The sequence below is a fragment of the Sinorhizobium psoraleae genome, assembly GCF_013283645.1.
Classification (GTDB): domain Bacteria; phylum Pseudomonadota; class Alphaproteobacteria; order Rhizobiales; family Rhizobiaceae; genus Sinorhizobium; species Sinorhizobium psoraleae.
The window spans coordinates 1,318,540-1,374,322 of the sequence record NZ_JABEKV010000001.1; the positions used below are offsets into that span (position 1 = coordinate 1,318,540).

The 55,783-nt window shown below is 62.6% G+C and carries 52 protein-coding genes, 1 tRNA gene and 1 riboswitch (2 of these 54 running past the window's edge); of the genes, 32 read left to right on the top strand and 21 right to left on the bottom strand.

All coding sequences use genetic code 11. From position 1 onward, the window contains the following. The 4 genes from ILFOPFJJ_RS06080 to ILFOPFJJ_RS06095 form a co-directional block, all read left to right on the top strand. On the top strand, positions 1-342 hold the final stretch of the coding sequence (locus ILFOPFJJ_RS06080) for a glycine C-acetyltransferase (RefSeq protein ID WP_173509629.1). The gene continues 846 nt to the left of window position 1, outside the view; the window shows 342 of its 1,188 coding nt (coding positions 847-1,188); its start codon lies off the left edge, out of view; the stop codon is at positions 340-342. 31 nt (positions 343-373) lie between these two features. Continuing rightward, the gene (gene tdh / locus ILFOPFJJ_RS06085; protein ID WP_173509630.1) at positions 374-1,408 is read left to right on the top strand and encodes an L-threonine 3-dehydrogenase; all 1,035 of its coding nucleotides are present in this window, start codon (positions 374-376) and stop codon (positions 1,406-1,408) included. A 549-nt stretch (positions 1,409-1,957) separates the two neighbouring features. After that, positions 1,958-4,018, top strand: coding sequence for an RNA polymerase sigma factor RpoD (rpoD, locus tag ILFOPFJJ_RS06090; protein ID WP_173509631.1), 2,061 nt, complete (start codon positions 1,958-1,960; stop codon positions 4,016-4,018). Between the two features lie 381 nt (positions 4,019-4,399). Beyond that, entirely contained in the window at positions 4,400-4,693 is a 294-nt protein-coding gene (locus ILFOPFJJ_RS06095) for a GYD domain-containing protein (protein WP_173509632.1), read from the top strand. 79 nt (positions 4,694-4,772) lie between these two features. Here the strand turns inward: ILFOPFJJ_RS06095 and ILFOPFJJ_RS06100 are convergent, their stop codons facing one another. Next, on the bottom strand, positions 4,773-5,600 hold the full coding sequence (locus ILFOPFJJ_RS06100; RefSeq protein WP_173509633.1) for a DUF8605 domain-containing protein: 828 nt from the start codon (positions 5,598-5,600) through the stop codon (positions 4,773-4,775). Positions 5,601-5,670: 70 nt separating this feature from the next. Here ILFOPFJJ_RS06100 and ILFOPFJJ_RS06105 point away from each other — a divergent pair, with 70 nt between their 5' ends. From ILFOPFJJ_RS06105 to ILFOPFJJ_RS06125, 5 genes are all read left to right on the top strand, one after another. Beyond that, complete coding sequence (locus ILFOPFJJ_RS06105; protein ID WP_173509634.1) at positions 5,671-6,240, top strand: transglycosylase SLT domain-containing protein; 570 nt, start codon at positions 5,671-5,673, stop codon at positions 6,238-6,240. Between the two features lie 221 nt (positions 6,241-6,461). Then, positions 6,462-6,815: a DUF1428 domain-containing protein gene (locus tag ILFOPFJJ_RS06110; protein ID WP_173509635.1), complete on the top strand. Its 354-nt coding sequence runs from the start codon at positions 6,462-6,464 to the stop codon at positions 6,813-6,815. 266 nt (positions 6,816-7,081) lie between these two features. Then, positions 7,082-7,504: a secondary thiamine-phosphate synthase enzyme YjbQ gene (locus tag ILFOPFJJ_RS06115; protein WP_173509636.1), complete on the top strand. Its 423-nt coding sequence runs from the start codon at positions 7,082-7,084 to the stop codon at positions 7,502-7,504. A 63-nt stretch (positions 7,505-7,567) separates the two neighbouring features. After that, positions 7,568-7,972 (top strand): ketosteroid isomerase-related protein, encoded by a 405-nt coding sequence (locus tag ILFOPFJJ_RS06120; RefSeq protein ID WP_173509637.1) that lies wholly within the window; start codon positions 7,568-7,570, stop codon positions 7,970-7,972. Positions 7,973-8,225: 253 nt separating this feature from the next. Beyond that, positions 8,226-8,594 carry a hypothetical protein gene (locus ILFOPFJJ_RS06125; RefSeq protein WP_173509638.1) on the top strand — a complete coding sequence of 123 codons (369 nt, stop codon included), beginning with the start codon at positions 8,226-8,228 and terminating at the stop codon, positions 8,592-8,594. Between the two features lie 260 nt (positions 8,595-8,854). Here ILFOPFJJ_RS06125 and ILFOPFJJ_RS06130 read toward each other — a convergent pair whose 3' ends face one another. Further along, positions 8,855-9,640, bottom strand: coding sequence for an SIMPL domain-containing protein (locus ILFOPFJJ_RS06130; protein ID WP_173509639.1), 786 nt, complete (start codon positions 9,638-9,640; stop codon positions 8,855-8,857). Between the two features lie 152 nt (positions 9,641-9,792). Between ILFOPFJJ_RS06130 and ILFOPFJJ_RS06135 the strand changes: the two genes are divergently transcribed. The 11 genes from ILFOPFJJ_RS06135 (at position 9,793) to ILFOPFJJ_RS06185 (ending at position 21,159) form a co-directional block, all read left to right on the top strand. Beyond that, a tRNA-Ile gene (locus tag ILFOPFJJ_RS06135) sits at positions 9,793-9,868 on the top strand. A 292-nt stretch (positions 9,869-10,160) separates the two neighbouring features. Then, positions 10,161-10,421, top strand: a complete 261-nt coding sequence (locus ILFOPFJJ_RS06140) for a hypothetical protein (RefSeq protein WP_173509640.1) — start codon at positions 10,161-10,163, stop codon at positions 10,419-10,421. 386 nt (positions 10,422-10,807) lie between these two features. After that, complete coding sequence (locus tag ILFOPFJJ_RS06145; RefSeq protein WP_312032688.1) at positions 10,808-11,767, top strand: LysR family transcriptional regulator; 960 nt, start codon at positions 10,808-10,810, stop codon at positions 11,765-11,767. An 11-nt stretch (positions 11,768-11,778) separates the two neighbouring features. After that, positions 11,779-12,714 carry a LysR family transcriptional regulator gene (locus ILFOPFJJ_RS06150; protein WP_282438581.1) on the top strand — a complete coding sequence of 312 codons (936 nt, stop codon included), beginning with the start codon at positions 11,779-11,781 and terminating at the stop codon, positions 12,712-12,714. A gap of 175 nt (positions 12,715-12,889) precedes the next feature. Then, on the top strand, positions 12,890-14,950 hold the full coding sequence (locus ILFOPFJJ_RS06155) for a hydantoinase/oxoprolinase family protein (protein WP_173509643.1): 2,061 nt from the start codon (positions 12,890-12,892) through the stop codon (positions 14,948-14,950). Next, entirely contained in the window at positions 14,950-16,719 is a 1,770-nt protein-coding gene (locus ILFOPFJJ_RS06160; protein ID WP_173509644.1) for a hydantoinase B/oxoprolinase family protein, read from the top strand. The genes ILFOPFJJ_RS06155 and ILFOPFJJ_RS06160 overlap by 1 nt, the downstream gene beginning before the upstream one ends. Before the next feature lie 21 nt (positions 16,720-16,740). Continuing rightward, a complete protein-coding gene (locus tag ILFOPFJJ_RS06165) occupies positions 16,741-17,565 on the top strand; it encodes an NAD(P)-dependent oxidoreductase (RefSeq protein WP_173509645.1) in 825 nt (274 codons plus the stop codon). Between the two features lie 101 nt (positions 17,566-17,666). Continuing rightward, positions 17,667-18,662 carry an ABC transporter substrate-binding protein gene (locus ILFOPFJJ_RS06170; RefSeq protein ID WP_173509646.1) on the top strand — a complete coding sequence of 332 codons (996 nt, stop codon included), beginning with the start codon at positions 17,667-17,669 and terminating at the stop codon, positions 18,660-18,662. A gap of 28 nt (positions 18,663-18,690) precedes the next feature. Then, the gene (locus ILFOPFJJ_RS06175; RefSeq protein ID WP_173509647.1) at positions 18,691-19,500 is read left to right on the top strand and encodes an ABC transporter ATP-binding protein; all 810 of its coding nucleotides are present in this window, start codon (positions 18,691-18,693) and stop codon (positions 19,498-19,500) included. An 11-nt stretch (positions 19,501-19,511) separates the two neighbouring features. Beyond that, the gene (locus ILFOPFJJ_RS06180; RefSeq protein WP_173509648.1) at positions 19,512-20,345 is read left to right on the top strand and encodes an ABC transporter permease; all 834 of its coding nucleotides are present in this window, start codon (positions 19,512-19,514) and stop codon (positions 20,343-20,345) included. 61 nt (positions 20,346-20,406) lie between these two features. Next, on the top strand, positions 20,407-21,159 hold the full coding sequence (locus tag ILFOPFJJ_RS06185; protein ID WP_173509649.1) for an SDR family NAD(P)-dependent oxidoreductase: 753 nt from the start codon (positions 20,407-20,409) through the stop codon (positions 21,157-21,159). Between the two features lie 40 nt (positions 21,160-21,199). Here the strand turns inward: ILFOPFJJ_RS06185 and ILFOPFJJ_RS06190 are convergent, their stop codons facing one another. After that, positions 21,200-21,994 (bottom strand): DUF1194 domain-containing protein, encoded by a 795-nt coding sequence (locus tag ILFOPFJJ_RS06190; protein ID WP_173509650.1) that lies wholly within the window; start codon positions 21,992-21,994, stop codon positions 21,200-21,202. 372 nt (positions 21,995-22,366) lie between these two features. Between ILFOPFJJ_RS06190 and ILFOPFJJ_RS06195 the strand changes: the two genes are divergently transcribed. Both ILFOPFJJ_RS06195 and ILFOPFJJ_RS06200 read left to right on the top strand, forming a co-directional pair. Next, positions 22,367-23,680 (top strand): glucoamylase family protein, encoded by a 1,314-nt coding sequence (locus ILFOPFJJ_RS06195; protein ID WP_173509651.1) that lies wholly within the window; start codon positions 22,367-22,369, stop codon positions 23,678-23,680. A gap of 16 nt (positions 23,681-23,696) precedes the next feature. Continuing rightward, a complete protein-coding gene (locus ILFOPFJJ_RS06200) occupies positions 23,697-24,548 on the top strand; it encodes an IucA/IucC family C-terminal-domain containing protein (protein WP_246299474.1) in 852 nt (283 codons plus the stop codon). A gap of 179 nt (positions 24,549-24,727) precedes the next feature. Here ILFOPFJJ_RS06200 and ILFOPFJJ_RS06205 read toward each other — a convergent pair whose 3' ends face one another. From ILFOPFJJ_RS06205 to ILFOPFJJ_RS06215, 3 genes are all read right to left on the bottom strand, one after another. Next, a complete protein-coding gene (locus ILFOPFJJ_RS06205; protein ID WP_173509652.1) occupies positions 24,728-25,516 on the bottom strand; it encodes a CbtA family protein in 789 nt (262 codons plus the stop codon). A 235-nt stretch (positions 25,517-25,751) separates the two neighbouring features. Continuing rightward, positions 25,752-25,928: a CbtB domain-containing protein gene (locus ILFOPFJJ_RS06210; protein ID WP_173509653.1), complete on the bottom strand. Its 177-nt coding sequence runs from the start codon at positions 25,926-25,928 to the stop codon at positions 25,752-25,754. Between the two features lie 43 nt (positions 25,929-25,971). Further along, positions 25,972-26,274: riboswitch (cobalamin riboswitch) on the bottom strand. 40 nt (positions 26,275-26,314) lie between these two features. Further along, positions 26,315-26,959, bottom strand: coding sequence for a TetR/AcrR family transcriptional regulator (locus ILFOPFJJ_RS06215; RefSeq protein ID WP_173509654.1), 645 nt, complete (start codon positions 26,957-26,959; stop codon positions 26,315-26,317). Positions 26,960-27,052: 93 nt separating this feature from the next. Here ILFOPFJJ_RS06215 and ILFOPFJJ_RS06220 point away from each other — a divergent pair, with 93 nt between their 5' ends. Further along, positions 27,053-27,532 (top strand): anthrone oxygenase family protein, encoded by a 480-nt coding sequence (locus tag ILFOPFJJ_RS06220; protein WP_173509655.1) that lies wholly within the window; start codon positions 27,053-27,055, stop codon positions 27,530-27,532. 20 nt (positions 27,533-27,552) lie between these two features. Here the strand turns inward: ILFOPFJJ_RS06220 and ILFOPFJJ_RS06225 are convergent, their stop codons facing one another. Further along, positions 27,553-28,344 (bottom strand): crotonase/enoyl-CoA hydratase family protein, encoded by a 792-nt coding sequence (locus ILFOPFJJ_RS06225; protein WP_173509656.1) that lies wholly within the window; start codon positions 28,342-28,344, stop codon positions 27,553-27,555. A gap of 78 nt (positions 28,345-28,422) precedes the next feature. Between ILFOPFJJ_RS06225 and ILFOPFJJ_RS06230 the strand changes: the two genes are divergently transcribed. Continuing rightward, on the top strand, positions 28,423-29,001 hold the full coding sequence (locus ILFOPFJJ_RS06230) for a TetR/AcrR family transcriptional regulator (RefSeq protein WP_173509657.1): 579 nt from the start codon (positions 28,423-28,425) through the stop codon (positions 28,999-29,001). A 62-nt stretch (positions 29,002-29,063) separates the two neighbouring features. Here the strand turns inward: ILFOPFJJ_RS06230 and ILFOPFJJ_RS06235 are convergent, their stop codons facing one another. Beyond that, complete coding sequence (locus tag ILFOPFJJ_RS06235) at positions 29,064-30,347, bottom strand: cystathionine gamma-synthase family protein (protein ID WP_173509658.1); 1,284 nt, start codon at positions 30,345-30,347, stop codon at positions 29,064-29,066. A 226-nt stretch (positions 30,348-30,573) separates the two neighbouring features. Between ILFOPFJJ_RS06235 and ILFOPFJJ_RS06240 the strand changes: the two genes are divergently transcribed. Beyond that, positions 30,574-31,032 carry an Lrp/AsnC family transcriptional regulator gene (locus ILFOPFJJ_RS06240; RefSeq protein WP_173509659.1) on the top strand — a complete coding sequence of 153 codons (459 nt, stop codon included), beginning with the start codon at positions 30,574-30,576 and terminating at the stop codon, positions 31,030-31,032. A 121-nt stretch (positions 31,033-31,153) separates the two neighbouring features. Next, positions 31,154-32,839, top strand: a complete 1,686-nt coding sequence (locus ILFOPFJJ_RS06245) for an alpha/beta hydrolase (RefSeq protein ID WP_173509660.1) — start codon at positions 31,154-31,156, stop codon at positions 32,837-32,839. A gap of 19 nt (positions 32,840-32,858) precedes the next feature. On the opposite strand, the gene ILFOPFJJ_RS06250 is transcribed toward ILFOPFJJ_RS06245, so the two are convergent. Beyond that, on the bottom strand, positions 32,859-33,722 hold the full coding sequence (locus tag ILFOPFJJ_RS06250; protein ID WP_173509661.1) for a LysR family transcriptional regulator: 864 nt from the start codon (positions 33,720-33,722) through the stop codon (positions 32,859-32,861). A gap of 126 nt (positions 33,723-33,848) precedes the next feature. On the opposite strand from ILFOPFJJ_RS06250, the gene ILFOPFJJ_RS06255 reads away from it, so the two are divergent. The 3 genes from ILFOPFJJ_RS06255 to ILFOPFJJ_RS06265 all read left to right on the top strand — a co-directional run bounded on the left by ILFOPFJJ_RS06255 (position 33,849) and on the right by ILFOPFJJ_RS06265 (position 40,480). Beyond that, complete coding sequence (locus tag ILFOPFJJ_RS06255; RefSeq protein WP_173509662.1) at positions 33,849-36,296, top strand: GcvT family protein; 2,448 nt, start codon at positions 33,849-33,851, stop codon at positions 36,294-36,296. Continuing rightward, positions 36,293-38,740, top strand: a complete 2,448-nt coding sequence (locus tag ILFOPFJJ_RS06260) for a GcvT family protein (RefSeq protein ID WP_173509663.1) — start codon at positions 36,293-36,295, stop codon at positions 38,738-38,740. The genes ILFOPFJJ_RS06255 and ILFOPFJJ_RS06260 overlap by 4 nt, the downstream gene beginning before the upstream one ends. A 195-nt stretch (positions 38,741-38,935) precedes the next feature. After that, positions 38,936-40,480, top strand: a complete 1,545-nt coding sequence (locus ILFOPFJJ_RS06265; protein WP_173509664.1) for a trimethylamine methyltransferase family protein — start codon at positions 38,936-38,938, stop codon at positions 40,478-40,480. 62 nt (positions 40,481-40,542) lie between these two features. On the opposite strand, the gene ILFOPFJJ_RS06270 is transcribed toward ILFOPFJJ_RS06265, so the two are convergent. Beyond that, positions 40,543-40,986 (bottom strand): Lrp/AsnC family transcriptional regulator, encoded by a 444-nt coding sequence (locus ILFOPFJJ_RS06270; RefSeq protein ID WP_246299476.1) that lies wholly within the window; start codon positions 40,984-40,986, stop codon positions 40,543-40,545. Positions 40,987-41,100: 114 nt separating this feature from the next. Here ILFOPFJJ_RS06270 and ILFOPFJJ_RS06275 point away from each other — a divergent pair, with 114 nt between their 5' ends. Then, positions 41,101-41,685: an isochorismatase family protein gene (locus tag ILFOPFJJ_RS06275; RefSeq protein WP_173509666.1), complete on the top strand. Its 585-nt coding sequence runs from the start codon at positions 41,101-41,103 to the stop codon at positions 41,683-41,685. A 45-nt stretch (positions 41,686-41,730) separates the two neighbouring features. Here ILFOPFJJ_RS06275 and ILFOPFJJ_RS06280 read toward each other — a convergent pair whose 3' ends face one another. The 10 genes from ILFOPFJJ_RS06280 to ILFOPFJJ_RS06325 form a co-directional block, all read right to left on the bottom strand. Then, entirely contained in the window at positions 41,731-42,249 is a 519-nt protein-coding gene (locus ILFOPFJJ_RS06280; protein WP_173509667.1) for a hypothetical protein, read from the bottom strand. Between the two features lie 156 nt (positions 42,250-42,405). After that, positions 42,406-43,521 (bottom strand): ABC transporter substrate-binding protein, encoded by a 1,116-nt coding sequence (locus tag ILFOPFJJ_RS06285; RefSeq protein WP_376741395.1) that lies wholly within the window; start codon positions 43,519-43,521, stop codon positions 42,406-42,408. A 24-nt stretch (positions 43,522-43,545) separates the two neighbouring features. Then, on the bottom strand, positions 43,546-44,301 hold the full coding sequence (gene fhuF, locus ILFOPFJJ_RS06290; RefSeq protein ID WP_173509668.1) for a siderophore-iron reductase FhuF: 756 nt from the start codon (positions 44,299-44,301) through the stop codon (positions 43,546-43,548). Between the two features lie 4 nt (positions 44,302-44,305). Continuing rightward, on the bottom strand, positions 44,306-46,495 hold the full coding sequence (locus ILFOPFJJ_RS06295) for a TonB-dependent siderophore receptor (protein WP_173509669.1): 2,190 nt from the start codon (positions 46,493-46,495) through the stop codon (positions 44,306-44,308). A gap of 280 nt (positions 46,496-46,775) precedes the next feature. After that, positions 46,776-48,203: a gamma-aminobutyraldehyde dehydrogenase gene (locus ILFOPFJJ_RS06300; protein ID WP_173509670.1), complete on the bottom strand. Its 1,428-nt coding sequence runs from the start codon at positions 48,201-48,203 to the stop codon at positions 46,776-46,778. A 25-nt stretch (positions 48,204-48,228) separates the two neighbouring features. Continuing rightward, entirely contained in the window at positions 48,229-49,044 is an 816-nt protein-coding gene (locus ILFOPFJJ_RS06305; protein WP_173509671.1) for an ABC transporter permease, read from the bottom strand. After that, positions 49,034-49,984 (bottom strand): ABC transporter permease, encoded by a 951-nt coding sequence (locus tag ILFOPFJJ_RS06310; protein ID WP_173509672.1) that lies wholly within the window; start codon positions 49,982-49,984, stop codon positions 49,034-49,036. Before ILFOPFJJ_RS06310 ends, ILFOPFJJ_RS06305 begins: the two co-directional genes overlap by 11 nt. Continuing rightward, positions 49,981-50,979, bottom strand: a complete 999-nt coding sequence (locus tag ILFOPFJJ_RS06315; protein WP_173509673.1) for an ABC transporter ATP-binding protein — start codon at positions 50,977-50,979, stop codon at positions 49,981-49,983. The genes ILFOPFJJ_RS06310 and ILFOPFJJ_RS06315 overlap by 4 nt, the downstream gene beginning before the upstream one ends. Before the next feature lie 186 nt (positions 50,980-51,165). Next, positions 51,166-52,326: an ABC transporter substrate-binding protein gene (locus tag ILFOPFJJ_RS06320; RefSeq protein ID WP_173509674.1), complete on the bottom strand. Its 1,161-nt coding sequence runs from the start codon at positions 52,324-52,326 to the stop codon at positions 51,166-51,168. A 151-nt stretch (positions 52,327-52,477) separates the two neighbouring features. After that, positions 52,478-53,386, bottom strand: a complete 909-nt coding sequence (locus ILFOPFJJ_RS06325) for a LysR family transcriptional regulator (protein ID WP_173509675.1) — start codon at positions 53,384-53,386, stop codon at positions 52,478-52,480. 225 nt (positions 53,387-53,611) lie between these two features. On the opposite strand from ILFOPFJJ_RS06325, the gene ILFOPFJJ_RS06330 reads away from it, so the two are divergent. Next, on the top strand, positions 53,612-54,535 hold the full coding sequence (locus ILFOPFJJ_RS06330; RefSeq protein ID WP_173509676.1) for an alpha/beta hydrolase: 924 nt from the start codon (positions 53,612-53,614) through the stop codon (positions 54,533-54,535). A 9-nt stretch (positions 54,536-54,544) separates the two neighbouring features. Continuing rightward, a complete protein-coding gene (locus ILFOPFJJ_RS06335) occupies positions 54,545-54,982 on the top strand; it encodes an ACT domain-containing protein (protein WP_173509677.1) in 438 nt (145 codons plus the stop codon). Between the two features lie 52 nt (positions 54,983-55,034). Here ILFOPFJJ_RS06335 and ILFOPFJJ_RS06340 read toward each other — a convergent pair whose 3' ends face one another. Next, positions 55,035-55,783, bottom strand: partial view of a CocE/NonD family hydrolase gene (locus ILFOPFJJ_RS06340; protein ID WP_173509678.1) — the final stretch only. Its footprint extends 1,249 nt past the window's final position; the window shows 749 of its 1,998 coding nt (coding positions 1,250-1,998); its start codon lies off the right edge, out of view — the gene reads right to left on this strand; its stop codon occupies positions 55,035-55,037.

The window sequence follows — 55,783 nt, forward strand, 5'->3', positions numbered from 1 at the left end:
TCGCTCAAGGTCTTCGATCTGATCGAGAACGGCGATAAGCTGCGCGAAAGGCTTTATGCGAACGCGGCGCTTTTCCGCGCGGAGATGTCGAAGCTCGGCTTCACGCTTGCCGGCGAAGGACACCCGATCATTCCCGTCATGCTCGGTGACGCCACGCTTGCCCAGGAGATGGCCGCCCGGATGCTTCAGAAGGGCGTTTATGTCATCGGCTTCTCCTTCCCGGTGGTGCCGCGGGGCCAGGCGCGGATCCGGACCCAGATGTCGGCCGCCCACAGCGAGCAGGATGTCCGGCGTGCGATCGCGGTCTTCGAAGAGGTCGGTCGCGATCTCGGCGTGATTTGACGAGTTAGGGTGAGGGGCGGAGGATCTTGCGATGACGAACATGATGAAGGCGCTGGTCAAGACGAGGCCGGAAGTCGGGCTCTGGATGGAGCGGGTGCCGGTGCCGGAAGTGGGCCCCAACGATGTGTTGATCCGGGTGAAGAAGTCGGCGATCTGCGGCACCGACGTTCATATCTGGAACTGGGATCAATGGGCGCAGAAGACGATTCCCGTGCCGATGGTCGTCGGCCATGAGTTCATGGGCGAAATCGCGGAGGTCGGCTCCGCCGTCACCAAGCATCATGTGGGCGAACGCGTATCGGGCGAAGGCCACATCGTTTGCGGCAAGTGCCGCAACTGCCGGGCGGGCAGGGGCCATCTCTGCCGCAATACGCTTGGAGTTGGCGTTAATCGTCCGGGCTCGTTCGGCGAGTTCGTCTGCATCCCTGAATATAATGTCGTCTCGATCCCGGACGACGTGCCGGACGAGATCGCCGCGATCTTCGATCCCTTCGGCAATGCCGTGCACACGGCGCTTTCCTTCGATCTCGTCGGCGAGGACGTGCTCGTCACCGGAGCGGGGCCGATCGGCATCATGGGTGCCATGGTTGCCAAGCGGTCTGGCGCACGCAAGGTGGTGATCACCGACATCAACCCGACGCGCCTCGAGCTCGCCCGCAAGGTCGGCATCGACCATGTCGTCGATGCCTCCAAGGAAAACCTCGCCGATGTGATGCGATCGATCGGCATGACCGAGGGCTTCGATGTCGGTCTTGAAATGTCGGGCGCGGCGCCGGCGTTCCGCGACATGATCGACAAGATGAACAACGGCGGCAAGATCGCCATCCTCGGCATTGCACCGGCCGGCTTCGAGATCGACTGGAACAAGGTCATCTTCAAGATGCTCAACCTGAAGGGCATCTACGGCCGCGAGATGTTCGAGACGTGGTACAAGATGATCGCCTTCGTCCAAGGCGGGCTGGATCTCTCGCCGGTCATCACCCACCGGATCGGCATCGACGATTTTCGCGAGGGGTTCGAGGCGATGCGCTCCGGAAATTCCGGCAAGGTGGTGATGGACTGGTAGAGAACGCGAACGAGGATTGGTGCGGCGGCTGGTCAGTCTGCTAGCCCGAACTGGGATCTCAATCTCCCGGTAAAGGGGCGCCGTGACCCGTCCAGCGGTAATGGTCTCGCGACTCTCGGAGGAGAATTATGCCGTGACATCGATCTCCGTGACCAGCGAAGCGCCGCGACCCTTGTCTTTTTAAAGGCCGCTCCTACATGTTGAGCGAAAGCTGATAAACAGCGCAAAAACCCGCGAAGAAGCGTTTTTTGCCGATTTACGCGGTTTTTCACCGGAAATGCTTGACGGGATCAAAAATTCTGGGAATCACCATTTCAGCAGAAATGGCGACACGGTACGGCGGATAGGAAAATCATGCCTGAGACGTTTCAGTGGCAGGGCTGTCGAAGCTTGCCGCTCAACCGCGATCGCTGTCGTGGTTAATCAGGAATTAAACATCATCCCGTTACGTCAGGGGAAATGATTCGGTGGCGGGTGCGCGGCGCCCGAACCACGAAGCGGCATTGGCACCAGGCGCACGCTGGTTGCGACAAGGAAAGCGACGAATAAATGGCAACTAAAGTCAAAGAAAACGAAGAAGCAGACGTTGAACGCGAAGGCGCTCCGGACGGCCCGCTTCTCGACCTTTCCGACGACGCTGTCAAGAAGATGATCAAGGCCGCCAAGAAGCGCGGCTACGTGACGATGGACGAACTGAATTCGGTCCTGCCGTCCGAGGAAGTCACCTCCGAGCAGATCGAAGACACGATGGCCATGCTCTCCGACATGGGCATCAATGTCATCGAGGATGAGGAAGCCGAGGAAGCTGCCGGTGGCGGCGACGACGAAGACGGCGGTGACGACGGCGACAGCGAAGGCGGTGAACTGACCACCTCCACCGGTACCGCGCTTGCGACCGGCAAGAAGAAAGAACCCACCGATCGCACCGACGATCCGGTGCGCATGTACCTGCGCGAGATGGGCTCGGTCGAACTTCTCTCCCGTGAAGGCGAAATTGCGATCGCCAAGCGCATCGAGGCTGGTCGCGAAACGATGATCGCGGGTCTCTGTGAGAGCCCGCTTACCTTCCAGGCACTCATCATCTGGCGCGATGAACTGAACGAAGGCCAGACGCTTCTGCGCGAGATCATCGATCTCGAGACCACCTATTCCGGTCCGGAAGCGAAGGCTGCCCCGCAGTTCCAGAGCCCGGAAAAGATCGAGGCTGACCGCAAGGCGGCCGAAGAGAAGGAAAAGGTGCGCAAGACGCGCGCAGCCGCAGCCAATGACGACGACATCACCAATGTCGGCGGCGATGGCCAGCCACCGGAGGAAGAAGAAGAGGACGATGATGAATCGAACCTCTCGCTCGCCGCGATGGAAGCGGAACTGCGCCCGCAGGTGATGGAAACGCTCGACATCATCGCCGAGACCTACAAGAAGCTCCGCAAGCTGCAGGACCAGCAGGTCGAGGCGCGCCTTGCCGCCACCGGCACCCTGTCGCCGGCGCAGGAGCGCCGTTACAAGGAACTGAAGGACGAGCTGATCAAGGCGGTGAAGTCGCTGTCGCTCAACCAGAACCGCATCGATGCGCTGGTCGAACAACTCTACGACATTTCCAAGCGCCTGATGCAGAACGAAGGCCGACTGCTGCGCCTTGCCGAATCCTACGGTGTCAAGCGCGACTCCTTCCTGGAACAGTATTCGGGCGCCGAGCTCGATCCGAACTGGATGAAGTCGATCAGCAATCTCGCCGGCAAGGGCTGGAAGGAGTTTGCAAGGGCCGAGAACCAGACGATCCGGGATATCCGCCAGGAGATCCAGAATCTTGCGACCGAAACCGGCATATCCATCGCCGAGTTCCGCCGCATCGTTTCCATGGTCCAGAAGGGCGAGCGCGAAGCGCGCATCGCCAAGAAGGAGATGGTCGAGGCCAACCTGCGTCTCGTTATTTCGATCGCCAAGAAGTACACGAACCGCGGCCTGCAGTTCCTGGATCTCATTCAGGAAGGCAATATCGGCCTGATGAAGGCGGTCGACAAGTTCGAGTACCGCCGCGGATACAAGTTCTCGACCTATGCCACCTGGTGGATCCGGCAGGCGATCACCCGCTCAATCGCCGACCAGGCCCGCACGATCCGCATTCCGGTGCACATGATCGAGACGATCAACAAGATCGTTCGTACCTCGCGCCAGATGCTGCACGAAATCGGCCGTGAGCCGACGCCGGAGGAACTGGCCGAAAAGCTCGCCATGCCGCTCGAGAAGGTGCGCAAGGTGCTGAAGATCGCCAAGGAGCCGATCTCGCTCGAAACACCGGTCGGTGACGAGGAAGATTCACACCTCGGCGATTTCATCGAGGACAAGAACGCGCTGTTGCCGATCGACGCCGCCATCCAGGCGAACCTGCGTGAAACGACGACCCGCGTTCTCGCTTCGCTGACGCCGCGCGAGGAACGTGTTCTGCGCATGCGCTTCGGCATCGGCATGAACACGGACCACACGCTCGAAGAAGTCGGCCAGCAGTTCTCGGTCACCCGCGAACGTATCCGCCAGATCGAAGCGAAGGCGTTGAGGAAACTCAAGCATCCGAGCCGTTCGCGCAAGCTGCGCTCGTTCCTCGATAGCTAAACTGAGCGCTGTAGAGACGTCGAAAAAGCCGGGCCTTGCGCCCGGCTTTTTTATGCCGTCCGCTTTTCCAATTTGCGCCGAACCCTGCGCCGCCTGTCGCGCTTGTTCGCCCATGACCGCGGGATTATACTTCACAGCTTGCAGCGAGCCCGGGCCGCAGCGACACCGCGCCTTGGGCGAATCGAGAGTGCCGCGCGATCAACGCAGAGGCACTCCAGAGCGTTTCACCGTTCATCGATACAGTGAAACGCGCATTTTTTGAAATGACGCAATTCCGGACGGAAGGCGTTACACACTTTTCCTGGAATTGCTCAAGTCCTTTGAATCCAGAGCATTTATCCGCTTTCATCCGAAAGCGGGATGCTCTGCGGGAGGTGTGAGATGACCACTTATGTCGTGCTTCTCAATTGGACCGAGCAGGGTATCAAGAACGTACGTGAGTCCCCGAAGCGGCTGGATGCCGCCAGGAATGTGCTCACCGAAATGGGCGGATCCTTCAAGGACTTCTACCTGACGATGGGTGAATACGACATGGTCGCAATCTGCGAAGCACCTGATGACGCGGTCGCTGCGCGGTTTGCTTTAACGCTCGGCATGAACGGCAATGTGCGCACCCGCACATTGAAGGCATTTCCGGAAGCGGCCTATCGGGAACTCATCGCTACGCTCGGCTAAAGCATGGCCGGTCGACGGCCCGGTGATTTCCATCGCTGAGACTGACTGGCACGCCGCCGGCGCGAAGGCTTGGTCTGCGTCAAGGCTCGCCGTTACCTGACAGAACCTGCGCCGTCCCGCGGATCGCATTGCGAAAGGCGTCGTCGAAGCTGACGCCGCGGACCTGCCACCGGTGCGTCTTCCCGGCGCTCACGAGTTGCCAGTCGGCTATCCAGCCGAGCGCCTTGTCGCTCCAGGAAATCGTGCCCACGAGCGCGACATCGCCGCCGATCTTCTTTGCGAGCCGTTCCAGTTGCGCAGCTTCTTCGGCCGACAGGACGTCGAGGCCGAGCTTTTCCGCGGCAAGCGTTTTGCGGGCCGGCAGCCTTGCTTCAAGTGCGAGAGGCACAGTCGCGGCGGCGAGCGACTCGGCCATATAGGGGCTTTCGTCGCCATCGCTGGTCAACATGAAGCTGCGTTTCTGGTCATGGACGGCGAGGAAGACGGCAATCCGTGGCCGCGGCTGAAGCCAGGGCCCTGATCCGAGCGTATCGAGCAGGTGGTCGATCGTTGCCGGTTCGTATCGGCAGGTCAGGTCGTGCGGCCGGTCGTGCGTGCCCTGTTCGTCGTGGATCGGAATGCCCTCGAGCCGATCCCGATAGGCAAAGGACGCGACGAAGCTGCCGGCGCGTTCGATGAGCGGTGAGAGCGCGGGCAAGGCGAGCACACGCTGGTCGCCGGAGACCTTGACGAGGACTTCGCCAAGGCATTCGCGAAAACCGATTTGCCGATTTTCCTCGCCGGTGCCGGTGACGATCGCGTCGCTCGTATAGAGATCCCGCGTGTTGCCGGCCCACGCTCGCTCCGGAGAGATTACGCCGGCAAGCATGACGAGAAATGGCAGGACGGCTGTCATTCTGGCGGTCATTCAACTTCGCCTCAAAACCGATCCTTAACATTTACGCTTTATCAATCTCTCGCAAACGAGAGGTTCCGCGATGCGTTGCGTTTTTGTCGTCGTCCTCCTGTTGCTGGCCGGCTGCGGAACGGTGCCGAGGGACACCCGGAACGCCTGTGCGGTTTTCGAGCAGCGAGATGGTCTTTTCAACAGTTGGCGTCGGGCCGCCTATGCGGCGGAACGCGAATATGGCGTGCCCGTGCCCGTGCTGATGGCGACGATCTACACGGAGTCCGGATTCCGACACAATGCAAGGCCGCCGCGCACCAAGCTCTTCGGCTTCATTCCGTGGACGCGCGTCTCGACCGCCTATGGATATTCGCAGGCGCTCGATGGCACCTGGGCCCGCTACCAGGCCGAAACCGGGCGCTGGATGGCGCGCCGGACGGATTTCGCCGACGCGATCCGCTTCATCGCCTGGTACCACAATCAAAGCCATCAGAGGAACGGCATCGCGCTCAACGATCCCTACCGGCTCTACATTGCCTACTATCACGGTCATGGCGGTTACGCGCGGGGCAACTGGAGCGCAACGGCGCAGGCAGGCGCGAAGCGCGCGGCCAGTGTGGCGGCGATCTATGCGGGGCAACTGCGCGGCTGTGGTTCGTGACCGCAGCACCGCGCGTCTTTCCAGACACAAGCCGCTACGCTGGACGAATGGAAGCGGGCGTTCCGAGAACGCAATCGTCGCATTCTGCTCCGTTCGCACATGGACGCCAGCGAAAGCGGTCTCGCCTCCGGCCGAAGATCACGAAAAATCATCATACCCTGTCGGAACCTTTCCGCTTCGATCGTCCTTTGCCTGTCCAGCCAAAACAGGAGGAGATACAAATGCCCTATGTCGATGGTTTTCTCATCGCCGTGCCGAAGGCGAAGGTCGAGGAATATAAGGCGCTCGCGCGCCGGGCGGGCGACGTCTGGAAAGAACACGGGGCGCTCAGCTACGTCGAGTGCCTGGCGGACGACGTACCCTATGGCGAATTGACGTCCTTTCCGCGCGCGGTGCAGGCAAAGGACGACGAGACGGTGGTCTTCTCCTGGGTCCTTTACGGGTCGCGCCAGGATCGCGATGCGATCGTCGCCAAGGTTATGGCCGATCCGCGGCTTCAAGGTGACGAGTGGAAGTCCATCTTCGATGGCAAGCGCATGATTTATGGAGGCTTCCAACCGTTTCTGCAGCTATAGCAGGACAGGAGCCTGCAGCGCCGCGCGTCTAATCAGACGCGCAAAGGACGCTCCTGGAGCGTTTTGCTGCATGTTGCTCCTTAAATCGCTACGATCCAACGAGACATGCAGGAGCGTTCGCCGGCTGCGCCGGCAACGCTCGGTCCTGACACTCTGCTCGTTCCTCAATGAGCGGCGGCGAATTTTGAATTGTCGGATATCCTTCCTAAATTGATTCCTTCAAGGACGTGTTCCTTCGTCGCCGCCAGTGAACGAGAAAAGCCGCAATGCCGCAGACAGCCATCACCATCGCCACCCGTGGCCAGGGACTATACGAGTTCACCGATGCGGCGGCCGATTTCGTGCGGAAGTCAGGCGTCGCGGAGGGACTTCTCACCGTGTTCGTCCGTCATACGTCCGCGTCCCTGCTCATCCAGGAGAATGCTGATCCGGATGTGAAACGCGACCTCGATGAATTCTTCCGTCGTCTGGTGCCGCCGTCCTCTGATCCCTCCATGCGCTGGATCGTCCACACCCAGGAGGGACCTGACGACATGCCGGCGCACATCAAGGCAGCGCTCACGCAGGTCTCGATCGGTATCCCGGTAACCGACGCGCGCATGGTGCTTGGCACCTGGCAGGGCCTGTACCTCTTCGAGCATCGTGACCGCCCGCACCAGCGTGAAGTCGTCCTGCATCTTGGCGCGTGAATCTCTGCTCCGGACGGAAATTCAGCGGTACAGTGAGTGATCATTAAGCTTCAGGGGGAGATGATGACAGACGCCCAGACCATCGCCAGCCGTTTCATCGAGGCCGTCAACGACCACGATTTCGATGCGCTTTCGCGCCTCGTCGATGAGGACATCGCGCTCGATTCGCTTACCGGTCAGCGTACCCTCGGCGTCGATCCTCTACGGGCCTGGATCATGAATTATCTGCGCCACTTCGACGAAACGTTCAACGACGTTGTGCTGATGCACGATGCCTTCGGTCAGCGGGTCGCCGCCGACATGACCGCCCGCGGCACCTATCGCGAGACCATGTCGGGCTTCCCCGAGGCCTCGGGCCAGAGCTATTCCATTCCGAGCGTTTTCATCTTCGAAATCGAGGATGGCGCCATCACCCGCCTCAGCCACTACCGCAATCTCCGCATCTTCGAACGGGAACTGGCGGGTTGAGCGGTTCTCCGCGCGTAACCTTTTGAACCTCTATGGTAATTTTCTCCGGCATCGGGGCGGCGCGCCAGGAAATGCGAGGGGCCGAAGGCAGCGAATCGTCTTGCGTCTTCGTTTCTCCCACGCGCGATCCATTAACCTGAACAGCACATGAACGGAGGGTTCCGGTACCGTTCAGTTTATCCGGTCTATGGTGGCTCAATGATCGAGAGCGGTAATCGCCAATTTCGAACCTTCGCCATACCGGAGAAAAGCTATGAAAAAGTTCCTCGTCAAAGCCGCCGTTGCCGCCGTCATCGGGTTGACCGGTCTTGCGGGTGCCGCCACCACGGCTTCCGCTGAATCGCTGATATTCGAGTTTGGCTCGCCACGCGGCGTCGATGTCCAGTACCGCGACTACGATCGCGACGACTGGCGCCGGGATCGCCCCCGCTGGGGCCGTGAGCGCCGCGGCCGTTGTGACCCGTGGCTTGCCGTCGAAAAGGCACGTGATCGCGGCCTGCGCCGGGCCCATGTCGCCAATGTCGCGCGGCGCCAGGTCGTCGTCGAGGGTCGCCGCCATGGTTACCGCCAGGCAATCATCTTCGCCAATGTGCGCGGATGCCCGGTAATCGGCCGCTGGTAAACTGCCGGATTTCCGTCTCGTCTCCCCCGGCTGGCGGAAACAAGCCCCTCGCGGTCTCCGTGAGGGGCTTCTGATTCGATAAAGCCCCGCGCGAAGCGACTCGCCCGGGGCTTTCAGTTGTCTTCGCGCGAAGGGTCCAGCCCTTTGAAACTACAGCGCCGCGCGTCTCGTCAGATGCGCAAGGAACGCTGTAAATTGCCCTGGCGCTTTTAATCTCGGGCGAACAGAGGATTCCTTGTCCGCGCCGAGTCGGGGTTGCATCACTGATCGATAGCGAAGGTCACGTTGACCGTGACGTTGTAGGTGTTTTCACCGGTCGCAATCGGAACGGCATCGGCGGCGAATTCCTTGGCCATGCTGCGCACCATCGGAACCGGTTCCGGGCGCGAGGCCTGTTCCGAAATCTCGATCAGGCGGCCGAGCGAGACGCCGGCGGCTTCGGCCAGCACCTTCGCCTTCACGACGGCATCGGCCACGGCAGCCTTGCGGGCCTCGGTGATGACATCGTCGGGCTTGTCCCTGGTGAACTCGATGCCACCGCCCTGGTTGACGCCGAGCGTCACGGATTTGTCGAGGACCTCGCCGAGTTCGCTCAGTTCACGCACGCGGACTGTGACGCCGTTGACTACCTGATAACCGATCAGTTCCGGCGGGCGGTTGCTGCCATCGTTGTTCTGCGGATAGTGGTACTGCGGGTTGATCGAGAAGCCGCTGGTCTGCAGGTCGCGCTCGGCAATGCCGCCTTGCTTGAGCGCCGCAAGCACCTCCGCCATCGCCTTGTTGTTGGCGTCGAGCGCCTCACGCGCGGTCTTGGCATCCTTGACGACGCTCAGTTGCACGATCGCCATGTCGGGCGCTGCGGTTGCGCGGCCCTCACCGGAGACCTTGATCAGCGCCTGCCGGCCCCGCACGCCGTCCGGACGCCCATTGCCGCCCCCCTTGTTGCCGTTGCTGTCATCCGCGAGAGCGGTAGCCGCAAAGGCGCCGGCAAGGGCAGCGGCCATGGCAGCGACATGGGCCGTGCGGGCGATGCGTGTAGAAAGCATGACTATTTCTCTCCGGTTGTTTTATGCCGAACTCTTGCTTATCGATTGTGTAGGCATTGCGGCAATGGGTTGTCGTCAAAAAGGTTTTCCGCTAGAGCCATTGCGACCCGCGAATTACCATTGGTTCGCGGTCACCGGCGAACGACCGGCACGGGCCTGTAGCTCAATGGTTAGAGCCGGCGGCTCATAACCGCTTGGTTGGGGGTTCGAGTCCCTCCGGGCCCACCATTTCTGTCTTCGGACGTTGTTTTTCCATCGTTTTTTCCCGGGGTTAAGCGGCTGATTTTCTTGGAATTCGGCGTTCCCTCCGGGCCCACCATTCTCTTTTAAATTCAACGACTCGTTTGGATGAGCCGATTGGCTGGCCACTCGGCTCCTTTGCCGCGAGCGCGTTCCTCTGGTGCGCCGTGGCATCTCGGCGAGTCGCTGCTGTTCGGCCTCTCGCAACCAACCCATTCGTCACAAGAAGGAACCTTCGCGGGTGCCATGGGTTGAGACCTCGAAAGAAAGGATTTGGAAGATGAGCGATCCCAAATACGATGACCTCACCGACCAGCCGATGCCGTCTCCGACGTGGAAACCTGACGCCAAGGAGATGCACGTGGATCCCCAACCACTTCCCGACCACGCCGCAGAATCCGGCACGGAAGATGCTGACCAGCCGCCGGCAAGGAGTGGCCAGACGGAGCGGCGCGAGAAGCCCACGGAAGGAGCCGGAAAAGACAATCCGGTCCACCATACTGGTCGGGTCCCGCCGAAGGTCACTAAAGGTCAGATTTGACGTCTCGGCAATTTCGGTTTGCCGCTGGTCGTCGATAATGTGGCCTGTGGCGAACGACGAGAGGGGATGCCGCAGCGCTTGGCGTGCAACGCACGTCAGCATGGATCGTTGAGGCCGACGAGTTCGAGCTTCTGATCTTCGATGTGGATGCGAAAGGGCAGCAGTTTGTGTCCTGTTTTGGCGAAGCGTCTTCCCCAAATGTGTCGGCCCCTTCCTTGTGCTCATGTCGCCGACTGGAGCGAACGACTCCGTATCGTCGCTGCATGAGATCCGTACGGGCTTGACCGACCGTGGCTGTAAGTCGACTTGTTGGAGAGAAAACGCCATTGCGTGCTCGGCACCGCGGGCGATAGCATTGCGGCGAGCCATGGATTTGGGAGGAGACCATTAATCTCAGGCAGCTTCGTTATTTCGTGAAGGTGGTCGAGACCGGGAATATTACCCGGGCGTCGGAGAGCATGAACGTCGCGCAGACGGCGCTCGGCCAGCAGATCAGGCACCTGGAGGAATCGCTCGGCGTTCGGCTTCTCGTGCGCCATTCGCGTGGCATTTCGCTGACGGAGCCAGGTGAGGTTCTGCACCGGCACGCGCTTGCCATCCTCAGTTCCGTCGAAGAGGCACGTCGGGACGTGATGGCCCGCGGCGTCGCGCGACGAGAGGTCGTCAATCTCGGCGTCACGCCCAGCATTCAGGCGCTGATCGGGCCGGAGCTCCTTCTTGCCGCCCGTGAGGAGATCCCGGGAATTTCCTTCCGCGTCGTCGAGGAGCTAAGCTTCATCCTGATCGACGCGCTGCTGCGTGGTGAACTCGACATCGCATTCGCCTACGAATTCCAGAACCGTCCGGGGCTTGCGGCGACCGCTCTCATCGAGGAGGAACTGCTTTTCGTCGCCGGCGCCGGTTCCCGTGTGCTCGGAGATTCGATTCCGTTCGAGGATGCGATCCGCACCGACCTGGCGCTCGTCAGCGACCGCGATATCGTGTGGCGGCTGATCCACGACGCGGCGGGCCGGCAAGGGCTTCCTGTAAACGTCGCCTTCGAGGTGCAGTCGATGCCGGCGATCAAGACGCTGGTCGCGCGGGGAGCGGCCACCAGCGTCGTGCCCTACGGGGTGGTGGCGGAGGAAATCCAGCAGGGGCTGATCGTCGCCTGTCCGATCCGCCAGCCGTCCCTCAGGCGGACACTCTTCCTGAACCGCATGTCGGATGCGCCGTCTTTCATTCACGAAGCGGCGTTGCTGGCCCTTCTCGACAGGATGATTGGCCGGCTTGCCGAGAGGATGGGGCCTTACGGCAACGTGATCGGCAGGGTGCTGCCGCGTCGACATGAGGAGGCTCAGCCATAAACCTTCGGCAGCTGCGCTATTTCGCGATGGTGGTCAAAACCGGCGGCATGTCGCACGCCGCGTCCCGGCTGAAGCTTGCCCAGACCGCGATCAGCATTCAGATTCGCGACCTCGAAAGCGAGATCGGCGTTAGCCTTTTCGAGCGGCATTCGCGCGGGGTTGTGCCGACGAAGGCGGGCGAGGTGCTCTACGAACGCTACAACGAACTCGAGCGATTCCTGGAGCGCACGCTTGAGGACGTGCGGTCTGCCGCCGGCAACCCGGCACCGCGGCCTTTCGTCATCGGCTTGACGCCAAGCCACATGCGCCTTGTCGGCGCCGACGTGCTGATCGCGGCGGGTACAAAGCTGCCTGCGACATCGCTGAAACTGGTCGAGGAGTTGAGCTTCGCGCTGATCGCTGCGCTTGAGCGCAAGGAAATCGACCTTGCTTTTGCCTATGACGTCGACGGGCGTCCGGGACTGGTGCGGGAGGCGGTGATCGAGGACGAACTGCTGTTCGTGACTGCGCGCGCCAACGCTGTACACGACAGCCCGATCAGCTTTGCCGACGCCCTTCAAGAGGAGCTCTTCTTTGCCGGTGAGCGTGGCATCGTCACGCTTGTCCGCCGCATGGCCCAGCGCCTGTCGCTCGAACCGCGCATCGTTTCCGACATGCAGTCAGTGCCGGCGATCCGCGCGCGCATCGCCGAGGGTGGCGCCAGCCTTCTGCCCTATGGCAGCGTCGCCGACGGCGTGAGCCGCGGCATCTTCGCCATCCGCAGGATAGAGCGTCCCGTGCCGAGCCGCACGCTTTACATGGTGAGCCGGCGCGAGGAGCGCTCGCTTCTGGAAGACGAAATCATCGGACCGTTCCTCAAGGACGTGGTTCGTTACATTTGCCGCGCCTCGGCGCCTTACGCGATCATCGTCGATCCGCGTTTCGACAGCGCCGGAACGTCTTCCTGACACCCTGCGGTCTCATCCAGCCATAGCGAAAAACTTATAGCTCGCCGCTTTCAACGGTCTTGGACAGGCCGTCTACGCGCCACTAGCTTGTCTTATATCAAATCCGGCGCGGTCAGGAGAGAGCACCGGGCGGCCCGGACACCAAGCCGCATGAAGCGCATCAGGGAGGCACCGCATGGGAGGCTATCGCGTGACCGTCGACACCGGCGGGACGTTTTCGGACTTTGTCTATCTCGACGAAACAACGGGAGAGACGTCTATTTCCAAGGTTCCATCGACGCCGGACGACCCGTCGCGCGCAATCCTTTCCGGGATCGATATTCTGCTGGGGCGCGGCGTGCGTCCGGACGAAGTGAGCTATTTCTGCCATGGTACGACGGTCGGGACGAACGCGCTCCTGGAGGGTAAAGGAGCGAAGACCGGGCTTCTGGTGACCAAAGGTTTTCGCGGTATCTACGAAGTCGGCGAACAGGCGCGTCCGCATGGGCCGGCGATCTTCGATATCCTCTATGAAAAGCCTCAGCCGATCGTGCTGCCGTCGCTGACCGGCGAAGTCTTGGAGCGGGTGGTCCACGACGGCAGCGTCCTTGCCGAACTCGACGAAGCTGCGCTTCGCGAGACGCTTGCGGAACTCCGCGGCCGGGGCGTCGAATCCGTCGCCGTCTGCCTGCTCTTCTCCTTCCTCTACCCGCGCCACGAGGAGCGGATTCGCGAGATCGTCCGCGAGGAGCTGCCGGACTGCGAGGTTTCGCTTTCGTCGGAAATCGTGCCGCAAATCCGCGAATACCACCGTCTGAGCACGACGGTGATCAATGCCTACCTGCAGCCGGTGCTTGCCCGCTACATCGCCCGGCTCGCCGAGCGGCTGGAGGCGGCGGGCGTGAAGACGCCGCAGAAATACATCATGCAGTCGAACGGCGGCATGGCGACATTCGAGGCAACGGCGAAGAAAGGCGTCACCACCGTGCTTTCCGGTCCCGCGGGCGGCGTGACCGCGAGCGTCGCGATGGCGCGCTCGACCGGTTACCACGACATCGTCACCTTCGACATGGGCGGCACATCCTGCGACGTGGCGCTGATCAAGAACGGCGCCCCGGTGATCGCCAACCGCGGCAAGGTCGAGGGCCGCGACATCGCAATGCCAATGATGGACATCAATACGGTCAGCGCCGGTGGCGGTACAATCGCCGAAGTCGACCGCTTCAGCGTCCTCCAGGTCGGGCCGGAAAGTGCCGGCGCTATTCCAGGCCCCGCGTGCTACAGCCGCGGCGGCACCAAGCCAGCGATTACCGACTGCAACCTGCTGCTCGGCTATCTTTCGGAAGAAAACTTCCTCGGCGGCAAGATGCGCCTCGATGCGCAGAAAGCGCGCCTTGCAGTCGAAACCCACGTGGCGCGCCCGCTCGGCATGGACGTGCTGGAGGCGGCCGAGGGCATCGTGCGGATCATCAACGTCAAGATGGAGGAGGCGATCAAGGCCATCTCGACGATGCGCGGCCACGACCTGCGCGATTTCATGCTGCTGCCTTTCGGCGGCGCCGGTCCGCTGCATGCCGCCCGCATCGCCCGCGAGCTCGGCATGGCCGGTCTCGTCGTGCCGCTGCATGCCGGCGTGTTCTCGGCCATGGGCCTGGTAATGTCGGATGTCACGCATGACTATGTGCGCTCACGGCTGACACCGCTCGACGGCGCCTCGGCGAGCGAACTCAACGCAATTTTCGCCGGCATGGAAGGGCAGGCGCTTGCCGACCTGGCAGAGGAAGGCTTCCCGGCGGACCGCATCCGCATCGAGCGGGCTCTGGACCTCCGATATGCCGGGCAGGGGTATGAACTGACCGTTCCGATCGGTGCGCTGGCCGATGCCACGGATGTCGATGCCGTGCGCAGCGCCTTCGATGCCGCGCATGAAGTGATGTTCGGCCACAAGGCGTCGGGCGAATCCGTGGAGATCGTCTCCTACCGGGTCAAGGCCGTCGGCCTCGTGCCGCCGGTCGACGCCAAGCGCTACCAGCCGAGCGGCGGAACGCTTGCCGACGCCTTTCTCGGCCGCCGTCCGGTCCGTTTCGATGGAGAGAACCTCGATTGCGCCGTCTACCAGCGCGAGCGTCTCGACGTCGGACTCGTCTTTGCCGGGCCGGCCGTCGTGGAACAGTTCGATTGCACGACCGTCATCCTGCCGGGCCAGCAGGTTCGGGTCGACGAATTCAAGAATCTCATCGTAACGGAGGTCGCGTGATGCTGCAGCGTAGCGCTTCGCTTGGCAGGCCCACTGCCGTCGAACTTGAAGTGATCCGCGCGAGCCTCGGCGGCATCGTGCAGGAAATGCAGAACTCGCTGTTCCGCACCGGCTTTTCAACCATCATCCGGGAATCGCAGGATGCTTCCTGCGCGCTGCTCGACGCCAATGCGGCGGTCATCGCCCAGCATGTGGTCCTGCCGCTGCATATCGGTGCTTTCCCGGCGTGCACGCAAGCCGTGCTGCACGCCTTTGCCGGCGACATCGCGCCCGGCGACGCGTTCCTAATCAACGACCCTTACGAGGGTGGCAGTCCGCATGCGCCGGACATGGCGGTGATCACGCCGCTCTTCTTCGAGGACACGTTGGTCGCCTTCTGCGCCAGCATCGCGCACAAGGGCGACATCGGTGGACCGGTGCCAGGCAGTTGCTCCGGCCAGGCGCGTGAAGTCTTCAACGAAGGCCTGCAGCTGCCGCCGGTGCGCTATCAGCGCAATTTCCTGCCCTTCGGCGACGTCGAGCGGATCATTGCCGCCAACAGCCGCACGCCGGAATTGGTGCTCGGCGATATTCGCGGCCAGTTGGGCTCCGCGCGGCTTGGCGAGCGCCGGCTTGCCGCCCTTCTGGAAAAGTTCGGCTTGGCCAAATGCGTTGCGGCCTTCGATGAATTGGGCAGCATCGCCGAGCGGCGGATGCGGGCGATCATCAAGACGTGGAAGGACGGCGTCTTCGAGGCGGAGCGCTATGTCGACGACGACGGCGTCGAGCTGTCGAAGCCGGTGTGTATCCATGTCCGGGTGGAAAAAACAGGCGACGCCATCCGCTTCGACTTCACCGGCTCGGCCGATCAGACGCGAGGGCCGGCGAACATCCGCCCGCCGCTCGTCCAGGCGGCCTGCGCCTATGCGCTGATCTCGCTGGTCGATCCGAATATCTTCATCACCAGCGGCATCTTGCGCGCCTTTACAGTCGAGACGCGGTCGTCAAGTGTGCTGAATCCGCGTTATCCGGCGCCGGTCAACACCTACAATCCGACGGTGCACGCGGTCGTCGACGCGATCTTCGCGGCGCTCGGGCAACTGGTGCCGGAACGTTCACGAGCCGATGGCTGCGGCAGCCGCTCGATCATCCTCGGCGGCCGCGGCACCAATACCGGCAGCAGCTACGTGCAGTACGAGATCGTCGGTGGCGGAGCGGGCGCGCGCTCGACACGCGATGGGGCCTCGGGAACGACGGTCAACCAGAGCAATGCCAAGATCGCGCCGGTGGAGATCATCGAGAGCGAGTTCCCGACCCGGCTGCTTGCCTTTGAATTGATCCGCGACTCGGGTGGAGCGGGCAAGTTTCGCGGCGGCCTCGGTATCCGGCGCAAATATCTGAACCTCGCTGATGCGCGTTTCTCCATCCGCTCGACCAAGCACGTCATTCCCGCCGAGGGCTATGCCGACGGCCTGCCGGGCCGGACCGGCGATATCAGGATCAATCCGGATGAGGATAGCTGGAAGCGCCTGCCTTCGCGCTACGCCGACTATCCGCTTAAGGCCGGTGACGTGTTCGAACTCGAAACGCCGGGCGGTGGCGGTTACGGCGATCCGCTGACGCGCGATCCGGCATCGGTGCTTGCCGACGTCAGGGAAGGGTATGTCTCGGTCGAGGCGGCGGGGCGCGACTATGGCGTGGTGTTGGTGGCGGGGCCGAAGGGTCCGCGCCTCGACGGGGAGGCGACGCAGCGACTGCGAGCGGCGCGGTCGAAGGCCGGGGCGGCTTGAAGCGAGATCAGGAGGAAGACAATGGATGGAATTGTGAACACAAAACCGACCGCTGGCGTAATCGGCCTCGGCGCCATGGGCCACCAGATGGCCCGACACCTGAAGGAGAAGGGCTTCAGCGTTGCCGGCTATGACATCTCAGTCGAAGCCACGGCCAAGTCGCAGGCGATCGGCATTCCGACCAGGGCGGATATCGCCGAGGTCGGCAGCGGCGCCGAGGTCGTCGTCGTCATGGTCCAGACCGACAAACAGGTCGTCGACGTGATCGGCGAGGGCGGACTTCTCGCATCTCTGGCACCGGGATCGGTCATCTGTATTGCGAGTTCGATCGCGCCAGACACCTGCCGGCAGCTCGAGCGGGAGGCGGCCGAGAAGGGTATCGGCGTTCTCGACACGCCGGTGGTGCTTGGCCAGGAAGCGGCCGACAACGGCACGCTGACGGTCTTCGTCGGCGGCGAAGCGAAATGGCTCGAGAAGGCGCGCCCCGTGCTCTCTGCCTTCGGCGGCAACATCCTGCATATCGGACCGAGCGGCACCGGCCAGATCGCCAAGACAGCCAACAACATGCTGTTGTGGGCGTGCATCTGTGCGAACTTCGAGGCGCTCAGCCTCGCGAAGCAGCTCGGTGCCGATGTGCCGACGCTGGTCTCTGCGCTGATGCACTCTTCCGGTGCCAACTGGTCGCTGTCGCGCTGGGGCAAGAGCACCGGCAAATGGGCGGAGAAGGACATGGACGTCGCCCTCGACCTCGCTCAGAGCGTCAAGCTGCCCTTGCCGCTTAACGGCCTCGTCGACCAGCTCATGAAGTCGATGAACAGGGAACGAATGCAGAGCCTGCTTAGCTAAGACTGCCGCGTGTTTCGAAGCATGCGGTGATTCAAACTGTTGCCCTCAACCCGAAGCTTGGAGGAGAGCCGGGTGAGGGCGAGCCAACTGTGGAGGAGAGCATGAGAAATCTATTGAAAGTTGTTTGTGCGGCGGGGTTGAGCCTGCTTGCCGGCGTCATCTCGCCGGCAGCGGCGGAAGAAACCCTTACAAAGGTGAACGTCGCCTATGACGGCTTCACCATGACGAGCGCGCCGATCCAGTACACACTTGCCAAGGGCCTCTTCAAGAAGCATGGGCTGGACGTCAACCTCGTTTATGTCGAGGGCGGCTCCGTGCTTACCCAGGCGCTTGTCGGCGGTTCGATCGATATCGCCCAGAACGGCTACACCCCGTCGATTGCCGCCGCCGTTGCCGGTGCCGACGTCGTCATCATCGGCAGCATGGCCAACAAACTGCCGTTCCAGCTCGTCGTCGATGCCTCGATTCAGAATGCCGACCAGCTGCGTGGCAAGAGTATCGCTATCAGCAAGCTCGGTTCGTCGACGGATACCGCCGTCAAGTTCGCGCTGAAATCGCTCGGACTGGAGCCGTCGGACGTCAATATTCTGCAGCTTGGCGGCGAGGGCACGCGGGCGGCTGCCTTTGAAACCCGCCAGGTGCAGGGGTTGATGTCACAATATCCGCGCACGCAGGAGATGGTCGATGCTGGCTCGAAGATGCTCGTGGACGTGACCGAGATCGTCAAGGACTATCCGAACACTGCCTATGTGACCTCACGGAACTACCTTTCCGAGCACCCCGACGTCGTCAAGCGTTTCTTTATGGCGATGGGCGAGGGCCTCCACGGCTTTCGAGCCAACCCGCAGGACGCGATGGAGGTAACGGCATCTTTCCTGAAGCTCGAGAAGGGGCCGTCGGTAGAGCAGGCGTTCCGCTTCTATTCGGAGAAGGTGTTCCCGCAGGACCTGCGTCCCTCGATGCCGGGCGTGGGTGCCGTTCTGGCCGAGCTTTCAAAAACTCTGCCGGCTGCCGCCTCCGTGAAGCCGGAAGCGATCGTCGACACAAGCACGCTCGATGCGCTCGACAGCGAAGGCTTTTTCAAAGCGCTCGATTGAAACTGCGAACAAGGCGGGAGGAAAACCCATGTTGCAGGCAACGCCGGTCAAGCTGAAGGCCGACAGCGTCAGGCTGAATTATTACAACGATCGCACCAAGCGCGATCTGAGCGTACTCGACGGCATCGACTTCAGTGTCAACGAGGGTGAACTCGTCAGCATCGTCGGCCCGAGTGGCTGCGGGAAATCGACCTTTCTCGCCGCCGTCGACGGCCTCGTCTCGATCGATGGCGGCAGAATCCTGATCGACGAACGGGAGGTGACGAAACCGGGGCCGGATCGCGGCCTCGTCTTCCAGCAGGATTCGCTCTTTCCCTGGCGTACGGTCCAGCGCAACGTCGCCTACGGTCTGGAGATCCAGAAGATTTTCAGCAAGGAGGAGATTGCCGCACGGGCGCGCAAGTTCGTCGAGCTTGTCGGGCTCGCCGGCTTCGAGGACAGCTATCCGAGCGAACTTTCCGGCGGCATGCGCCAGCGCGTCAACATTGCAAGGGCGTTGGCCGTCGATCCGGAGTTGCTGCTGCTGGACGAGCCCTTCGCGGCGCTCGACGCGCAGACGCGCGAGTTCATGCAGTTCGAGTTGCTGCGCATTCTCGACCGGGCCCAGAAAACCGGCGTGTTCATTACCCACCAGATCGACGAGGCGATCTTCCTCTCCAACCGGGTCGTCGTGTTTTCGGCACGCCCGGCGAAGGTGAAGGAAATCGTCGAGATCGACCTGCCGAAGGAGCGCACGCTCGATCTGAAGCATACGCCGCGCTTCATGGAGATCTTTCGCCATATCTGGCGGCTGATCGAAGAGGAAAGTGCCCGCATGGGCCTTCTGCGCGTTCATTGAGGGAGCGAGAGATGACGTCCGTTACCGAAGAACAAGAAATCCCAAGGCAGCGCAAGTCGGAATTCGCCGTCTACGAGTTCCTGGTGCGCCACGAGAACGCCTTGCTGGGCGGCTTCACCATGATCATGGCGCTCCTGCTTTGGGAGGCGGTCGTCCGCCTCGATCTCGTTAATCCGCTCTTCACCAGTTCGCCGAGCCGCATCATCGCAACAGGCTATGCGATGTTCGCCGACGGCAGCATCTATCCGCACCTCGCCATCAGCGGACTGGAACTGCTGGTCGGCTATGGGCTGGCGATCGTCGTCGGCGTCCCGCTCGGCATTCTGATGGGCTGGTATCGTCGCTTCAACGCGGCACTCGATCCGATCATCTCGGCGCTCTACGCGACGCCGCGCATTGCGCTCCTGCCGCTGATCATGATCTGGTTCGGCATCGGCCTCGGCTCGAAGTTCGCGATCATCTTTCTGAGCTCCGTGTTCCCGATTCTCATCAACACGACCGCCGGCGTGCAAACCGTCGAGCGCGACTACATCAAGGTGGCCCGTTCCTTCGGTGCGAACGACCGGCAGATGTTCCTGACCGTCGCTTTCCCGGCGGCCGTTCCTTTCCTGCTAACGGGCCTGCGCCTCGGGCTTGGCCACGCGCTGATCGGCATCGTGGTGGGCGAGATGTACTCGGCACAGGCGGGCGTCGGCTATCTCATCTCCGTTGCCGGCGCCACCTTCCAGACCGACCGGGTCATGTTCGGCATCATTCTGATCGCGGCCGCCGGCGTCGCTCTCACCAACATACTCAGGATGATCGAGCGCCGCTTCGACCGGTGGCGGCCGGACAACAAGCTCTAGTCTCCTGGCCGGCTCTCAGCGGCCGGCCGGATCACTCCACACCAAAGAACGGTAGGACAGAATGAAACTAATCGATCAAGTAGCCGTCGTCACCGGCGCCGGCCGGAATATCGGCGAGGCTACGGCGAAGCTTTTGGCAAGGGAAGGCGCGAGCATCGCCGTGACCGATATCGACGCCGAGCGCGCCGGACGTGTCGCGGAGGAGATCCGCGTGGCGGGCGGCACGGCTGAGGTGTTTCTCGCCAACGTTGCCGACGAAGAAGGCGTCATTTCGCTCGTCAGAGGCGTGGCCGACCGCTTCGGCAAGGTGGATATCCTCGTCAACAATGTCGCCATCAGCGACAACAAGCACATTCTAGACGTCACGAAGGAGGAATGGGACCGGGTGATTGCGGTGACGCTGACCGGCACATTTCTGATGAGCAAATATTTCGCCCAGCAGATGGTGGCGCAGGGCCATGGCGGTAACATCGTCAATGTCGGCTCGACCTCGGGCTTCTACGGACGCCCGCGCGCCGTTGCCTACACGGCTGCCAAGGCGGGTGTTACCAATCTTTCGCGCTCGCTGGCGATCCAGCTCGCCAAGCACAAGATCCGGGTCAACTGCGTGGTGCCGAACAAGATCGGCTCGCCGGTCGGCAAGGATACCTTCGATCCGAACCGACCCGTCGTCAACCTGCGAGACCGGCCCGGTGTTCCGGACGATCTCGCCCGCGCCATTCTCTTCCTGGTCTCCGCCGATTCCGACTTCATCGACGGCACGACCCTTTTCGTCGACGGCGGCGTCTCCGCGCTCATGCCTGGCAGCGAATGAAGGAAGGCAGTGATGTCAATTCAGTGACCCGCGACACTGTCTATCGGTCGAGCTCCGGATAGATCCGGTCGAGAAATCCCGGTCGGAGCTTCTCGCCGATCAGGCAATCGGTGCCGGGCGCGGTTGCGGCCAGGTGAAGGGCGGGCGGTGGGGTGAGCCCGCTCACTTCGAGAATCAGCTTCTGGCGGATCGCGATCGCGAAATCCTCCGGTTCATGCACCGGCAGCACGAAAGATCCGGGCCCGCCGATGACGCATTCCGAATAATACTGGTCGAGCGGTCCGGTCGAGACAGACGGGCGGATGAGGATCGCAAGCCCGTTGACGATGATGCCGCGGCCAACCGCCCCATCGCGGGCGGGCGTGACCGGCGGGCCGGTATTGTTCGGGCCGTCACCGGAAATATCGATTACCCGGCGTGCGCCGGAAAAGGCGTTGGAATCGATCAGGCTCGTGCCGAACAGGATGGCATTGGAAATCGACGTGCCGCGGCGCGTGCCGATCGGGCGGGCCTCGACCTTCGCCGCGAAAGCTTCGGCGTCGCCTGCATCGTCGATCACTTGCCAGGTGACCACCGACTGCTCGTTCACAAGTCCCGCCCACTCGAAGTAGCCGATCGCGATACGCCCGAGCAGGCCGCCCTTGACCGCGTTGATGAAGTCCGGATGCCGCAGCGCCTGCAGATAGCCGGACCGCTGCACCCGAGCCTCTTCCATGTCCATCGATCCGGACATGTCGACGGCCAGTACCAGTTCCACATCGACGTCCGCCGGCATGGCGGCCGATTGAATCGGGCTCCCACTGAGGGCCAGGATCAATGCCAACGTGCTCAACATCGCATCAACCTATTGCGTGGTCACTTCGTGGCTGGATGCGGAAAAATGTAAGGTGGTCTGCCCGCACCCTGCACTTCAAAAAAATTGATCACATCAGTGATGCTTGGATTGCATCACGCCAAAATCAAGGCATCTCGGAGAATGTAGCACAGGATTGCGGCTGTGCGACCGTTGCGAACGATCCGCTCTACAATATTCGGTGATCGCCGATGTCTTTACCTGCAGGTCGAAAGCCGAACATCGCCCGATTTTGCCCTTGAACGAGTATTATTCGCGGGTGCATGTACGGGGCTTCAGAGCGTTAGATATCGCTGACGCAGTCGGCGCGAACACGTTGATCTCCGCGAGAAAGCGCGTCAGACGGGACTTGGGATGCTTCAATTCACCTTCGACACGGACAATACGCGGATCGACCGGCTGCAACGCGGTGGCTTTGGTTATTTTCTTCGATATTCCGATGCCGGGACGGGTCTCGTCGCGGACACGTCGCGCGCAGGATCGCCGTCAAGCATCGCCGCGACAGGCTTCGGCCTCGCCTGTTACCCTGTCGCGGTTGAACGCGGCTGGATCGGCCGCGCTGAGGCCGCCCGTCGCGTGCTGACGGTGTTGCGGTTTCTCGCGGGCGGCAGGCAGGCAAGCGACGCACGCGCCACCGGCTATCGCGGCCTCTACTATCATTTCCTGGATATGCGCACCGGCGAGCGCACCTGGAGCAGCGAGCTTTCGACCATCGACAGCGCTCTGTTTTTTGCCGGCATGCTGACGGCAGCCGCCTATTTCTCGGAGCGCAGGCGGGACGAGATGGAGATCCGCAGCCTTTCCGAACGGCTCTTCGAGCGAGCGGACTGGGCATGGGCACTCAATCGCGGCGACACGCTGATGATGGGTTGGCGTCCGCCCGGTCGTTTCCTGCGGCACCGCTGGCGCGGATATAGCGAAGCACTGTTGCTCTACGTGCTGGCGCTCGCCGCACCGCGCCACGCAATTGCGCCCGAAAACTACGACGCTTTCACCGCTGCTCATGAATGGCTACAGATCGAAAGCGGCCGGCATCTTCACGCGGGTGCGCTCTTCATCCACCTCTTTCCCCATGCATGGATCGATTTTCGAGGCCTTCACGATGCCGAGATGCGCAAGACCGCGAGCGATTATTTTGAGAACACCCGTCGGGCGATCGCGTTCCAGCGGGCGCATGCCGAGGAAAACCCCGGCGCCTTCGCCGGCTATTGCCGCGATCTCTGGGGCTTCAGCGCCTGCCACGCGCCGAAGGGCCGGTTGCGGCTTCGTGACGGCCGTTGGCAGCGGATGCTTGGCTACGCGGCGCGCGGCGCACCTTTCGGCGCCGACGACGGGACGCTCGTTCCTTGGGCGCCGCTCGCTTGCCTGCCCTTCGAACCGGAGGCAGGCCTTGGCGGCATCAGCCATCTGCTTTCCCGTTATCCGGCGCTGCTCAGCGAAGACCGCCTTCCCGGCGGCTTCAATCCAAGCCTGCCGGGCGCGGGCGCCGAGGGTTGGGTGGACGACAGGGTCGTGGGACTTGACCAGGGCCTGTCCGTCATGATGATCGAGAACTGGAGAAGCGGATTGCTCTGGGATATCACACGCAGCATCCCGGCCTTCGGCCGCGGACTGCGCCGGGCCGGCTTCGAGGGTGGCTGGCTGTCGGCGGTTTGCCCGCGAATCTGATCGCGACGGAGACGGGATGGAGAATGCGCGGAAGCGGGAGATGGGAGACGCCGCCGGCGAGGGGAAGGCGAGGGCCGCCATCGTCTGGCTCGAGGCCGCGTTTCCCGAGGTTGTCTGCTCGCTCACGCCGGACGAGGACATGCGGCTGCCGTCGGCGTTCTGGGCCGAGGGATCGCCCGATGTGGAGACCTGTCTCGCCTATCAGGAGCGCTTCGCCGCCGGCATGGACAACAAGGTGCGGGCGGCGCATCTCATCGCCTTCTATAGTCATCAAATCAGCCTCGCGGCGGCAGCCATCTATCTCTGCAGCGGTCTCGTTCCGGACGTGAAGCATTTGCGCTTCGAACATTATGCGCGTCCGCTCGAGGCGGGTGCCGTCGAGGCTGGGCGTTTTCGTTTTTGTATGGCACTGAAGGAAGTCGCCGGCTGCGCGCCCGACGATGCCAACGAGCTTTTTCACGATCTCTTTGTCGCTCATCTGAAGCCGATCATCGCACTCTTGAAGCGGCGCTGCGGCCTGTCGGCGCGCGCGCAATGGCGGCTTGCTGCCGACAGCATAGCAGGTGCCTTTCTCGAAGTTGGACGACGGCGTGGAACGGAGGCGGAAGCGATCGCGCAGGCGCCGGCGATCGTCAAGCGCGTCGGTTCCCCGCTCAACTCCGAGGCGCTTTGCTTTGAGAGGATCGAAGTCGCAGCGGCGTGCGGGAACGATCTGTGGCGCACCTACAGGATGCGCGGCGGGTGCTGCCTTTACTACCGCACCGACGGCGGCAGCTATTGCGACAGTTGCGTGTTGCTCGAGCCCGAGGCCCGACGCGAGCGACTGCGGGCGCATTTGCTGGAGACTGCTCGCGGTGAAATAGGGTGAGTTTCTAAGCCCCTCATCCGCCTGCCGGCACCTTCTCCCCGCGGGCGGGGAGAAGGGATTCGCGGCCGCGTCTTTCTGACTCACGACGTTGCTGCAATGGAGACTGACATATGGTCGTCCCCTCTCCCCGCGAGCGGGGAGAGGGCCAGGGTGAGGGGCAGCAAAGATCAGAACGTGACCTAACGCGCGTTGACGAACCGGTCGTTGATGAAGCCGGAAACCACCCCGAGCACGAGCCAGAAGGCAAGCGTGGTCGCGAGCGCGGCGACCGCGAACTCCGCGCCGAGGACGGCAGGCACGTTGCTGGAGATGTCGAGCGGCTGCGGCGCGCCGTAGAACTGGGGTGCCGCGATGAGCGCGAGACCGGCGATCTTGGCGACCAGTTCGCGGCGCAGCGCCAGCAGATAGAGGCCGACGGCCGAAAGCAGCACGGTTGCGGCCCACCAGACCTGCCGGTCGCCGAGGTCGGCTGCCGGGAAGCCCGGCAGTTCCGGCGGCAGGCCGATCGCGGGCAGCAAGTGGATGGCCAGCCAGCCGAAAGCGCCCCAGAGGGCGCCGTTCGCGAGTGTGATCGGATAGCCGATCACGAGGCTGACGCCGGCAAGCAGCAGCGAAAAACCGGCGCCGGTCACGAGATTGGCGAGAAGCGTGCCGGAGAAGCGGCTCATGCCGAACATGATGCCGCCTTCCTCATGCTCGCCCGCATGCTCATGCGCATAGGCCGGTGTGACTGGCGAGAACGTGGAAAGCAGCGCACCGACTGCCGAAGTGTCGCTCAGCGACGAATGCTGGTCGTGGTCAACGGCTGCCGGCTCCTGCGTTGCCGGATGATCCGCCGACGGCGCTTCGCCCTCGTATTTCTCGGCGTGCAGGATCAGCGGCACGACGCGCATCTCCTGCGCGGCGGTCATGAAGACGCCGGCGATCAGCCCGGCCACGATCGCGGCCAGAAGTGTCTTGACGATCATTGTCGATATTCCTCAATCGGGCGCGCGGCCGCTCCGAAGCGCAGCGCGTCATTCAGGATGCGCGAACGCCGTGCAGACGCCACAGCCGGCACCATTTCCGGTTTCCGTGGATGCAAAACGCCGGCGGAGCACGCCGGAGCGCATGCCCAATGGCAAATACGCCCGCGTGCTATACGCCGGAGAGGCGATCCGCTCTTGTTCGAGATGGAACGCCAGGCGCGTTCCATGGCATCGATCAGTGGCAGGGGAAGCCGTAGGAATGGCGGGTGTCGTGCGCCGTATCGTGCAGAACGGCCGAATTCGCGAGGCCCGCACCGAATACGAGGAAGGCGCCGATCAACAGGGCAGAGATGCCCGCGACCAGACGATCGTTAAGGGAAAGCGGAATGCTCGAAACTGTAGACGTAGCCATGACAACCTCCGTGATGGCGTTGGGACGTTTCCCGGGTTGGGCACAATGCCCGCATCAACTGGCAGGTTTCCTGGCTCACGGCGTCAGGTGCCAAGATCGTTGCGCGTCCATCTGAACACGCGTGTTCTGGTCACCAGGGATTTGCCTCGCCTTCCCAGGATCGAACCGCCCTCTCGCGGTCTTTCCCAGTGGCTTCTTCCGGATCGCTCCGGAATGACAAATTCACGCCGCTCTACAGTCGCGGGGTCGGCCGTGATTGGGATGCCCAGTTTGGGTCCATCCGTCACGTTCCCGTTTACTCCCGAAAGGCGTTCGCTTTCCGGGAACCAATCGATCCCCGATGATTAGGATCGGTCGGGGGCGATGTCAATTGAACTTGCGGCTTCTCAAGTTGCATCTGCGACAAATTCCTGAAGGATCATCTGCTCGTAGGCCTTTACGATGCGATCGCCTTCGGGCCTGTCGACCGAGACCGCGAGCCTCATCGTGCATTCCCCGAGATGCATGATGAGAAAGGCGGCGTTCTCGATTTTTTCGCGCGGCGTTTCCGGAGCGACCCTCGCCCAGGTGTCGGCGAGCAGTTGTCCGCTCGCCCGGCTTTCCACGAGTTCGATTTCGCGCAGGGTCTTGTCCGCCTGCATCGCGGACCAGATGTCGCGCATCACCGGCTCGGCGAGAAACATGTCGTAATACGTGTCGAAGAGCGCCGAAAAGGCGCTGCGCAACTCGGCGAGCGTGGTGACTTTGGCGAACTCGCTCGCAATACAGTCCCGGCTGGCGGCATTGTAGCGTTCGGCAAGGGTGCGCACGATCGCCGCTTTGTCGGGAAAATACTGGTAGAGCGAGCCTATGGAGATGCCAGCCATCTCCGCGACTTCGCTCATGCGCATGGCGTCGCTTCCCTTTTTCTCGATCAACCTGGTGGCGCAGGAGAGAATGTGCTCGACGCGCTCGCGGCTGCGCTTCTGGCTCGGCGTGCGGCGAAGGGTTGGTTCCTCTTCGATCGGTCTGGTCGCCGGATTTGATTTCATGAGTAGTCCTCACATTTGCTTGACACTCAAAATACGAGGGTTTATCACATTTGCAAATATGAGAACTGCTCATATTTTTAAAAGGATGATGTGATGGCTGCTTTAATTCCCGCACTGGCTTTTGCCGCCGTCGTCGGTTCCGGCCTCATGGCCGGCCTGTTCTTCATCTTCTCCGTCTGCATCATGCGGGCCTTGTCGCGGTTGCCGCCCGAACAAGGGATCGCCGCAATGAATGCCATCAACGTGGTGATCCAGAACCCGCTGTTTCTCACCGCCTTCATGGGAACGGCGCTCCTCGGGCTGATCCTCATTGCCGCGGCCTTCTTTTCGGGAGGGCAGGGCAATTGGCTGCTTGCGGCCGGCGGGCTTGCCTATTTCGTCGGCACGCTGCTGGTGACGATCGTCTTCAATGTGCCGTTGAATGATGCGCTTGCGGCCGCGGCCCCTGGAGAGACAGCCAACGAGCTCTGGCAGAAACGATACCTGACCGATTGGGTCTGGTGGAACCATGTGCGGACATTCGCGTCGATCGGAGCGCTGGCCCTCTTCGCACTTGGCTTCGCCCGCAGCTAGACGCGATTTAAGCGTCTGGTTCAGCATCCGATGTAGTGTGGCTCGCGCCGTTCCTTCCAAGCCGCGAGTCCCTCGGCGAGATCATGGCTCGGCACCATGCGCGCGAACTGTTCGCTCTCGTTCAGCAGGCCTTCTCCGATCGTCATGTTGAGACCTCGGGTGACAGCAGTAATGATCGCGGCGGTGGCGAGGGGCGAGTGGCGCATGATGCGGGCAGCCAGCTCGCGGGCGGCCGTGATGAGATCGCCATGCGGCACGATCTTGTTGACGAGCCCCATCTCGAGCGCCTGGCTCGCGGGAAATTCGTCTCCGGTCAGAAGCAGTTCGAGTGCGCGCTTGCGACCGGCGAGGCGCGGCAGGCGCTGAGTGCCGCCGAAGGTCGGCGGCATCGCCAGCCTGATCTCGGGCTTGGCAAAGCGTGCTCGCTCGCTGGCGATGGCGAGATGCACGGCTTCGGTGATCTCGCAGCCGCCGCCATAGGCAAGGCCGTTGACGGCGGCAATGATCGGTTTCGGAAAGGCTTCGAGCCGGGCGGTAAGCCTTTGTCCCCGCCGCACGAAATCGCGGATGGCAGCATTTACGCCTTCGGCTACGCTTCTGGAAAACTCATGAATGTCGCCGCCGGCTGAAAAGGCCCGCTCGCCGGCGCCGGTGAGGATGACCGTCTGGACCGTGTCGTCCACTTCGATCAGGTCGAGCAGGAAAAGCAGCCGGTCTATCAGTTCATAGTTCAACGCGTTCAGCTTTTCCGGCCGGTTGAAGGTGAGCAGCGCGACGCCTTCGGAGACGTCGAAAAGCACTGTGTCGGACATGGCGATCTCCCGTGGTGTTGACGGGAGCAGGCTAGGGGAGCGATAAGCGATTGTATATTCACTAGTCGGTATACACACATGACCGGTACCTCCTCCACTCGCGACCGCATCGTCTCCGCGGCAGCCAAGCTCTTCTATGCGGAAGGCATCCGCGCCGTCAGCGTCGATGCCGTGGCGGCCGCAGCCGGCGTCACGAAGCGCACGCTCTACTACCATTTCGACAGCAAGGACGATCTGATCGCCGCCTATCTGGATGGCCGCGACCAGCCGAACCTCAAGCTCTTCCAGAAATGGTTTGCCGAGACCGAAGGCGAGGTGGCAGCCAAGGTCGAAGGTATCTTCCGCAATCTGGCGCGTGCCGCCCGGCACCCGAAATGGAAGGGCTGCGGCTTTTTGCGCACGTCGGCCGAGCTCGCCAGCATGCCCGGCCATCCGGCAATCCGCGTCGGTGCCGCTCACAAGAAGAGGTTCGAGGCCTGGCTGCAGCAGGTGTTTGAAGCGGAAAGGGTCGAACAGCCACTGATGCTGGCGCGGCAGGTGCTGCTGCTCCTCGACGGCAGTTTTGCCGTGGTGCTGCTTCACCGCGACCCGACCTATATGGAAACGGCGGGCGCGGCGGCGGCGTTGCTGGTGAAGAGCGCGCTAGCGGGGCGGTGATCGCGTGCCGTGTTTTGTTGAGGGGCGCGGGAGCATGATGGCCACGGCCCCCCGGTAATGTGTCAGGCAACCGTGAGCGCGTTTGCGAGATCGGCCACGAGATCGTCCGGATGCTCGATGCCGATCGACAGGCGGATCGTCGATTCAAGCACGCCGATCCGGTGGCGCACTTCGATCGGCACGCCCGAATGGGTCATCGCGGCCGGATGACTCGCAAGCGATTCCGTGCCGCCGAGGCTGACGGCGAGCTTGAAGATCTGCAGCGCGTTGAGGAAGCGGAAAGCGGCATCCTGACCGCCGGCGATGTCGAAGGAGAAGGTCGAACCGGCGCCGGTCGACTGGGCGGCAAAGGTGCGCCCGACCGGCGAGACCTCGTCGTGGAAGGGCAGATAATGGATCCGCTCGACCTTCGGATGGTCACGCAGGAACTCGGCGACGATGCGGGCATTGTCGTTCGCCTTGTGCATACGGACCGATAGTGTTTCCAGCGAGCGGCCGAGCATCCAGCAGGAGTGCGGATCGAGCTGCGTGCCGATCGCGCCGCGCAGCGCCTTGATCTGCTTTATGATTGCCTTGGAGCCAAGCACTGCGCCTGCGATGAGATCCGAGTGGCCGCCGACATATTTGGTCAGCGAATAAAGAGAAATGTCGGCGCCATGGTCGATCGGGTGCTGGAAGACCGGACCAAGCAGCGTGTTGTCGCAGACAAGGATGGGCCGGTGCCCCTGTCTTTCGCCGATCGTGTCGGCAACGCGGCGGATCATTGCGATATCGACGAGGCTGTTGGTCGGGTTGGCGGGTGTCTCGATGAGAATGACGGCGACGCGCCCGTTTTTCATCGCCTCCTCGGCTGCGAGATTGACGGCCGCCTCGTCGACGCCATCGGCGAAACCGACTGCCGAGACGTTGAGATTGAGGAAGGTCTTGGCGAGCAGCGTTTCGGTGCCGCCGTAAAGCGGCTGCGAGTGCAGGATGGCGTCACCCGGGCGCACGAAGGCGAGCAGGGTCGTTGCGATTGCCGCCATGCCGGAGGAAAAGACGGCGCCGCTTTCCGCGCGCTCGAAAACGGCCAGCCGGTCCTCGACGATTTCGCTATTCGGATGGTTGAAGCGGGAATAGACGAGCCCCGCGCCGACGCCCGCCGGCGGCTCGCGCCGGCCCGAAACGAAATCGAAGAAATCGCGGCCTTCCTCGGCGGAGCGGAAAACGAAAGTGGACGTCAGAAAGACTGGCGGCTTGACCGCGCCCTCCGAGAGTTCCGGATCGTAACCATAGTTCAGCATGAGGGTTTCAGGATGCAGCTTGTGGTTGCCGATGTGGGTCTTGGAAGGATGCGGCGCGGTCATGGCTTTTCTCCTCGAACGAAACGGACTCGACTACAGCGCCGCGCGTCTGTCAGACGCGCAAAGGACGCTGTAGCACTTTGAACTGCTGCATGTTTTTGTCCTATATCGACTACGAGTTAGGAAACATGCAGTAACCGCCAAATTATATCAGACGCTTGGACGGGTCCTTGCTATTTGCGATCACTTCGCTTTGATAAACGCAAATAATTGCCGGAAACGAAGAGATATGGCGCAGAAAATTGCCGATGAAATGGATCGCCGGATTTTGAAGGAATTGCTGGCCGACGCCAGGATCACCAACAACGAGCTCGCCGATCGGGTGGGGCTCTCGGCCTCGCCCTGCCTCAGGCGTCTGCGGCGACTGGAGGAAAGCGGTGTCATCCGCGGCTATACCGCGCTCGTCGATCCGGCGATCGAAGGCTGGACGATGACGGCGATTGCGACCGTCCGGCTCAGCCGGCAGCACGAAGACGAGATCGTGATGTTCGAAGACGCGATCCGCGGCTGGGACGAAGTGCTCGAATGCCACCTCGTCACCGGCTCGCGCGACTACGTCCTGAAAGTGATGAGCGCCGGGCTCGAACAGTACGAGCGCTTCATCAAGGAAAAGATCGCCCGCCTCAAATGCGTGGCTTCGATCGAGACGAGTTTCGTGATGAACACGATCAAGGAACGACGGATCTAGGCTGCCTCCGCCCTCGTGCCGCGACAATTGACTGCGGGAGGGCGCAAGGCGACATTGCTGAATGCGCGTGTCGCTCGCGCCGGACATCCCGTTGACAATGCCTGTGCAATGGAGGGCCGCCATGGAACACCTTCAACAGACGCACATGTCGAGGCCGCGGCCCTCAAGCCAGCCTGCAAGGCTCTGGGGCGCGCTTTCCACGACCGGGCTGCTTGTCGGCGTGCTGTTCTTCGCGGTTTCGCTGACGCCGAGTCTCATTCCACGGCCCTACCTGGTCCAGGGAGCGATATCCGGTCTTTCGCTAGCGGCGGGTTACGCGATTGGCGTGTTCCTGCGCTGGCTCTGGTCGTTTTTCGAACTTCCCGATGCATCCCCACGGCGCGCGCGCACTTTGAAGATCGTGGCGGGGCTCGTCTGTGGCGCGGCAGTCGCGGTGTTCCTATGGCAGACGGCAGGATGGCAGAACACTGTTCGAAACATCATGGGCCTTGAACCGATCGAAACGGTGGCCCCCCTGAAGCTCGGTCTCCTCGCCGCCTTGGTCTTCTTCGTGCTCGTCTTTCTGGCGCGGCTGTTCCTGCTGACATTTCATTTTCTGTCGCGCATGCTGGAACGCCTCGTGACGCGCCCCATCGCGAGGGCTATCGGCGGGCTCGCAGCCATTGCACTTTTCTGGTCGGTTGCCGACGGCTTGATCTTCAAGCTCGCATTGCGCGCCGCCGACAGCTCGTTCCAGCAGCTCGACGCGCTTATCGACGCGGATGTCGCACCACCGTCGGATCCGGCCAAGACGGGCAGCGCCGCATCGCTCGTCAATTGGGACGAACTGGGACGGCAGGGCCGCCAGTTCATCGCCTCCGGCCCGACGGGTGCCGAGATCGGCGCCTTCTTCGGCGGTGGGGCGCGAGACCCCATACGGGTCTATGTCGGGCTAAATTCTGCCGAGACCGCCCGGGAGCGGGCAAAACTGGCTCTGGAAGAACTGAAACGAGCCGGCGGTTTCGAGCGCAAGTCGCTGCTCGTCGTCGTTCCGACCGGCACCGGCTGGATCGATCCGGCAGCCCTCGATCCGGTCGAATATCTCCTGCACGGCGACGTCGCGAGCGTCGCGGTGCAATATTCCTATCTCACGAGCTGGTTGTCGTTGCTGGTCGAGCCGGGCTACGGGGCCGACGCCGCCAATGCGCTCTTCGATGAAGTCTACAGCTACTGGACGACGCTGCCGAAGGATCGGCGCCCGAAGCTCTATCTCCACGGCTTGAGTCTTGGCGCGATGAACTCGCAAGGTTCGGTCGATCTCTTCGATGTCATAAGCGATCCTTTTCAGGGCGCGTTATGGAGCGGGCCGCCTTTTCCGAGCGGGATGTGGCAATCGGTAACCGCGGACCGCGATCCTTCCTCGCCGGCATGGCTGCCGCGCTACCGCGACAGTTCGGTCATCCGCTTCACGAGCCAGGAGAATGTGCTCGACATGGAAGGCGCGCGCTGGGGTGCGATGAGGATCGTCTATCTGCAATATGCGAGCGATCCGGTGACCTTCTTCGATCCCCATGCCTTCTATCGCGAGCCGCAATGGATGAAGGCCCCGCGGGGTCCCGATGTCTCGCCGGCGCTGCGTTGGTTCCCGGTCGTGACCGGGCTGCAGCTTCTGGCCGACATGGCTTTGGCGACGACATCGCCGATCGGCTACGGCCATGTCTATGCGCCGGAGCATTATATCGATGCCTGGATGGCGGTAACCGATCCGCCGACGGTCACGCCCGAAGACGTGACGCGGTTGAAAACGCATTTCAAGGGCAAGTTCTGACGATATGCCTTAGTATTGCCTATACCTGCGCCGGCATTGACGAGAGTAGCAGCTCCATCGCCCCGATGATCTTGCGGTGCTGGTGCGCGTGGCGCGTGCGGAGGCTCGTCGCGGCATAGACGGCCTGTGGGATGACCGGCGCATCGGCGACCGCGGTCGCAATGCCGCTGTCGGAGAGTCGCTCGGCGGTGGCACTCGTCACGTAAGCCGCTCCGCCGAGCGAACGCAGGAGGCCGGCGATCGCCATGTTCTGCCCCGCGGAGAGCGAAGCGGCCGAGAGATGCGGCAGAGCCAGCCTATGGGCGCGGTCGAAGGCCGGCGAATAGCTCGAGCGGATATAACTCTCGGGCTTGACGGCGGCCATGTCACGGGCCTCAGTGCTGACCAGTATGTAATGCAGTTCGCCGATCCGTTCATAGTGGAGATCGGGCAGGTAGTGGGGTGTATAGAGAACCGCCAGGTCAAGCTCCCCGGCCGCGAGATCGCGGTTCATCTGGTTGGAATAATCCGCCTCCATGTAGATCTCGGTCTGCGGCAACTCGCGGCGGACGGCTGCGAGCCAGTCACCGGCAAAGGTCTCGGCCAGATCGTGCTGGATACCCAGCCGCATCGAACGCTCGAAAGCGCCGGCGCTGGCGACCGCTCTCGTCGCTTCATGCCATTGATTTTGAAGCGCTTTCGCGTAATCCAGAAAGCGCAGGCCGGAAGCGGTCGGAACCGTGCCGCCCTTGCTGCGGGTGAAGAGCTTGCGGTTGAACTGCGCCTCCAGCGCCTTCACGCGATGAGAAACGGTCGACTGGGTGATGTTCAACCGCTCGGCCGTGCGGTTGAAGCTTCGCGTTTCCATGAGGTCCAGAAACGTCTCGATCAGTTCAACTTGCATCTTTGCGACACGCCGCCTCCAAAACGCGGGAAGCCTAATCGAATTCTTCGATCAATAAAACCTCATTTCGCTGCTTGATGGTCTTTCGCTCGTCGTCAAATATCCCCTCAAAAGAGGGAAATACGCATGTCGAATTTGCCGTCTCACGCACGCGTCGTAATCATCGGCGGGGGAGCTGTTGGCGCCTCCTCGCTCTATCATCTTGCCAAGGCCGGCTGGACCGATTGCGTGCTTCTGGAAAAGAACGAGCTGACCGCGGGTTCGACCTGGCACGCGGCCGGCAACGTGCCGACCTTCTCCTCTTCCTGGTCGATCATGAACATGCAGCGCTATTCGGCCTCGCTCTATCGCGAGCTGGGAATGCTGGTCGACTACCCGATGAACTATCACGTCACCGGATCGATCCGCCTCGGGCATTCGAAGGAGCGGCTGCAGGAGTTCAAGCGCGTCGTCGGCATGGGGCGCTACCAGGGCATGGACCTCGACATCCTGACGCCGGACGAGATGCGCAGCCGCTATCCCTTCTTGGAAACCCACGAGCTGACGGGCGCGCTCTACGACCCCTATGACGGTGATATCGACCCGGCACAGCTCACCCAGGCGCTCGCCAAGGGCGCGCGCGACTTGGGCGCGAAGATCATCCGCTTCTGTCCCGTCACGGGAGCACGCCGCGAAAACGATGAATGGGTGATCTCGACGCCGCAGGGCGAAATCCGCTGCGAATATGTCGTCAACGCCGCCGGCTACTACGCACGCGAAGTGGGCAAGATGTTCGGCCGCGACGTGCCGATGATGGTGATGAGCCACCAATATATTCTCTTCGACGAAATCCCGGAGCTTGCCGCCTGGTCGAAAGAAGCAGGGCACAAGCTGCCGCTGCTGCGCGACGTCGACTCCTCCTATTATCTCCGGCAGGAGAAATACGGCATGAACCTCGGGCCCTACGAGCGGAACTGCCGCGCTCATTGGGTAACGCCTGATGATCCGATGCCCGAGGACTTCTCCTTCCAGCTCTTCCCCGACGATCTGGAAAGATTGGAATGGTATCTGAACGACGCGGTCGAGCGCGTACCGATCCTCGGCACCGCCGGTCTTTCGCGCGTGATCAACGGACCGATTCCTTACGCGCCCGACGGCAATCCGCTGATCGGGCCGATGCCCGGCGTGCCGAATGCCTTCGAAGCCTGTGTCTTCACCTTTGGCATCTGCCAGGCTGGCGGGGCCGGCAAGGTGCTCGCCGAGTGGGTAACCGAGGGCCAGACGGAATGGGACATGTGGTCCTGCGATCCGCGCCGCTACACCGACTATACCGATCAGGACTATTGCATCGCCAAGGGCATGGAAATCTACGGCCACGAATATGCGATGCATTTTCCGAAACATTACTGGCCCGCAGGCCGCGGCAAGAAGCTCTCGCCGATCCACGACCGGATCGCTGCGCTCGGCGCCCAGTTCAAGCCCTATAACGGCTGGGAGCGTGCCATGTGGTATGCGAAACCCGGCGACGACACGTCCGAGCAAGCGACGCAGACCTGGCGTCGAGAAGGGCCGTGGGCAAGACGCATCGAGGAGGAATGCCTGGCGGTCCGCGATGCCGCCGGCATTCTCGACCTGCCGGGCTTCTCGCGCTTTCGCATAAAGGGCGAGGGGGCGCGGGAGTGGCTGACAGGGCTCATCATCGGTCGTGTGCCGAAGCCCGGACGTATCGGCCTTGCCTATTTCGCCGACGACAAGGGGCGCATCGTTACCGAAATGTCGGTGATGGCGATCGAGGAGGATTTCTTTTTCCTGATTACCGCGGCGACGGCGCAATGGCATGATTTCGAATGGCTGCAGAAGCACCGCCCGGTCGACGCGGCTTTCACGTTTGACGACGTGACTGCGAATTTCTCCTGCCAGATCCTCACCGGGCCGAAATCGCGCGACATCCTGGCGGAGGTTTCGGACGCCGACCTCACGAAAGGCTGGCTCACGCATCAGACTGCACAGATCGCCGGGCGTTACTGCCAGCTCGTTCGCGTCTCCTTCGCCGGCGAACTCGGATGGGAAATTCACACGAAGGTGGACGACACGGTGGCGATCTTCGACACGGTCTGGGCGGCGGGCCAGAAACACGGCCTCAAACCGTTCGGCATGGAGGCGCTCGACAGCCTGCGCATCGAAAAAGGTTACCGCGCCTGGAAGGGTGATTTGTCAACCGACTACACGGTCCTGCAGGGCGGGCTCGAGCGCTTCGTCGATTGGTCGAAGCCGGCCTTCAAGGGCAAGGCCGCGCTGGAGCGCGAGAAGCAACAGGGCGTCACCAAGCGCTTCGTCACCCTGACGGTCGAGGCTGGCGAATGCGATGCGCCCTATATGTCGACGCTGTGGTCGGGCGGCGAGGTCGTCGGCGAGACGACCTCCGGAAACTGGGGCTATCGTGTCGGCAAGTCGATCGCGCTTGGCATGCTGCGCGCGGATCTCGCCATACCGGGTCAGGAGATCGAGGTCGAGATTTTCGGTGAACGCTTCAAGGCGATCGTTCAGCTGGACCAGCCGCTCTGGGATCCCTCGAATGAAAGACTGAGAGCATGACGAAGCCCATTCCTGCAAAAGCCCGTGCCGTCATCATCGGCGGCGGCGTTTCCGGTTGCTCGGTCGCCTATCACCTGTCGAAGCTTGGCTGGAAGGACGTGGTGCTGCTCGAGCGCAAGCAGCTGACGTCCGGTACGACCTGGCATGCGGCCGGGCTGATCGGCCAGCTTCGTGCTTCGCAGAACATGACGCGGCTCGCGAAATATTCGGCCGACCTCTACGTCAAGCTCGAAGCTGAAACCGGCATCGCCACCGGCATGCGCCAGAACGGGTCGATCACCGTTGCGCTGACGGAAGAGCGCAAGGAAGAAATCTACCGCCAGGCCTCGCTCGCCCGCGCCTTCGACGTCGATGTCCGCGAGATCACGCCGGATGAGGTGAAGGCGATGTATCCGCATCTCAACACCTCCGACGTCAAGGCGGCGGTGCATCTGCCGCTCGATGGTCAGTGCGACCCCGCCAACATCGCGATGGCGCTTGCCAAAGGCGCGCGCCAGAATGGCGCGACCATTATCGAGGGCGTGAAAGTCACTTCCGTTCTCAATAAAGACGGCCGCGTGACCGGCGTCACTTGCGAGCAGAACGGCGAGAGCTTCACGATCGAGACGGAAAATGTCGTCAATTGCGCCGGCATGTGGGGCAGGGAGTTCGCGCGCCAGTCGGGCGTCACCGTGCCGCTGCACGCCTGCGAGCATTTCTACATCGTCACCGAGGCAATCCCGGGCCTCACCCGTCTGCCGGTGCTGCGCGTGCCGGACGAGTGCACCTATTACAAGGAAGATGCCGGCAAGATGCTGGTCGGCGCCTTCGAGCTTAAGGCCAAGCCCTGGGGCATGGACGGCATCCGCGAGGACTTCTGCTTCGACCAGCTGCCGGAGGACTTCGACCACTTCGCGCCGATCCTCGAAATGGCGGTCAACCGCATGCCGATGCTGGAAACGGCGGGCATCCACACTTTCTTCAACGGACCGGAAAGCTTTACGCCCGACGACCGCTATTATCTCGGCGAGGCGCCGGAGGTGAAAGGTTATTGGGTTGCCGCCGGCTACAATTCGATCGGCATCGTTTCCTCCGGCGGCGCCGGGATGGCGCTGGCGCAATGGATGAACGACGGCGAGCCGCCCTTCGATCTTTGGGAGGTCGATATCCGCCGGGCGCAGCCGTTCCAGAAGAACCGCAGCTATCTCAAGGAGCGCGTGTCGGAGACGCTCGGCCTGCTCTATGCCGATCACTTCCCCTATCGCCAGATGGCGACCGCGCGCGGCGTCCGCCGCTCGCCGCTGCATGAGCATCTGAAGGCCCGCGGCGCCGTCTTCGGAGAAGTGGCAGGCTGGGAGCGTGCCAACTGGTTCGCCAACGAGGGACAGGAACGCGAATACCGCTACTCGTGGAAGCGTCAGAACTGGTTCGAGAACCAGAGGGCGGAGCATCTCTCTGTTCGCAATGGCGTCGGTCTCTTCGACATGACGTCCTTCGGCAAGATCCGCGTCGAGGGCCGCGATGCGCTTTTGTTCCTGCAGCGGCTCTGCGCCAATGAGATGAACGTGGAGCCGGGCCGCATCGTCTACACCCAGATGTTGAACGCGCGCGGCGGCATCGAGAGCGACCTGACCGTGACGCGACTTTCGGAAACCGCCTTTTTCGTCGTCGTGCCCGGCGCGACGCTGCAGCGCGATCTCGCGTGGCTGCGCAAGCATGTTCGCGACGAGTTCGTCGTCATCACCGACGTGACAGCCGCCGAAAGCGTACTTTGCGTGATGGGACCGAAGGCGCGCGAGCTGATGCAGAAGGTCAGCCCCAACGACTTCTCCAATCAGGCGCATCCTTTCGCTACGGCGCGCGAAATCGAAATCGGCATGGGGCTCGCCCGCGCCCACCGCGTCACCTATGTCGGCGAGCTCGGCTGGGAACTCTACGTCTCTACCGACCAGGCGGCGCATGTGTTCGAAACGCTGGAAGCGGCAGGTGGCGACATGGGGCTCAAGCTCTGCGGTCTTCACACGCTCGACAGCTGCCGGATCGAGAAGGCGTTCCGCCATTTCGGCCACGACATCACCGACGAGGATCATGTGCTCGAAGCCGGCCTTGGCTTTGCGGTGAAGCAGGACAAGGGCGATTTCATGGGCCGGGAAGCAGTGCTCGCCAAGGCGAACAAGGGGCTGTCACGCCGGCTGGTGCAGTTCCGGCTTGCCGACCCGGAGCCGCTGCTCTTCCACAACGAAGCGATTGTCCGCGATGGCGAGATCGTCGGCACGATCACGTCTGGCAATTACGGCCACTATCTCGGTGGCGCGGTCGGTCTTGGTTACGTGTCCTGCGAGGGAGAGAGCGAGGCGGATGTGCTCAGGTCGAGTTACGAGATCGAAATCGCCGGAACGCGCGTCAAGGCCGAGGCTTCGCTGAAGGCCATGTATGATCCGAAGGCGGAGCGGGTCCGGGCCTGAAAATGGACCGCCCATCATCCGCCTGCCGGCACCTTCTCCCCGTTTTGACGGGGAGAAGGGAGATGCCGCGCCGTCCAGCCCCTTCTCCCTCGCGTGCGGGGAGAGGGTTAGTCTTCGGTTAAAACCCGAGGAGAGGGACAAATCCGCCGGCAAGCGCGAGCGGCAAAGAGCTATGGCGCCATTGGGAGATGAATGATGGCTGACGAATGCGCAGTTGCGGTTTCGAGACGGTCAGGCGGACGGGCAGCGCGCGTGGCGCTTCGCTCCGCACCGCTTGCGGAAAACATCCGGCCGGTGCGACCGGGCCTTCCCGGCGGCCAGTACAAGCCTCTGAGCGAGGCGAATGTCCAGCGCATCCATGAAGCGGCGCTTGATGCGCTGGAGCAGATCGGGCTTGCCAATGCGCCGAAATCCGGCATTGAGATCATGACCGACGCCGGCGCTGTTCTCGGCGATGATGGGCGCATCCGCTTTCCCCGCGCGCTGGTCGAGGACATGCTGGCCATTGCCGCCCGCGACATCACGCTTCATGCCCGCGATCCGAAGCAGGATCTCGAGCTAAGCGGCACGCGGGTCTACTACGGCACCGCCGGTGCGGCGGTTCACGTCGTCGATGTCGAGAAGCGGGAATACCGCGAGTCGACTGCCAAGGACCTGCTGAACGCCGCCCAGCTCGTTCACCATCTCGACAATGTCCACTTCTTCCAGCGGGCAATGGTGTGCCGGGACATTCCCGATAACTTCCTGATGGACATCAATACGCTCTATGCCTGTTGCGCCGGAACGACGAAGCATGTCGGCACCAGCTTTTCCGATCCGTCGCATGTCGAGGGCTGTTTCGACCTGATCCATATGATCGCCGGCGGAGAGGACAAGTGGCGGGCGCGGCCCTTCGTTTCCAATTCCAACTGCTTCGTCGTGCCGCCGATGAAATTCGCCGAGGAAAGCTGCATCACCATGGAGGCCTGCATCCGCGGCGGCATGCCGGTGCTCCTGCTTTCGGCAGGGCAGGCGGGCGCGACTGCGCCGGCGCCGCTTGCGACCGCGATCGTGCAGGCGGTTGCCGAATGCCTGGCGGGTGTCGTCTACGTCAATGCCATGTCGCCCGGCCATCCGGCGATCTTCGGCACTTGGCCTTTCGTTTCGGACTTGAGGACAGGGGCGATGTCGGGTGGTTCCGGCGAGCAGGCGCTGCTGACGGCCGGCTGCGCGCAGATGCACCAGTTCTATCGCCTGCCGGGCGGGGCCGCCGCCGGCATCGCTGACGCGAAGCTGCCGGACATGCAGGCCGGCTGGGAGCAGGCGATCTCCAACGTCATGGCGGGACTTTCCGGCCTCAACATGGTCTACGAAGCCGTCGGCATGCATGCCTCGCTTCTCGGCTTCTGTCTGGAATCGCTGGTGCTCGGCGACGACCTGCTCGGTCAGGTGCAGCGCTGCATCCGCGGCATCGACGTCACTGAGGATTCGGTTTCGCTCGAAACCATGCGCTCCGTCTGCCTCGACGGTCCCGGTCACTATCTCGGTCACCCGCAGACGCTCGGGCTGATGCAGACCGAGTATATCTATCCGGCGGTCGCTGATCGCACGAGCCCGAAGGAGTGGGTCGAGATCGGCCGTCCGGACCTTGTCGCCCGCGCGATCGAGAGAAAGAACCGCATTCTGTCGGAAGCGGCACCTTCGGTGATCGCGCCGGAGATCGATCGGGCGATCCGCGAAAAGTTCAGGATCTATTGCTGACGACACTGATGCAGCGCGGTTCCGTTTTCGAGTTGAAGACGGAACCGGGGGGACATTCGAGATCAGCCTCGGCGGTCGAAATGCGTCCTGAGCGTCACATGCGTCTGGACGGTGGCGACACCCGGAATCGTGGCAATCTTTCGCCGGATCGTGTCGAGTTCGCCGTTGGACTCGCATTCGACCAGCAGCATCAGATCCGTTGCGCCTGCGAGCGACCAGCAACTGACGACATGCGGCATGCCGGAAAGATGCGGCACGACATGGTCGCAATTCTTGCCCGGCTGGAAGGCGACGGCGACAAGCGCCCGCACGACCGGCGATTTGTCCTCCTGACCGAGGCGGATCGTATAGCCCGCAACGACGCCCTTCGCCTCGAGCCGGCGAAGCCGCTCGTGCGTGGCGCTGCGCGAAAGACCGGCATGGCGGGCAAGCGCGACAAGGCTCTGGCGTGAATCCTTTCGCAGGGCGGCAATCAATAGCCGGTCCTTTTCATCGAGTTCAGTCAAATCGTCGTCCCCTGCCGTTGTTGCCGGACGAATGTCCGGCCCAGGCAGCATCGTGCTGAGTGAAACCGGACGATAGGGCAGTTACGGTTCGGGAACAACGAAGGAGCTTGAATGATGAACAGCTTGAAATTGCCCGACAATGCCGTCCTGCTACCGATCGACATGCAGCAGGCCTTTGACGCCGCGCCGTGGCCGCCGCGCTGGAACGATCGCGTCGACGAGAACGGTCTTGCGCTTCTTGCCGCCTGGCGCGCCGCCAAACGGCCGATCATCCATGTCCGCCATGACAGCGTCGAGGAAGGATCGACACTTCGTCCGGACCGGCCGGGCAATGCATTCCGCGCGGGGTTCGGTCCGAAGGGCGAGGAGCCGCTCGTGACCAAGAGCGTCAACGCCGCTTTCATCGGCACCGACCTCGACTTGCGGCTCCGGCGTCTCGGCGCCAATACTGTCGTGCTTTTCGGCATCTCCACGGACATGTGTGTTTCGACATCGGTACGGGTGGGCGCCAATATGGGTTATCGCATGATCCTGGTGGAGGATGCCTGCGACTGCTTCGATCTGCCGGACGGCGCGGGCGGCGTGGTTCCCGCGCGCGATATCCATCGCGCGCATGTGGCGACGCTGAGGGCGGAATTCGCTTCGGTCGTGACGACGGGCGAATTGCTTGCGACGCTCGGCCCTGCCGTGGCTGCGTGACGGTCGGCTTCAACGAATTTCGCGCTTCACAGGCACTCTCCAGGGCTAACGGGTCGCCGTACCTCTCACCTGGCTTATCTCGTAGGTCCATTTCGGCGCGGTGGGTGCCTCTCCGTCCCGGAACGGGAAGGTGAGGAACGTCTCGAAGGGGCGGCTCTGGCCGCCCGGCACTCGGACGAGGATGAGCGCCGTGTCGTCGCCGATCCGCTCGCAGGTACCGCCGGGGCAGTCTTCGAGGGTGACGGTGAGCCGGAAATATTCAAGCGAGAGAGCGGAGCTGTTGCGAACGGTGCCGCGGACACGATAGCTCCGCTCGGACTGGTTGCGTTCGAAGCTCACGCCCTCAAGCGCGACGTCGTTGGCCGTGAGGCCGGCAGGGCGGGTTGGCTGTGGCGCCGGCGGTTGCTGATTGCCGCGCTCGCTCAGCCAGATCACGAAGGCGATGGTCAGGCCGAGGGCGACGGCGATTGACAGGACCAGTTCGGCCCGGTTGCGAAAGCGGCTGTATCGGGCCGCGAGATATACGACCGCCACCGCGACCAGCAGCACAATCAACCACAGCATGGAGCTCCTCCTCGCGGAACCTTATATGGCGTCGAGCGCACCTGGCAATTGCCAGGCGCTCGCATCCGCTCGGAGGAAGAGAACTCGAACAAGATGCCTTGGAATCAACGCGCTAGGCGCCGCTGCCTTCGCGCTCTTTTCCGGCCGCAGGCCGTGCTATTTTCTCGTCTTCAGGCTGATCCAGTAGCTGCCCTCGAATGGGACCGCGGCGAAGCGGGTGTTGATTTCCGCAAGGCTCGCCGCCGGATCGACATCCGGAAAAAGGTCCGGGCGCAGCCAGGAGGCGAAGGCTTCCGCTGCGAGGACGTTCAGCGGCACGGCATTGAAGAAATTCCAGAGGCCATGGACGCGGCCGTTGCGGACCGCTGCGGTGCTCGTCATCACCGGCGTCGTCACCGCTTCCGCCAGGGTCCGCTCGGCATCTTCCGACTTCACGCCGGGACCGATGGAGAAGCCGCTGTATTTTCCGCCCGGCGAGGAGGTGGCGATGTAGACATCGGGATTTTCGGCCATGATCGCTTCCGCGTTGACCATGCCGCCCGGGCGGGGCAGCTTTCCTTCGACGATATTACGGCTGCCGGTAATGCTGACGAATTCGCCGAGGCCGCCGACGCCATAGGCCCAGCAACAGGCGGCTGCACCGGGGAACGCTTCCATGAGCACCGTCGGTCCCGGCTCGGAATGCTTCGCAACCCGTTCGCGAATGCGGGCGATGCGCTCTTCATAGAAGCGGGCGAAATCTTCGGCCTGCTTCTCTCGCTCGAAGATCTTGCCGAGCAGGCGCATGTTGCCGGCGGTGTTCTTCAAGGGGTCGCCGTTGAAGTCCACGACGACCACCGGCACGCCGACGTTTTCGAGATATTCGATCGCACGCTTGCCCGCTTCCGTGTCGGCTTGCCAATTGGCAAGGATCGCGAGATCGGCCTTGAGCGTCAGGAGCGCCTCGAAGGACAGGCCGGCTCCGCTGCCGTCATCGATCAACGGTACCTCTGCGAGCCTCGGGAACTTGCGGACGAAGCTTTCGTAGATTTCCGGATTGTCGTTCTTCATGTCACCCGACCAGCCGGCGAGGAGGCTTACGGGATCCGGATGGATGAGCGAAAGGGCGACAAGATTGAAACCGCTGCCGAGCAGAACCGCCTTGGGTGGGGCCGGAATCGTCACTTGCCGGCCAACCGCATCGGTGACGGTCATGGGCCATTGGGCATCCGCACGGGCGGCAAGGCAGAACAGTGTCATCGACAGAAGTGCGATGGCCCGGACGATGGTCACAAAGCGGAAATTAGGGCGAGACAACTATTGTTTCCTTTGGCTGGGAAGGGCGCAAAGACTGCCGCAACTTGGGATGCCGGGGAGAAGGTATCGCAGGCAGCAGATCTTGCGTCGGCAGACGCGCGTCCCATCCTCTTCCTCGTGGCGCAGGCAATCGAAGAAGGGGTTGGGCGCGCCGCTCGGCATCAGGCGGCAGCCGACCATGGCATCGGCCTGATCGCTCAAGGGCTCGGTTCCGGCGGTGCGGAGCGCATAGTCGATATAGACCGCGGCATTGTTCCAGGCGAGCCTGGGTGAAATCCCGCCGACGGTCTTCAGATGGCTGACGACCCTGGCGAGATGTCCTTCCATCAACGGAGCCAGCACGGAGAAAATCTCCCGCTGGTCGTCATCCCGCCAGTCGCCGGGCGTCGCGACGCCGAAGGCGCGGGGGAGGCCGTCGGCCGAAAGCGCCACCGTCATCTCGTCGAAGCCGACGGGCAGTGTCTGATGATCCAGCACCCGCGCGACGACATAGGGGATGGTGAGACAGGAGAAATAATAGAGCGACCACATGGACGCGACGGCACGCCGGTCGGTACCGTGCGAGGTCTCCGCATAGGTCGCAAGCGCTCGCTCGAAGGCGCCCGACGCGAAAAACGTAGTCAGGGGAATGCCGTCGGAGAGGTCTTCCGCCAGCATCATCTTCTCGTTGCACCAGGCATGGGGACCGGCAAAGGCCGCCGATAGGAGCTTTGCCCCGCCGGATTCCGTCATGCTCGCATGCCCGCCCGTTGCCATGGTACTACCAGTTGTAGCGCAGCGAGCCGATGACGGTGCGGCCCTGGTCGCGATAGCAGAACCCGGCCGAGCAGACGGGCTCGCGCCGGTCGAAAAGATTGGTGGCGTTCACCTGAAGCCGCAGGCCGTCGTACTTCTCGTCAAGCGCGGCGAAGTCGTAGTGCACCGCGGCATCGAAAAGGACACGCCCGGAATTGCGGATAGTGTTCGCGTCGTTGCCGTAGCTCGATCCAATGAACCGAGCGCCTGCGCCGAAGCCCAACCCGGCACCCGGACCATCTTCCGGCAGCGTGTAGTCGGCCCAGATCGCCGCCATGTGGCGCGGGACGGAGGAGACGTAATTCCCGACCGTGCCTGCCGGGCCCTGAATGATCTTCATATCGGTGTAGGAGTAGGCGGCAGTAAGTGAAAGGCCATTGTCGAGGCTCGTGTTCGCCTCGATCTCGAAGCCGCGCGAGCGCAGCTTGCCGCGCTGCACCTGGATATTTGCCGGGCCCGAAGGCAGGTTGACGACCTCGTAGTACAGCCCGTTCTTCTGGTCGATATTGAACAAGGCGGCGGAGATCAGCGTGTTGCTGTTCGGCAAAAGCCATTTGACGCCGATTTCCTCCTGGCTGCTTTCCGTCGGCTTGAATGGCTGGTTCGTTTCCAGGTTGAGGCCGGCATTCGGCGCGAAGGCCGTCGAGTAGCTGATATAGGGCGCAAGGCCAAAATCGGTCTCATAGGTCAAGCCGATGCGGCCGGAGAATTCCTTGTCCGTCTGAGACACTGTGGTGAGCGTGTCCGTCAGCAGGTCGGTCGTATCTGTATCGGACGAGACCCAATCGTAGCGACCGCCGATCGTCAGCGTCCAGGCGTCGTAGCGGATCTGGTCCTGCAGATAGGTGCCGACCTGCCACTGGTCCTGTACGACGCGCGTTTGGAAGTCTATCGGAGCGACGGCATCGCCGCGTGTGGGGTTCTTCGTGTCGAGCGGCGGCGAGACGCCGCGACCGTCGAGCGAGCGCCAGCGCAGTTTGGTGAAGTCGACGCCGGTAAGCAGCGTGTGGTCGAGGGCGCCCGTTTCGAAGTTCGATTCGAGCTGGTTGTCGATCACAATGGCGTTCAGTCGCTCGTCGAACGTTCCGGCGCTGCGGTCGATAAGCGTCGGATCGACAGCATTAGGCGCATAGGCGAAGGCCCAATCGGCATCGATGTTCAGCGTGGACACGCGTGCATTCTGACGGAAGACGAACGTGTCGTTGAACCGATGCTCGAATTCATAGCCAACCCGGCCTTGCGTCTGTATCGAGTCGTTGAAGGCGGGATTGCCGGCGAAGAAGTCCGTCACCTTGCCCGTGGTGGTATCGTAGTAGTAGGCCGCCGTGCCGCCGGTCTTGGTGCGCGAATACTCACCGAGAATGGTAAGGCTGGTGTCCTCGTCCGGCTTCCAGGTGAAGGCGGGCGCGATATAGGCGCGATCGTCCGGAACACCGACTTGCTCCGTATCGGCATCGCGCAGGAGACCGGTCAGGCGGTAATAGACCGGATCGGTTTCATTGACCGGGCCGGAGAAATCGAACTGACCCTGATAACGATCGTGACTGCCGTATTGAACCTGCACCTCGCGCAACGTCTCTTCAGTTGGACGCTTGCTGATCAGGTTGAAAAGCCCTCCGGCTCCTGACGCACCATAGAGGGCCGAAGAGGGGCCGCGCAGGATTGATACGCCTTCCAGACCATAGGGTTCGGTCTTGAACAGCGATGAGCCCGCACCCGGCTGACGCAGGTTGTCGCGGAAAACGCCGGTATAAGTCACGTCGAAACCACGCACGGTAAAGCTGTCGAAGCGCGGGTCGAAGCCGTAGGCGCCGACACGCGTGCCCGGCGTATAGGCGAGCGTTTCGAGCAGCGTCTGCGGGTTGCGGTCCTTCAACTGCTGTTCCGTTACCGACGAGATCGACTGCGGCGTTTCAAGAAAGGGCGTGTCGACCTTGGCGCCAGTGGCGCTGCTGATGCCGACATAACCTTCCGCCGTGATGACGCCGCCGCTGCCGCCGTTGACGACCAGCGTTTCGAGCGCAGTCGAATCACCGCTGGACGTCGTCTCCTGCTGTGGTTCCTGTGCCTGCGCGGAGGCGACGAGAGCGAGGGCGGACGTGCCGGCGAGGGCGGCGCGGACGAGCGGCAGGAGAAGGGTTCTCGTGGCGGGCATGCGATGCAACTTTCTGATCGATAAGCGAAATCCTATAAGATGAGCTATTCACTCATGTTTTTTGCTCGCGCAAGAGCCTTTCATGACTCAAAGAGTCATGTTTCCGGATTTGTGGGAAATCTGCAACAGGCGCGGCGGCGAAGCCTCGCTGGCTCACGTTGCTGAACTATCGATCAAGGCGACAAAAGAATTGCCCTCCGGCCGTCTTTCGACGATCGAAGGGCAAACCGGCTCCTTATGTGTAGCGATCAGCGGTTAGGGGCGTCGCTACCGATCGGCATCAGCCGTGATTAATCATGATGTGGCGAACGGCGGTATAATCCTCGAGCGCATAGACCGACATGTCCTTGCCGTAGCCGGACTGCTTGACGCCGCCATGCGGCATCTCATTGGTCAGCATGAAATGCGTGTTGATCCAGGTGCAGCCGTATTGCAGTCGGGAGGCCGCCCGCATCGCCTTGGTGATGTCTTTCGTCCAGACGGAGGAGGCGAGGCCGTAGTCGCTGTCGTTCGCCCAGGCGATGGCGTCATCGTTGCCGGTGAAGCGGGTGACGGAAACGACCGGCCCGAACACCTCGCGGCGGACGATTTCGTCTTCCTGCGTGGCGCCGGCGACGACGGTCGGCTGGAAGAAGAAGCCATCCTTGCTGCCGGCGCCGCCGCCGGTGGTGATCTCGATGTGCTTCTGATCCGCCGCCCGTTCGACAAAGCTCGCGACGCGATCGCGCTGGCGCTTGGAGATCAGCGGACCGATCTCGTTTTCCGTATCTTCGTCAAGGTTGTAGCGGATCGTCGAGACGGCGGACGTCAGGTCGGCAACGAACTTCTCGTAGATGCCGGCTTCCGCATAGATGCGGCAGGCGGCCGTGCAGTCCTGGCCTGCATTATAATATCCGAAGGTGCGGATGCCGTTCACAACAGCTTCCAGATCCGCGTCGTCATAGACGATGACCGGCGCCTTGCCGCCGAGCTCGAGATGGGTACGCTTCACCGTCTTGGCGGCCGCGGCGAGCACCTTCTTGCCGGTTGCGATGTCGCCGGTGATCGAGACCATCGAGATCTTCGGATGGTTGATGAGCGTATTGCCGACTGTTTCGCCGCGGCCGGTAACGACGTTGACGACGCCTTCGGGCAGGATCTCCGCCAGCAGCCGCGCGAGCTTCAGCGCCGTCAGCGGCGTCTGTTCGGAAGGCTTGAAGACCACCGTATTGCCGCCGCCGATGGCGGGCGCCAGCTTCCAGGCCATCATCATCAGCGGGTAGTTCCAGGGCGCGATCGAGCCGACGATGCCGATCGGGTCGCGGCGGATCATCGAGGTGTGGCCCGGCAGGTATTCACCCGCCGCCGGGGCATGCAGGTTGCGCACCGCGCCGGCGAAGAAGCGCCAGCAGTCGATGATCGCCGGCAATTCGTCGTTCTTTACGGCGTTGATCGGCTTGCCGCAGTTCAGCGCCTCCAGCGCGGCGAAACCGTCGGCATTCTTCTCGATCGCATCGGCGATCTTCAGGAGGTAGTTCGAGCGCTCGGCGGGCGCCGTCTGCGACCAGGCGACGAAGGCGCGCTCGGCCGCGTCGACGGCGACGTCGAGCTGCGCATGGGAAGCCTCCGCGACATCGATGATCTTGGCGCCCGTCCTCGGGTTCAGGATGTGCTCCTCGACCTCGGTTCCGGCTTCGAAGCGCGATCCGATCAAGAGTTGGGTGTCCATGTCTGTTCTCCCTTTACGTTCGATGTCATTTGCCGGCGCCGGCGATCTGGTCGCCGTCGCGCGTCAGGTAATAGGCGCCGAGGATCGGCAGGAAGGTGACGACGACCACGATCATGGCGACGACATTGGTCACCGGACGCTGACGCGGGCGGATCAACTCCTCCAGCATCCAGATCGGCAGGGTCGATTGCTGCCCGGCGGTAAAGGTCGTGACGATCACCTCATCGAAGGAAAGCGCGAAGGCAAGCATGCCGCCGGCAAGCAGCGCCGTGCCGATGTTCGGCAGGATCACGTGGCGGAACGTCTGGAAGCCGTCGGCGCCGAGATCCATCGAGGCCTCGATCAGCGAGCCGGAGATCCGCCGGAAGCGGGCGACAGCATTGTTGTAGACGACGACGATACAGAAGGTCGCGTGGCCGAGGACGATGGTCCAGAAGGAAAACGGGATGTCCGCCATCGAGAAGGCGGAACGCAGCGCGATGCCGGTGATGATGCCAGGAAGCGCAATTGGCAGGATGACGAGCAGCGAAATCGTCTCGCGGCCGAAGAAGCGGGTCTGGCTGACGGCGGCGGCACAGAGCGTGCCGAGCACCAGAGCCGTGGCCGTCGCGATCGAGGCGACCTTCACCGAGAGCGTCAGCGCCGCCCACACGTCGGGCCGGTTCCAGGCGACGGCAAACCATTGCGCCGTCAGTCCCGGCGGCGGGAACTGGTAGCTCTTCTCCTCGGTCGTGAAAGCGTAGAGGAAGATCAGGAGGATCGGCAGATGCATGAAGGCCAGGCCGGCTGCCGCCGCGACCTTCAGGCCCAGGGGAGCGCGGTTCGATTTCTCAGAGCGCATCGAAAGCCCCCATGCGTTTGGCCATCCAGAGATAGAGGCCCATGATGACGATCGGCACGACCGTGAAGGCGGCGGCGAGCGGGATGTTGCCGGCGGTGCCCTGCTGGGCATAGACCGCCTGGCCTATGAAGAGCCGCGACGAGCCGATGATCTGCGGAATGATGTAGTCGCCGAGCGTCAGCGAGAAGGTGAAGATCGATCCGGCGACGATGCCCGGCAGCGCCAGCGGAAAGAGCACGTGGCGGAAGGTCTGGGCCGGCGTGCCGCCGAGATCCGACGACGCTTCGATCAGGTTTATCGGCACCCGCTCCAGCGCCGCCTGGATCGGCAGGATCATGAAGGGCATCCAGACATAGACGAAGACGATGAAGGTGCCGGTGTAGCTGACCGACAGCGAATTGCCGCCGACGACCGGAAGCGCGAGCCATGCATCGAGCAGCCAGAGGAGATTAAGCTTCTCGAAGAACCAGTTGAGAATGCCTTCCTTGGCGAGGATCAGCTTCCACGCATAGATCTTGACCAGATAGCTCGACCAGAGCGGCAGCATGACGCCGAGATAGAACAGCACCTTCCATTTTCCGCGCGCATAGCGGGCCGCATAATAGGCGATCGGGAAGGCGATGAGCGCGGAGACGAGCGTCACCACCGCGGCCATTGTGACGGTGCGGATGATGATGTCGAGATTGGTCTCGCTGAGGAGTTGCCGGTATGTGGCGAGCGTGAATTCGTAATTGATGAGGCCGGAGAAATCGTCGATCGAGAAAAAGCTCTGCATCAACAGCGCGAAGAGCGAGCCGAGATAGACGACACCCAGCCAAAGGAGCGGCGGGCCGAGCAGCATCGCGAGGAGCGCATACGGGTGCCTCCAGAAGAAATCCGAGAGACGGCCGGCCGCGCCGCGGCGTTCCGGGAGGATGATGCTTTCGGCGACGATGGTCATGCGTCCTCCATCGGGTGAAGGTCGCGCGCGGCGAAGCTGATCGTGACCGGGCTGCCGATGGCCGGGACCACGTGTGCGGCGGGGGATGCCACAGCGATACGCGCGCCATCGACATCGACGACGACTCGGTTCGTCGCGCCAAGGAAGCTTTGGCCGGCGATGGTCCCGGCGAGGCTGAGCGCGCCGTTGCTCGGGGCCGCGAGCGCGATCGCTTCCGGCCGCAGACTGGCGAAGGCCGCCTTCACCCCAAGCCTTTGGCAGAGCTTCGTCGAGAGGACGTTGGACGAGCCGACGAAATCGGCGACGAAGCGGGTCTTCGGCTGGTTATAGACCTCTTCCGGCCTGCCGAGCTGCTGGATCCGGCCCTCGTTGAAGACCGCGATGCGATCGGCCATCGAGAGCGCCTCGCCCTGATCGTGGGTGACGAAGACGAAGGTGATACCGAGCGATTTCTGCAGGCTCTTCAGTTCTTCCTGCATCTGTTCGCGGAGCTTCAGATCGAGCGCTCCAAGCGGCTCGTCGAGGAGCAGCACCTTGGGCTTGTTGACGAGCGCGCGGGCAAGGGCCACGCGCTGGCGCTGGCCGCCGGAGAGCTGGCCGGGCCGGCGCGTGCCATAGCCCGGCAGCTTGACCATCGCGAGAGCATCCTCGGCGGCCTTGCGGCGTTCCTCGCGGCCGGCGCCCTTGACCATCAGGCCGTAGGCAACATTGTCGAGGATCGAGAGGTGCGGGAAGAGGGCGTAGTCCTGGAACACGGTGTTGACGCTGCGCCGATAGGGCGGCACGCCCTCGGCCGTCTCGCCGAAGATTTCGATATGACCGCCGGTCGGCTGCTCGAAGCCGGCCATCAGCCGGAGGCATGTGGTCTTACCGGAGCCTGAAGGTCCGAGCATGGCGAAGAATTCGCCCTCGACGATGTCGAGGTTCACGCGGTCGACGGCGCGGACCGCGCCGAAGTAGCGGGAAACATTGTCGAAGAGGACGGCGGTGGTCATTGCGATACTCCGGGATCTGGCCCCTCATCCGCCTGCCGGCACCTTCGCCCGCAGGCGGGGTGAAGGGACGCAACTGGCGCCTCGCCCAAGATTTACACCGCGGCTTTGCCGGAGGCGTTCCCTCTCCCCGCTAGCGGGGAGAGGGTTGGGGTGAGGGGCAAATGCTTGCGATGCGGAAGCGGAGGCTTACCGCCCGCCGATCACGCCGATATAGTCCGAAACCCAGCGGTGATAGGGCACGCATTCGCCCTGGCTTTCGCACTTCGTCACCGGCGTCTTCCAGAACTTAACCTTTTCGAAGTCGTCGTAGCCGTTGGTCTTGCAGCCGGCGTCGGTCAGGAGATCATTGCCCTTGCAGGCGGCGCCGACCGAGGGGTTCGCGCCGAACCAGGCGGAAACGTCGCCCTGCACCTTCGGCGAAAGGGTGTGTTCCATCCACATGTAGGCGCAGTTTGGATGCTCGCTGTCGGCATGCAGCATGGTCGTATCGGCCCAGCCCGTTACCCCTTCTTCCGGGATGACCGAGGCGATCGGAAGCTTCTCGGCTTCCATCAGGTTGACCTGGAACGGCCAGGAGCCGGAAGCGACGACGCCTTCGTTCTTGAAGTCGTCGATCTGGATCATCGCGTCGTGCCAGTAGCGGCCGACGAGGGTGCGTTGGGTGCGAAGCAGGTCAAGCGCGGCTTTGTACTGATCTTCGTTGAGCTCGTAAGGATCCTTGATGCCGAGTTCGGGCTTGTGCGCCATCAGGTAATTGGCGGCGTCGGCGACATGGATCGGACCGTCATAGGCCTGGACGCGGCCCTTGTTGGACTTGCCGTCGGGCAGCGTCATTTCCTCGAAGACGACGTTCCAGCTCTTCGGCGCTTCGCCCTTGAAGGCTTCCTTGTTGTACATCAGCACGTTCGGACCCCAGACATAGGGGGTGCCGTAGTGGACGCCGTTGACCGTGTGCCATGGCGCATTCTGCATGCGCTCGTCGATCGTCTTCCAGCTCGGGATGAGGTCGGTGTTGATCGGCTGGACGCGCTTGCCGGCCACGAGGCGGAGGGAAGCGTCGCCGGAAGCAGTGACGAGGTCGAAGCCGCCTTCGTTCATCAGCGCGACCATTTCATCCGAGGTGGCGGCGGTCTTGACGCTGACCTTGCAGCCCGTCTTTTTCTCGAAGTCGGTGACCCAGTCGTAGTTCTTGTCGGTTTCGCCGCGCTCGATATAGCCGGCCCAGGCGACGATCGACAGTTCGCCTTCGCCCTTGCCCAATTCCTTCAGCGGCTCCTGCGCGAGCGCAGGGGCGACGAGGCCCAGCGAAAGAGTAAGCGCCGTGCAGGATTTCAACATCTGCTTCATCGGAAGTCTCCCCATTTACGCCGCGTTCCGCAGCTTTGTTCCCGATCGAAGCGTGCCTTGATTTCTCCGTATTCGCAAATTCATTAAACAGAATGGCGTTATCGGTTTTTCCGATATCTTCCAGTGAGAAGCGCGGAGCGCTTATTCAAGCTCAACGGGGGCGGGCGCTGCGCAGGGCTTCCGCGATGCCGACGAAATCGCGTGCCGATTGCGGCAGGCTCGAGCCCTTGCGCCAGACCATGCCGACCTGCACGACCGGCAGCGCGCCGGAGACGTCGCGGCTCTCGATCCGGTCGCCTTCGAGCGACCAGGGGCGGTAGACGAGATCCGGAAGCAGGGCGATGCCGGCGCCGGTGGCGACCAGGCTTCTGACCGCTTCGACCGAGCGCGTGCGGAACGCAACATGCGGGCGGGCGCCGAGCGCCGTCAGGAGCTTGCCGGTATTCTCCTCGATCTCGTCCACCGTCAGCATGATCAGCGGCTCCTTGGCGATGTCGTCGACCGAGATGATGTCGGCGCTCACCAGCGGATGGCCGATCGGCAGCCAGAGGCGATAGGGCGAGGTTTCGAGGATTTCCGCCTGCAGCGCCATGCGGTCGCGCAGGTTAGAGATCACCATGACCGCGACGTCGAGCTCGCCGCCGATCAGCAGATGCTCGAGATAAGAGCCATTGTCCTCTATGGCGCTCACTTCGACCCCAGGGCAGGCGCGCCGATAGCGCGCCAGCAGGTCAGAGAGCACATAACCGGCGACGAGCGAGGTAACGCCGAGATTGAGCTTGCCTCCAAGTTCCTCGCGGTTGTCGGAAAAGCTGCGCCGCGCATCGGAGACGTCGGCGAGGATCTTCGTCGCGTGGCGAAGGAACTGATGGCCGTTATGGGTGATCGACAGGCCGCGCGGATGGCGATCGAAGAGTTCGACGCCGAGGTCGGTTTCAAGTTCCTTGATCGCTTCGGTGATCGAGGACTGCGAGATCGACAGATTTTGCGCCGCGCGGGTAACAGAGCCCTGTTCGGCGACGGCGATGAAGTACTGCAACTGCCGGAGTGTGAATGCCATGATCGGACTTAACACCGGTCGGGGACCCGAAGGCAAGCGAGGCGAAACGGCTGCGCCGTGCCCTGCCGCATTTTGTCGTGCGTCGGACAACGCCGATGGTAAGCTCTCTTCTACAGCGCCGTGCTTCTTTTCAGACTCAAAGGTCGCTGTAGCACTTTGAATTGCTGCATGTTTTTTTCCTAAAATCGGCAACGATCTAAGGAAACATGCAGTCGGGAGGGCAGGATGGATTCGAAAATACCGCGACCAATGCCGACCGAGCCGGGCATTCTCGCCTTTCATGAACGCTGCGAAGCGTTCTATCCCGCCGATGCTGTAAACGCATCAATCGAGCAACAGCGCCAGTGGTACGACGCGCTTTGCGCCGAGTTCGACGCACCCTCTCCGGCGGGACTGACACGGCAGGACGAGCGCTTGGCCGGGCGGATCCCGGTGCGGCGCTATCGTCCGGCGGAGGTCGCCACCGAATCGCGGATCTTCTACATCCATGGCGGCGGTTTCGTCGTAGGCTCGCTCGACAGCCATGATGCGATCTGCGCCGAGCTTGCGCATGGGGCGCGGGCGGAACTCGTCTCGGTCGACTATCGGCTTGCGCCCGAACATGTCTGGCCGGCGGCGTTCGATGACTGCTACGACGTGCTGAGAAGCCTGCTTGCTGGAGGCCGCCCGCTGGTTGTCGCCGGCGACAGTGCCGGTGGCAACCTCGCGGCCGGGGTCGTGCTCAAAGCGAGGGCCGAGGGGCTTTCGGGTATCGTCGGTCAGGTGCTGATCTATCCGGCTCTTGGCGGCGATCTCGTCAGCGGTTCCTATGTCGAGATGGCGGAGGCGCCCGGCCTTGCGACGGCGGACGTCGCCTATTACCGTGAGGTCCTGAAGGCGCCGGCGGATAATCCTTTCGCCTATCCGCTGAAGGCGAGCGATCTTTCCGCGTTGCCGCCGGCCTATATCACGGCGGCGAACTTCGATCCCCTGCGGGATGACGCGCGGAATTACGCGGCGCGGCTCGCGCAGACTGGCGTCGGCGTTACTTACCGGGAAGAACCGCAGATGATCCATGCATGGCTGAGAGCCCGGCACATGAGCCCGGGCGCGGAAGAGGGCTTTCGCCACCTTGTCCATGGCGTGGCGCGGCTGCTCGGGACAAGGTGAGGGGTAAGCGTGAGCGGAGAGACCGATCTAGCCCGCCTGTTGGCGGAGATGAACCCGATCCTGCGGGAAGGCGAATATGTCTACTGCGCGGTTCAAGGCGACGCGCCGTCGTGGTTTGCACTGGAGCCGATCGGCACCTTCCGCGAGGTCGAGGGCCTGACGCTCATTCTCGAACGACCGCAGGCGGAAGCGGCCGGGCTCTCCTACGGCCCGGTTCTGCGTCTTATCACGCTCAGCGTGCATTCCGCGCTGGAAGCCGTGGGTTTGACGGCTGCGGTTTCCGGCGCGCTGACGCGAGCGGGCATCAGCGCCAATGTCGTCGCGGCCTATTACCACGACCACATCTTTGTTCCGGCGGCCGACGCGGAGCGAGCGGTCGAGGTATTGCGGGCATTAAGCTCTGAGCTTGCCTCTCACCCTAACCCTCTCCCCGCGGGGAGGCGATAGCCGTATCGGCAGGCCGGATGAGCGGCTGTTGACCCACTCGGAAACCCGCCGCCTACATGAAGTCCCGCTTGATGCGCTTTTCGAAGCTCTTCTCGAAAATTTTCTGTTCGCCCTCGAAAGCCTCGACTTTTGCCGACGTGATCCACTCCGTCTGCGTACAGGCCAAACGTGACGTCGAAACCGTCCTGACCGACCAGTCGTCGCGGCGCGCGACGCAGGTCCAGGTGGAAAGGCCCGTCATCGAATGCGGGTCGCCAGGCGCGATGGACCAGGTCTCGTCGCGGATATCCTGGGTGGCATAGCCGGTGTCCGGATGTTCGGAAAGCCCGGTGTCCTCGTAGATCCGATAGTGAGTCAATCCCTTCGTCATGTCGCGCTCGACGGTGCGGCGCGTTTTCCCCGGCGAATGCTCGATGTAGTGCGGCAGCGGGTTCGGGTTTGCGGGCTGCGGCACGACGATTTCGCGATGGTCGCCCAGGAGTGGCAGCGACAGCGAAAGGGTGGCGGTGTCGATTGTCAGGCCCGGATCGGTCGGCGGCGGCAGGATCATCGGCCAGTAGGACGTCGAGAGCGACAGGCGGATGCGGTGACCGGCGCGGAAACGATAGCCGCAGGCGTCGAGCACCAGCGCCACACGCGCCTTGTGGTTCTTCTCCATCGGTATCGGCTTCGCATTGCCGTTGCGATGGGCGAGATTGAGGACGCCGAAGGCGACGCGCGTCGCCGTGCCGTCGGGATGGACATCGACGAGGCGTGCGACGAGGTTGGCGGTGTCGGCGCCGCAGGCTACATCGAGACTGA

Excerpts from the sequence above, each read along its gene's own strand:
- ILFOPFJJ_RS06210 (WP_173509653.1), bottom strand. The coding sequence starts at position 25,928 with ATGGCTACGTCTACAGTTTCGAGCATTCCGCTTTCCCTTAACGATCGT.
- ILFOPFJJ_RS06200 (WP_246299474.1), top strand. The coding sequence starts at position 23,697 with ATGGAGAATGCGCGGAAGCGGGAGATGGGAGACGCCGCCGGCGAGGGG.
- ILFOPFJJ_RS06300 (WP_173509670.1), bottom strand. The coding sequence starts at position 48,203 with ATGGACACCCAACTCTTGATCGGATCGCGCTTCGAAGCCGGAACCGAG.
- ILFOPFJJ_RS06175 (WP_173509647.1), top strand. The coding sequence starts at position 18,691 with ATGTTGCAGGCAACGCCGGTCAAGCTGAAGGCCGACAGCGTCAGGCTG.
- rpoD (WP_173509631.1), top strand. The coding sequence starts at position 1,958 with ATGGCAACTAAAGTCAAAGAAAACGAAGAAGCAGACGTTGAACGCGAA.
- ILFOPFJJ_RS06105 (WP_173509634.1), top strand. The coding sequence starts at position 5,671 with ATGCGTTGCGTTTTTGTCGTCGTCCTCCTGTTGCTGGCCGGCTGCGGA.
- ILFOPFJJ_RS06190 (WP_173509650.1), bottom strand. The coding sequence starts at position 21,994 with ATGTTGAGCACGTTGGCATTGATCCTGGCCCTCAGTGGGAGCCCGATT.
- ILFOPFJJ_RS06250 (WP_173509661.1), bottom strand. The coding sequence starts at position 33,722 with ATGCAAGTTGAACTGATCGAGACGTTTCTGGACCTCATGGAAACGCGA.
- ILFOPFJJ_RS06120 (WP_173509637.1), top strand. The coding sequence starts at position 7,568 with ATGACAGACGCCCAGACCATCGCCAGCCGTTTCATCGAGGCCGTCAAC.
- ILFOPFJJ_RS06205 (WP_173509652.1), bottom strand. The coding sequence starts at position 25,516 with ATGATCGTCAAGACACTTCTGGCCGCGATCGTGGCCGGGCTGATCGCC.
- ILFOPFJJ_RS06265 (WP_173509664.1), top strand. The coding sequence starts at position 38,936 with ATGGCTGACGAATGCGCAGTTGCGGTTTCGAGACGGTCAGGCGGACGG.
- ILFOPFJJ_RS06235 (WP_173509658.1), bottom strand. The coding sequence starts at position 30,347 with ATGACCGCGCCGCATCCTTCCAAGACCCACATCGGCAACCACAAGCTG.
- ILFOPFJJ_RS06225 (WP_173509656.1), bottom strand. The coding sequence starts at position 28,344 with ATGTCCGACACAGTGCTTTTCGACGTCTCCGAAGGCGTCGCGCTGCTC.
- tdh (WP_173509630.1), top strand. The coding sequence starts at position 374 with ATGACGAACATGATGAAGGCGCTGGTCAAGACGAGGCCGGAAGTCGGG.
- ILFOPFJJ_RS06140 (WP_173509640.1), top strand. The coding sequence starts at position 10,161 with ATGAGCGATCCCAAATACGATGACCTCACCGACCAGCCGATGCCGTCT.
- ILFOPFJJ_RS06115 (WP_173509636.1), top strand. The coding sequence starts at position 7,082 with ATGCCGCAGACAGCCATCACCATCGCCACCCGTGGCCAGGGACTATAC.
- ILFOPFJJ_RS06195 (WP_173509651.1), top strand. The coding sequence starts at position 22,367 with ATGCTTCAATTCACCTTCGACACGGACAATACGCGGATCGACCGGCTG.
- ILFOPFJJ_RS06330 (WP_173509676.1), top strand. The coding sequence starts at position 53,612 with ATGGATTCGAAAATACCGCGACCAATGCCGACCGAGCCGGGCATTCTC.
- fhuF (WP_173509668.1), bottom strand. The coding sequence starts at position 44,301 with ATGGCAACGGGCGGGCATGCGAGCATGACGGAATCCGGCGGGGCAAAG.
- ILFOPFJJ_RS06215 (WP_173509654.1), bottom strand. The coding sequence starts at position 26,959 with ATGAAATCAAATCCGGCGACCAGACCGATCGAAGAGGAACCAACCCTT.
- ILFOPFJJ_RS06110 (WP_173509635.1), top strand. The coding sequence starts at position 6,462 with ATGCCCTATGTCGATGGTTTTCTCATCGCCGTGCCGAAGGCGAAGGTC.
- ILFOPFJJ_RS06155 (WP_173509643.1), top strand. The coding sequence starts at position 12,890 with ATGGGAGGCTATCGCGTGACCGTCGACACCGGCGGGACGTTTTCGGAC.
- ILFOPFJJ_RS06125 (WP_173509638.1), top strand. The coding sequence starts at position 8,226 with ATGAAAAAGTTCCTCGTCAAAGCCGCCGTTGCCGCCGTCATCGGGTTG.
- ILFOPFJJ_RS06165 (WP_173509645.1), top strand. The coding sequence starts at position 16,741 with ATGGATGGAATTGTGAACACAAAACCGACCGCTGGCGTAATCGGCCTC.
- ILFOPFJJ_RS06255 (WP_173509662.1), top strand. The coding sequence starts at position 33,849 with ATGTCGAATTTGCCGTCTCACGCACGCGTCGTAATCATCGGCGGGGGA.
- ILFOPFJJ_RS06280 (WP_173509667.1), bottom strand. The coding sequence starts at position 42,249 with ATGCTGTGGTTGATTGTGCTGCTGGTCGCGGTGGCGGTCGTATATCTC.
- ILFOPFJJ_RS06160 (WP_173509644.1), top strand. The coding sequence starts at position 14,950 with ATGCTGCAGCGTAGCGCTTCGCTTGGCAGGCCCACTGCCGTCGAACTT.
- ILFOPFJJ_RS06220 (WP_173509655.1), top strand. The coding sequence starts at position 27,053 with ATGGCTGCTTTAATTCCCGCACTGGCTTTTGCCGCCGTCGTCGGTTCC.
- ILFOPFJJ_RS06245 (WP_173509660.1), top strand. The coding sequence starts at position 31,154 with ATGGAACACCTTCAACAGACGCACATGTCGAGGCCGCGGCCCTCAAGC.
- ILFOPFJJ_RS06295 (WP_173509669.1), bottom strand. The coding sequence starts at position 46,495 with ATGCCCGCCACGAGAACCCTTCTCCTGCCGCTCGTCCGCGCCGCCCTC.
- ILFOPFJJ_RS06095 (WP_173509632.1), top strand. The coding sequence starts at position 4,400 with ATGACCACTTATGTCGTGCTTCTCAATTGGACCGAGCAGGGTATCAAG.
- ILFOPFJJ_RS06325 (WP_173509675.1), bottom strand. The coding sequence starts at position 53,386 with ATGGCATTCACACTCCGGCAGTTGCAGTACTTCATCGCCGTCGCCGAA.
- ILFOPFJJ_RS06320 (WP_173509674.1), bottom strand. The coding sequence starts at position 52,326 with ATGAAGCAGATGTTGAAATCCTGCACGGCGCTTACTCTTTCGCTGGGC.
- ILFOPFJJ_RS06230 (WP_173509657.1), top strand. The coding sequence starts at position 28,423 with ATGACCGGTACCTCCTCCACTCGCGACCGCATCGTCTCCGCGGCAGCC.
- ILFOPFJJ_RS06130 (WP_173509639.1), bottom strand. The coding sequence starts at position 9,640 with ATGCTTTCTACACGCATCGCCCGCACGGCCCATGTCGCTGCCATGGCC.
- ILFOPFJJ_RS06310 (WP_173509672.1), bottom strand. The coding sequence starts at position 49,984 with ATGACCATCGTCGCCGAAAGCATCATCCTCCCGGAACGCCGCGGCGCG.
- ILFOPFJJ_RS06315 (WP_173509673.1), bottom strand. The coding sequence starts at position 50,979 with ATGACCACCGCCGTCCTCTTCGACAATGTTTCCCGCTACTTCGGCGCG.
- ILFOPFJJ_RS06305 (WP_173509671.1), bottom strand. The coding sequence starts at position 49,044 with ATGCGCTCTGAGAAATCGAACCGCGCTCCCCTGGGCCTGAAGGTCGCG.
- ILFOPFJJ_RS06260 (WP_173509663.1), top strand. The coding sequence starts at position 36,293 with ATGACGAAGCCCATTCCTGCAAAAGCCCGTGCCGTCATCATCGGCGGC.
- ILFOPFJJ_RS06100 (WP_173509633.1), bottom strand. The coding sequence starts at position 5,600 with ATGACCGCCAGAATGACAGCCGTCCTGCCATTTCTCGTCATGCTTGCC.
- ILFOPFJJ_RS06240 (WP_173509659.1), top strand. The coding sequence starts at position 30,574 with ATGGCGCAGAAAATTGCCGATGAAATGGATCGCCGGATTTTGAAGGAA.
- ILFOPFJJ_RS06275 (WP_173509666.1), top strand. The coding sequence starts at position 41,101 with ATGAACAGCTTGAAATTGCCCGACAATGCCGTCCTGCTACCGATCGAC.
- ILFOPFJJ_RS06170 (WP_173509646.1), top strand. The coding sequence starts at position 17,667 with ATGAGAAATCTATTGAAAGTTGTTTGTGCGGCGGGGTTGAGCCTGCTT.
- ILFOPFJJ_RS06185 (WP_173509649.1), top strand. The coding sequence starts at position 20,407 with ATGAAACTAATCGATCAAGTAGCCGTCGTCACCGGCGCCGGCCGGAAT.
- ILFOPFJJ_RS06180 (WP_173509648.1), top strand. The coding sequence starts at position 19,512 with ATGACGTCCGTTACCGAAGAACAAGAAATCCCAAGGCAGCGCAAGTCG.